This window comes from Oceanobacillus limi (assembly GCF_900111445.1).
Taxonomy (GTDB): domain Bacteria; phylum Bacillota; class Bacilli; order Bacillales; family Amphibacillaceae; genus Ornithinibacillus; species Ornithinibacillus limi.
On the sequence record NZ_FOHE01000009.1, the window covers coordinates 115,343 to 168,230 of the forward strand.

The 52,888-nt window shown below is 36.4% G+C and carries 57 protein-coding genes and 1 riboswitch (1 of these 58 only partly in view); of the genes, 17 read left to right on the forward strand and 40 right to left on the reverse strand.

What is annotated here, in order from left to right:
* Positions 1 to 294: the 3' portion of a hypothetical protein gene (locus BMX40_RS11220; protein WP_090869891.1), read on the forward strand. It extends 69 nt beyond the left edge of the window; the window shows 294 of its 363 coding nt (coding positions 70-363); the start codon falls outside the window, past its left edge; its stop codon occupies positions 292 to 294.
* Between the two features lie 83 nt (positions 295 to 377).
* On the opposite strand, the gene BMX40_RS11225 is transcribed toward BMX40_RS11220, so the two are convergent.
* From BMX40_RS11225 to BMX40_RS11240, 4 genes are all read right to left on the reverse strand, one after another.
* Entirely contained in the window at positions 378 to 2,162 is a 1,785-nt protein-coding gene (locus tag BMX40_RS11225) for an acyl-CoA dehydrogenase family protein (RefSeq protein WP_090869893.1), read from the reverse strand.
* Positions 2,163 to 2,206: 44 nt separating this feature from the next.
* Positions 2,207 to 3,382, reverse strand: a complete 1,176-nt coding sequence (locus tag BMX40_RS11230) for an acetyl-CoA C-acetyltransferase (protein WP_090869894.1) — start codon at positions 3,380 to 3,382, stop codon at positions 2,207 to 2,209.
* A gap of 20 nt (positions 3,383 to 3,402) precedes the next feature.
* The gene (locus BMX40_RS11235) at positions 3,403 to 5,802 is read right to left on the reverse strand and encodes a 3-hydroxyacyl-CoA dehydrogenase/enoyl-CoA hydratase family protein (RefSeq protein WP_090869896.1); all 2,400 of its coding nucleotides are present in this window, start codon (positions 5,800 to 5,802) and stop codon (positions 3,403 to 3,405) included.
* 536 nt (positions 5,803 to 6,338) lie between these two features.
* Positions 6,339 to 7,256, reverse strand: a complete 918-nt coding sequence (locus BMX40_RS11240) for a proline dehydrogenase family protein (protein ID WP_090869897.1) — start codon at positions 7,254 to 7,256, stop codon at positions 6,339 to 6,341.
* Positions 7,257 to 7,854: 598 nt separating this feature from the next.
* Here BMX40_RS11240 and BMX40_RS11245 point away from each other — a divergent pair.
* Genes BMX40_RS11245 through crcB form a run of 6 tightly spaced genes read left to right on the forward strand, consistent with a single transcriptional unit; the run spans position 7,855 to position 11,601 of the window.
* Positions 7,855 to 8,817 carry a metal ABC transporter solute-binding protein, Zn/Mn family gene (locus BMX40_RS11245; protein ID WP_090869899.1) on the forward strand — a complete coding sequence of 321 codons (963 nt, stop codon included), beginning with the start codon at positions 7,855 to 7,857 and terminating at the stop codon, positions 8,815 to 8,817.
* Between the two features lie 14 nt (positions 8,818 to 8,831).
* On the forward strand, positions 8,832 to 9,587 hold the full coding sequence (locus BMX40_RS11250) for a metal ABC transporter ATP-binding protein (protein ID WP_090869901.1): 756 nt from the start codon (positions 8,832 to 8,834) through the stop codon (positions 9,585 to 9,587).
* A 17-nt stretch (positions 9,588 to 9,604) separates the two neighbouring features.
* A complete protein-coding gene (locus BMX40_RS11255) occupies positions 9,605 to 10,465 on the forward strand; it encodes a metal ABC transporter permease (protein ID WP_090869903.1) in 861 nt (286 codons plus the stop codon).
* Positions 10,455 to 10,868 (forward strand): Fur family transcriptional regulator, encoded by a 414-nt coding sequence (locus BMX40_RS11260; RefSeq protein ID WP_090869905.1) that lies wholly within the window; start codon positions 10,455 to 10,457, stop codon positions 10,866 to 10,868. The genes BMX40_RS11255 and BMX40_RS11260 overlap by 11 nt, the downstream gene beginning before the upstream one ends.
* On the forward strand, positions 10,865 to 11,254 hold the full coding sequence (locus BMX40_RS11265) for a fluoride efflux transporter FluC (protein WP_090869907.1): 390 nt from the start codon (positions 10,865 to 10,867) through the stop codon (positions 11,252 to 11,254). Before BMX40_RS11260 ends, BMX40_RS11265 begins: the two co-directional genes overlap by 4 nt.
* Entirely contained in the window at positions 11,251 to 11,601 is a 351-nt protein-coding gene (gene crcB / locus BMX40_RS11270; RefSeq protein WP_090869909.1) for a fluoride efflux transporter CrcB, read from the forward strand. Before BMX40_RS11265 ends, crcB begins: the two co-directional genes overlap by 4 nt.
* Here the strand turns inward: crcB and BMX40_RS11275 are convergent.
* The 6 genes from BMX40_RS11275 to BMX40_RS11300 form a co-directional block, all read right to left on the reverse strand.
* Entirely contained in the window at positions 11,590 to 11,904 is a 315-nt protein-coding gene (locus tag BMX40_RS11275) for a DMT family transporter (RefSeq protein WP_090869911.1), read from the reverse strand. The two genes, crcB and BMX40_RS11275, sit on opposite strands and share 12 nt — an antisense overlap.
* On the reverse strand, positions 11,904 to 12,239 hold the full coding sequence (locus BMX40_RS11280; RefSeq protein ID WP_090869913.1) for a DMT family transporter: 336 nt from the start codon (positions 12,237 to 12,239) through the stop codon (positions 11,904 to 11,906). The genes BMX40_RS11275 and BMX40_RS11280 overlap by 1 nt, the downstream gene beginning before the upstream one ends.
* Before the next feature lie 64 nt (positions 12,240 to 12,303).
* Positions 12,304 to 12,395, reverse strand: a riboswitch (guanidine-I (ykkC/yxkD leader).
* On the reverse strand, positions 12,392 to 13,570 hold the full coding sequence (locus tag BMX40_RS11285; RefSeq protein ID WP_090869915.1) for a hypothetical protein: 1,179 nt from the start codon (positions 13,568 to 13,570) through the stop codon (positions 12,392 to 12,394). It overlaps the preceding riboswitch by 4 nt.
* Before the next feature lie 57 nt (positions 13,571 to 13,627).
* Entirely contained in the window at positions 13,628 to 14,845 is a 1,218-nt protein-coding gene (locus BMX40_RS11290; RefSeq protein WP_090869917.1) for a DUF58 domain-containing protein, read from the reverse strand.
* Positions 14,842 to 15,786: an AAA family ATPase gene (locus BMX40_RS11295; RefSeq protein ID WP_244513497.1), complete on the reverse strand. Its 945-nt coding sequence runs from the start codon at positions 15,784 to 15,786 to the stop codon at positions 14,842 to 14,844. The genes BMX40_RS11290 and BMX40_RS11295 overlap by 4 nt, the downstream gene beginning before the upstream one ends.
* Positions 15,787 to 15,868: 82 nt before the next feature.
* Positions 15,869 to 17,086, reverse strand: a complete 1,218-nt coding sequence (locus BMX40_RS11300; RefSeq protein WP_090869921.1) for an MFS transporter — start codon at positions 17,084 to 17,086, stop codon at positions 15,869 to 15,871.
* Between the two features lie 298 nt (positions 17,087 to 17,384).
* Between BMX40_RS11300 and BMX40_RS11305 the strand changes: the two genes are divergently transcribed.
* Positions 17,385 to 17,975, forward strand: a complete 591-nt coding sequence (locus BMX40_RS11305; RefSeq protein ID WP_090869922.1) for a DUF6198 family protein — start codon at positions 17,385 to 17,387, stop codon at positions 17,973 to 17,975.
* Between the two features lie 50 nt (positions 17,976 to 18,025).
* On the opposite strand, the gene BMX40_RS11310 is transcribed toward BMX40_RS11305, so the two are convergent.
* The 3 genes from BMX40_RS11310 to BMX40_RS11320 form a co-directional block, all read right to left on the reverse strand.
* Positions 18,026 to 19,525, reverse strand: a complete 1,500-nt coding sequence (locus BMX40_RS11310; RefSeq protein WP_090869923.1) for a BCCT family transporter — start codon at positions 19,523 to 19,525, stop codon at positions 18,026 to 18,028.
* 618 nt (positions 19,526 to 20,143) lie between these two features.
* On the reverse strand, positions 20,144 to 20,728 hold the full coding sequence (locus BMX40_RS11315; RefSeq protein WP_090869925.1) for a nitroreductase family protein: 585 nt from the start codon (positions 20,726 to 20,728) through the stop codon (positions 20,144 to 20,146).
* 647 nt (positions 20,729 to 21,375) lie between these two features.
* Positions 21,376 to 22,590 (reverse strand): C40 family peptidase, encoded by a 1,215-nt coding sequence (locus BMX40_RS11320; RefSeq protein WP_090869927.1) that lies wholly within the window; start codon positions 22,588 to 22,590, stop codon positions 21,376 to 21,378.
* A 321-nt stretch (positions 22,591 to 22,911) separates the two neighbouring features.
* On the opposite strand from BMX40_RS11320, the gene BMX40_RS11325 reads away from it, so the two are divergent.
* Entirely contained in the window at positions 22,912 to 23,940 is a 1,029-nt protein-coding gene (locus tag BMX40_RS11325) for an FUSC family protein (protein ID WP_090869929.1), read from the forward strand.
* A 14-nt stretch (positions 23,941 to 23,954) separates the two neighbouring features.
* Here BMX40_RS11325 and BMX40_RS11330 read toward each other — a convergent pair whose 3' ends face one another.
* From BMX40_RS11330 to BMX40_RS11355, 6 genes are all read right to left on the reverse strand, one after another.
* Positions 23,955 to 24,587 (reverse strand): response regulator, encoded by a 633-nt coding sequence (locus tag BMX40_RS11330; protein ID WP_090869932.1) that lies wholly within the window; start codon positions 24,585 to 24,587, stop codon positions 23,955 to 23,957.
* Positions 24,580 to 25,626, reverse strand: coding sequence for a sensor histidine kinase (locus BMX40_RS11335; RefSeq protein ID WP_090869933.1), 1,047 nt, complete (start codon positions 25,624 to 25,626; stop codon positions 24,580 to 24,582). Before BMX40_RS11335 ends, BMX40_RS11330 begins: the two co-directional genes overlap by 8 nt.
* Complete coding sequence (gene liaF / locus BMX40_RS11340; protein WP_090869935.1) at positions 25,623 to 26,357, reverse strand: cell wall-active antibiotics response protein LiaF; 735 nt, start codon at positions 26,355 to 26,357, stop codon at positions 25,623 to 25,625. Before liaF ends, BMX40_RS11335 begins: the two co-directional genes overlap by 4 nt.
* A gap of 203 nt (positions 26,358 to 26,560) precedes the next feature.
* On the reverse strand, positions 26,561 to 27,196 hold the full coding sequence (locus BMX40_RS11345) for a PspA/IM30 family protein (RefSeq protein ID WP_090869937.1): 636 nt from the start codon (positions 27,194 to 27,196) through the stop codon (positions 26,561 to 26,563).
* Positions 27,197 to 27,215: 19 nt separating this feature from the next.
* Positions 27,216 to 27,572: a lmo0954 family membrane protein gene (locus BMX40_RS11350; protein ID WP_090869939.1), complete on the reverse strand. Its 357-nt coding sequence runs from the start codon at positions 27,570 to 27,572 to the stop codon at positions 27,216 to 27,218.
* A 750-nt stretch (positions 27,573 to 28,322) separates the two neighbouring features.
* A complete protein-coding gene (locus tag BMX40_RS11355; RefSeq protein WP_090869941.1) occupies positions 28,323 to 28,697 on the reverse strand; it encodes a PilZ domain-containing protein in 375 nt (124 codons plus the stop codon).
* A 189-nt stretch (positions 28,698 to 28,886) separates the two neighbouring features.
* Here BMX40_RS11355 and BMX40_RS11360 point away from each other — a divergent pair, with 189 nt between their 5' ends.
* Positions 28,887 to 30,095, forward strand: coding sequence for a sensor domain-containing diguanylate cyclase (locus BMX40_RS11360; protein ID WP_090869943.1), 1,209 nt, complete (start codon positions 28,887 to 28,889; stop codon positions 30,093 to 30,095).
* A 581-nt stretch (positions 30,096 to 30,676) separates the two neighbouring features.
* Here the strand turns inward: BMX40_RS11360 and ltaE are convergent.
* Both ltaE and BMX40_RS11370 read right to left on the reverse strand, forming a co-directional pair.
* Complete coding sequence (ltaE, locus tag BMX40_RS11365; RefSeq protein ID WP_090869945.1) at positions 30,677 to 31,696, reverse strand: low-specificity L-threonine aldolase; 1,020 nt, start codon at positions 31,694 to 31,696, stop codon at positions 30,677 to 30,679.
* Between the two features lie 27 nt (positions 31,697 to 31,723).
* The gene (locus BMX40_RS11370) at positions 31,724 to 32,722 is read right to left on the reverse strand and encodes an LLM class flavin-dependent oxidoreductase (protein ID WP_090869947.1); all 999 of its coding nucleotides are present in this window, start codon (positions 32,720 to 32,722) and stop codon (positions 31,724 to 31,726) included.
* Positions 32,723 to 33,004: 282 nt separating this feature from the next.
* Between BMX40_RS11370 and BMX40_RS11375 the strand changes: the two genes are divergently transcribed.
* Entirely contained in the window at positions 33,005 to 33,550 is a 546-nt protein-coding gene (locus BMX40_RS11375; protein WP_090869950.1) for a PadR family transcriptional regulator, read from the forward strand.
* Positions 33,551 to 33,565: 15 nt separating this feature from the next.
* Positions 33,566 to 34,033, forward strand: a complete 468-nt coding sequence (locus BMX40_RS11380) for a DUF4188 domain-containing protein (RefSeq protein ID WP_090869952.1) — start codon at positions 33,566 to 33,568, stop codon at positions 34,031 to 34,033.
* Positions 34,034 to 34,060: 27 nt separating this feature from the next.
* On the opposite strand, the gene BMX40_RS11385 is transcribed toward BMX40_RS11380, so the two are convergent.
* On the reverse strand, positions 34,061 to 34,642 hold the full coding sequence (locus tag BMX40_RS11385; protein ID WP_090869954.1) for a DUF1836 domain-containing protein: 582 nt from the start codon (positions 34,640 to 34,642) through the stop codon (positions 34,061 to 34,063).
* A gap of 138 nt (positions 34,643 to 34,780) precedes the next feature.
* On the opposite strand from BMX40_RS11385, the gene trhA reads away from it, so the two are divergent.
* Positions 34,781 to 35,428 (forward strand): PAQR family membrane homeostasis protein TrhA, encoded by a 648-nt coding sequence (gene trhA / locus BMX40_RS11390; RefSeq protein ID WP_090869956.1) that lies wholly within the window; start codon positions 34,781 to 34,783, stop codon positions 35,426 to 35,428.
* Between the two features lie 176 nt (positions 35,429 to 35,604).
* Here the strand turns inward: trhA and BMX40_RS11395 are convergent, their stop codons facing one another.
* The 16 genes from BMX40_RS11395 to BMX40_RS11470 form a co-directional block, all read right to left on the reverse strand.
* Complete coding sequence (locus BMX40_RS11395; RefSeq protein ID WP_090869958.1) at positions 35,605 to 36,660, reverse strand: M42 family metallopeptidase; 1,056 nt, start codon at positions 36,658 to 36,660, stop codon at positions 35,605 to 35,607.
* 126 nt (positions 36,661 to 36,786) lie between these two features.
* On the reverse strand, positions 36,787 to 37,041 hold the full coding sequence (locus BMX40_RS11400; protein WP_090869960.1) for a spore coat protein: 255 nt from the start codon (positions 37,039 to 37,041) through the stop codon (positions 36,787 to 36,789).
* 13 nt (positions 37,042 to 37,054) lie between these two features.
* The gene (locus BMX40_RS11405) at positions 37,055 to 37,189 is read right to left on the reverse strand and encodes a hypothetical protein (protein WP_425287855.1); all 135 of its coding nucleotides are present in this window, start codon (positions 37,187 to 37,189) and stop codon (positions 37,055 to 37,057) included.
* 153 nt (positions 37,190 to 37,342) lie between these two features.
* Positions 37,343 to 38,470: an MBL fold metallo-hydrolase gene (locus tag BMX40_RS11410; RefSeq protein ID WP_090869962.1), complete on the reverse strand. Its 1,128-nt coding sequence runs from the start codon at positions 38,468 to 38,470 to the stop codon at positions 37,343 to 37,345.
* Between the two features lie 193 nt (positions 38,471 to 38,663).
* Positions 38,664 to 39,446, reverse strand: coding sequence for a sulfite exporter TauE/SafE family protein (locus BMX40_RS11415; RefSeq protein ID WP_090869965.1), 783 nt, complete (start codon positions 39,444 to 39,446; stop codon positions 38,664 to 38,666).
* 43 nt (positions 39,447 to 39,489) lie between these two features.
* Positions 39,490 to 39,717, reverse strand: a complete 228-nt coding sequence (locus BMX40_RS11420; protein WP_090869967.1) for a sulfurtransferase TusA family protein — start codon at positions 39,715 to 39,717, stop codon at positions 39,490 to 39,492.
* 26 nt (positions 39,718 to 39,743) lie between these two features.
* Positions 39,744 to 40,310 (reverse strand): sulfurtransferase TusA family protein, encoded by a 567-nt coding sequence (locus tag BMX40_RS11425; RefSeq protein WP_090869969.1) that lies wholly within the window; start codon positions 40,308 to 40,310, stop codon positions 39,744 to 39,746.
* 24 nt (positions 40,311 to 40,334) lie between these two features.
* Positions 40,335 to 40,631: a rhodanese-like domain-containing protein gene (locus tag BMX40_RS11430; RefSeq protein WP_090869971.1), complete on the reverse strand. Its 297-nt coding sequence runs from the start codon at positions 40,629 to 40,631 to the stop codon at positions 40,335 to 40,337.
* Between the two features lie 82 nt (positions 40,632 to 40,713).
* Positions 40,714 to 41,193, reverse strand: coding sequence for a DsrE/DsrF/DrsH-like family protein (locus BMX40_RS11435; protein ID WP_090869973.1), 480 nt, complete (start codon positions 41,191 to 41,193; stop codon positions 40,714 to 40,716).
* Positions 41,194 to 41,298: 105 nt separating this feature from the next.
* The gene (locus BMX40_RS11440) at positions 41,299 to 41,673 is read right to left on the reverse strand and encodes a rhodanese-like domain-containing protein (RefSeq protein ID WP_090869975.1); all 375 of its coding nucleotides are present in this window, start codon (positions 41,671 to 41,673) and stop codon (positions 41,299 to 41,301) included.
* A gap of 205 nt (positions 41,674 to 41,878) precedes the next feature.
* Positions 41,879 to 42,136 (reverse strand): metal-sensitive transcriptional regulator, encoded by a 258-nt coding sequence (locus BMX40_RS11445; protein ID WP_090869977.1) that lies wholly within the window; start codon positions 42,134 to 42,136, stop codon positions 41,879 to 41,881.
* Between the two features lie 406 nt (positions 42,137 to 42,542).
* Complete coding sequence (locus BMX40_RS11450; protein WP_090869979.1) at positions 42,543 to 43,481, reverse strand: hypothetical protein; 939 nt, start codon at positions 43,479 to 43,481, stop codon at positions 42,543 to 42,545.
* 131 nt (positions 43,482 to 43,612) lie between these two features.
* Complete coding sequence (locus tag BMX40_RS11455; RefSeq protein ID WP_090869981.1) at positions 43,613 to 45,880, reverse strand: carboxypeptidase-like regulatory domain-containing protein; 2,268 nt, start codon at positions 45,878 to 45,880, stop codon at positions 43,613 to 43,615.
* Positions 45,870 to 46,190 (reverse strand): hypothetical protein, encoded by a 321-nt coding sequence (locus tag BMX40_RS11460; protein WP_090869982.1) that lies wholly within the window; start codon positions 46,188 to 46,190, stop codon positions 45,870 to 45,872. The genes BMX40_RS11455 and BMX40_RS11460 overlap by 11 nt, the downstream gene beginning before the upstream one ends.
* Complete coding sequence (locus BMX40_RS11465; protein ID WP_342028680.1) at positions 46,147 to 46,722, reverse strand: RNA polymerase sigma factor; 576 nt, start codon at positions 46,720 to 46,722, stop codon at positions 46,147 to 46,149. The genes BMX40_RS11460 and BMX40_RS11465 overlap by 44 nt, the downstream gene beginning before the upstream one ends.
* A 116-nt stretch (positions 46,723 to 46,838) precedes the next feature.
* Positions 46,839 to 47,339: a GyrI-like domain-containing protein gene (locus BMX40_RS11470; RefSeq protein WP_090869987.1), complete on the reverse strand. Its 501-nt coding sequence runs from the start codon at positions 47,337 to 47,339 to the stop codon at positions 46,839 to 46,841.
* A gap of 214 nt (positions 47,340 to 47,553) precedes the next feature.
* Here BMX40_RS11470 and BMX40_RS11475 point away from each other — a divergent pair, with 214 nt between their 5' ends.
* From BMX40_RS11475 to BMX40_RS20785, 3 genes are all read left to right on the forward strand, one after another.
* Positions 47,554 to 48,612, forward strand: a complete 1,059-nt coding sequence (locus BMX40_RS11475; RefSeq protein WP_090869989.1) for a M42 family metallopeptidase — start codon at positions 47,554 to 47,556, stop codon at positions 48,610 to 48,612.
* Positions 48,613 to 48,741: 129 nt separating this feature from the next.
* Positions 48,742 to 49,758 carry a TIGR00341 family protein gene (locus BMX40_RS11480; RefSeq protein ID WP_090869991.1) on the forward strand — a complete coding sequence of 339 codons (1,017 nt, stop codon included), beginning with the start codon at positions 48,742 to 48,744 and terminating at the stop codon, positions 49,756 to 49,758.
* Between the two features lie 689 nt (positions 49,759 to 50,447).
* A complete protein-coding gene (locus tag BMX40_RS20785; protein ID WP_280139676.1) occupies positions 50,448 to 50,576 on the forward strand; it encodes a hypothetical protein in 129 nt (42 codons plus the stop codon).
* Positions 50,577 to 50,754: 178 nt separating this feature from the next.
* Here BMX40_RS20785 and BMX40_RS11485 read toward each other — a convergent pair whose 3' ends face one another.
* Complete coding sequence (locus tag BMX40_RS11485) at positions 50,755 to 51,732, reverse strand: nucleoside hydrolase (RefSeq protein ID WP_090869993.1); 978 nt, start codon at positions 51,730 to 51,732, stop codon at positions 50,755 to 50,757.
* Positions 51,733 to 51,860: 128 nt separating this feature from the next.
* Entirely contained in the window at positions 51,861 to 52,301 is a 441-nt protein-coding gene (locus BMX40_RS11490) for a hypothetical protein (RefSeq protein WP_244513499.1), read from the reverse strand.
* A 381-nt stretch (positions 52,302 to 52,682) separates the two neighbouring features.
* Between BMX40_RS11490 and BMX40_RS11495 the strand changes: the two genes are divergently transcribed.
* Positions 52,683 to 52,888, forward strand: a 206-nt coding sequence (locus tag BMX40_RS11495) for a transposase family protein (protein WP_244513500.1), incomplete at its 3' end; no start/stop codon positions are given.

A 52,888-nucleotide genomic window follows, 5' to 3' on the forward strand; every position in this document is an offset into this window, starting at 1 on the left:
AAAGATCATCGGGCAGAAATAACAAAAAACATCGAAGAGCTACAAAGAGAATTTAATCGAAAGATCACCTTGTTTGAAACAGAGTTAATACATAAGGAAAATAAAATAACTTCATTAGAAAATCATTTAGTAGGAAAAGAAAAACAGCTACAAGAACTAACTTCTCAGATCAACCACCTCTATTCTAATAACCCCAACATCTCAAGTATATACCGCAGTGAAGTTAGTAATATAGAGAAAATAAAAGAACTACCAGCACTTTTTCGCCAAGATAAGAATGTCTTAACCAAATAAAAATAATTAGGGGTATAAATCAAGTTGTGATTTATACCCCTCTCTTTATATGGTCCGATAACGAACCAAGTTATTGCATTCTGTTAGACAATATATTTCTCTTCTTCAATTATTTTAGCAGCAATTTCACGTTTTTTCGCAATAACATTTGTTGGTGTATGACGTGTCAACTTACGTAATGATGAAAGCATCATACGTAACGTATCGCCTTCTTCAACAGCAATTAATGTTTCTTTAGCATCTGCCTCAATCCGGTTGAAGGCTTCCTGTACATACACTTGAGTATAAAGTAATTTTTGCTTACTTTTCTCTAGCCCGGAAGCATTAATTGCTTTTTCTGTACGAAGAATAGCTGATTCCATGTTATAGACTTCTGCCGTCATATCTGCAAGATTTACTAACAATTCTTGCTCATTTTCCAGCTTTTGCATATATTTTTGTGCAGCTAAACCGGCACCTAATAACACCATTTTCTTCGCATTCCTTAATAGATACTTCTCTTGCTCAAGTGGCTCTGTACCTACTTCTTCCGGCATCATCATCATTAACTCTTCTTGTAGTCCTTGAGCCTTTTGCAGTAATGGCAGCTCACCTTTCATCGCTTTCTTTAATAAGGTGCCTGGCACCAATAAGCGGTTGATTTCGTTTGTTCCTTCAAAAATGCGGTTGATCCTTGAATCACGGTACATGCGCTCTACTTCATATTCCTGCATGAATCCATATCCACCATGTAATTGAACCGCTTCATCAGCAACATAATCCAAGCATTCTGTCGCTGTATATTTATTCATGGAGCACTCAATTTGGTATTCTGCAATTGCTTTGGCTACTTCTTTCCCGTCTTTTAACTGCTCATCTGTCATGGATCCCATCCGTTGCTCGAATAAGCCTACTGTACGGTATACCGCACTTTCATTCGCATACGTTCTTGCAGCCATCGTAGCTAATTTCTCCTGTGTTAAGCTGAAGCTAGAAATCGGTGTACCAAATTGTTTTCTTTCGTTAACATACTTCGTTGCTAACTCAATTCCTCGTTTGGAACCACCAATACCACCAATAGCTAATTTATAACGACCTACATTTAAGATATTAAAGGCAATTTTATGTCCTTTTCCTTTTTCACCTAATAAATTCTCCACAGGCACTTCTGCATCCTCTAAGATTAATGTACGAGTGGATGAGCTCTTTATTCCCATCTTCTTTTCTTCTGGGCCAGTTGAAACTCCCGGGTAATCTCGCTCTACTATAAATGCAGAAAAATGTTCTCCATCGATTTTCGCATATACAACAAACACATCGGCAAATGCAGAGTTAGTAATCCATTGCTTTTCTCCATTAAGAATATAATGCGTCCCTGCTTCATTTAGTTTTGCAGTTGTTTTTGCCCCTAATGCATCTGAACCAGAACCCGGTTCCGTTAATGCGTAAGCTGCTAACAATTCACCTGTAGCTAGTTTCGGTAAGTATTTCTCCTTTTGTTGATCATTACCGAAAAATACAATTGGTAAAGAACCTATTCCAACATGCGCGCCGTGCGTTACAGAGAAACCACCTGCACGAGAAAATTTTTCCGTAATTAATGATGAACTGATCTTATCCAGCCCAAGTCCACCATATTCCTCTGGAACATCTGCACCTAATAACCCTAGATCTCCAGCTTTCTTTAGAAGGTCTACAGAATGTTCAAACTCATGGTTTTCTAGATTATCTACTTTTGGTAATACTTCTCCCACAACAAAATCTTCTGTTGTTTTGGCAATCATTTGATGTTCATCTGAAAAATCCTCTGGTGTAATAACATCTTCACCACTTAAATCCTCAACTAGAAATGCGCCACCCTTGAATAATTTTTCTTTTGTTTCACTCATATTTTTCGTCCTCTCCTTATTATGTTTAAGGGTTATCCCCTTACCTATAAGAGTTCAAATACACCAGCAGCACCCATACCTCCGCCAATACACATCGTTACAACACCAAATTGTATATTTTGACGTTTCATTTCATGGGCAAGACTTAAGGTTAGTTTTGTCCCAGTCATCCCTAGCGGATGGCCAAGTGCAATTGCACCACCATTTACATTTACGATGGACGGATCTAAATCAAGCGCCTGAATTACGCGAACCGATTGAGATGCGAATGCTTCATTTAGTTCAAACAAACCAACATCCGATACATCTAATCCTGCAATTTTCAATGCTTTCGGAATCGCTTCCACAGGGCCGACACCCATAATCTCTGGCTCAACGCCTGCTACGGCAAAGGAACGGAATTTAACTAATGGAGTTAATCCCTCTGCCTCTGCTTTTGCTCGATCCATGACTAATACGGATGCAGCACCATCACTCATTTGTGAGGAGTTTCCGGCTGTAACAGATCCTTTCGTATGAAAAGCCGGACGTAGCTTTGCAAGTACATCTATTGTTGTTCCTTGACGTACTCCTTCATCCGTATCAAATAATACAGATTTTTCTTCCACCTTATTGTTTTTTCCAATAAAGCGTTCTTTCACCTCAACGGGAACTATTTCGTCTTTGAATTTTCCTTCTTGAATTGCTTTTGCTGCACGCTCATGACTTTGTACTGCAAAAGCATCTTGATCTTCCCGAGAAATACCAAAACGATTTGCTACTTCTTCTGCTGTATGTCCCATTCCCATATAATAACCAGGTGCATCCTGTACAAGTGTAGGGTTCGGTTTTATAACATGCCCCGGCATTGGTACAAGACTCATAGACTCTGCTCCACCAGCAATAATCGTGTCACTGGCACCAAGCATAATTCGTTCGGATGCATAAGCGATACTTTGAAGTCCAGAAGAACAATAACGGTTAATTGTAATTCCAGGCACATCATTTTTCAAACCAGCTAGACCGGCAATATTCCGAGCCATATTCATACCTTGCTCCGCTTCAGGAATGGCACATCCTATAATGACATCATCAATATTTCCATCATAATTACCTGCACGTTTTAATGTTTCTTTTATCGTTAATGCTGCTAAATCATCTGGCCGTGAGTTAGCGAGTGTTCCTTTTTTTGCTTTTCCCACAGGGGTTCTTGCACCTGCAACTATAACTGCTTCATTCACGTTTTTTCCCCCTCTTCTTATTAGTTACGTAATGGTTTCCCTTTAACGAGCATGTGTTGCATTCTTGCCTGTGTTTTCGGTTCACCAATGAGACTTAAGAAAGCCTCACGCTCTAAATCGAGCATAACCTGTTCATCAATTAACGTTCCCTCTTTAATACGACCACCAGATAATACATATGCTAGCTTTTCAGCAATTTTCACATCATGGTCAGATGCATAACCACCAAATTGTAATGTTTTTGCACCAAGAACCATTGCTGCATAACCGGCATCTCCAACTACTGGAATCTTCTCTCGTTTTGGTGCTTGATAGCCACCTTTAGCTAACTCCAGTACGCGTTCCTTTGCATCATGAATGAGATGATCTGGATTAACACTAATCCGATCGTTATTATCTAGGAATCCATTTTCACGCGCCTCTGCAGCAGATGTAGAAACCTTTGCCATGGCAACCTTTTCAAATACGTCATTCGCTACCTTAGTCAAATCAAAATCGATACCATTTGGTAGATTACGAAGCTCTTTTAAATAAAGTTCCTTCGTCCCACCTCCACCTGGGATTAAACCAACACCGAATTCAACAAGGCCCATATAGGTTTCAGCAGAAGCTTGAATCGCTGCTGCAGGTAATGACACTTCTGCACCACCACCTAATGTCATGTTAAATGGAGCTGCTACAACTGGCTTATTCGAATATTTAATATTCATCGCCATGTTTTGGAATTGACGTACAACCATATCTAATTCAAAGAAGTTATCATCTTGCGCTTCCATTAGCATCATTGCTAAATTCGCACCAACACAGAAGTTCTTTCCTTGATTCCCAATTACAAGCCCTTCATAGTTTTTATCAACCTCTTCAATTGCAAAGTTAACCATTTGAATGATATCAAGACCGATTGCATTACTTTGAGAATGGAATTCTAATCCAGCTACACCATCACCTAAATCTATTAAGCTAGCACCAGTGTTCTTCTTAATGACACCATTAACTTCTTTTAGCTGCTTAATATTTATTTCTTTAGGATTAACCACAAGCTGTTTGTATTCTCCATTTTCGTAGTAATATACATTGCCTTGCTCTGTATTATAAAAGCTTTCATGACCTTCCTCTAAAAGCTTCAACACCCACTGAGGAACTGTTTCCCCTTCAGCTTGCATGCGTTCTACTGATTTCCGTAGGCCAATTGCATCCCATGTTTCAAATGGTCCGACATCCCATCCGAATCCCCATTTCATTGCTTGATCAATCGAAACGATGTCATCTGCAATTTCACCTGTTAACTCAGCAGAATATAATAGTACTGGTTTTAAAATGGACCAAACAAGATCACCTGCTCGATCTCCTTTTGCGTTTACAAGCGCTTTCAATTTACGGCGCGGACCCTTTTCTTGCTTAGCCATTTCTGTTGCTGCCGTTTTTAGTTTTTTGCGATCTTGATATTCTAAGGTTTCTGGATTTAATTCATATATGGTACTACCGTCTTTCCCTTTCTTTTTAAGGAAAAATCCTTGCCCACTTTTGGCACCAAGCCAACCTTTCTCCTGCATGGTAAGCATGAACTTGGGTACATCAAAAACCTCTTTTTCTTCCCCACCTACTTGATCATAAACATTCTTTGCTACATGAATAAATGTATCTAAGCCAACTACATCTAATGTACGGAAAGTGGCACTCTTTGGTCGACCAATCATTGGGCCTGTTACAGAATCTACTTCACCGACACTATAGCCACCATTTAGCATTTCTCGTAATGTTATCAGTAAACCATAGGTACCAATTCGGTTTGCAATAAAGTTTGGTGTATCTTTTGCTTCAACAACACCTTTTCCTAACACATTTTCTCCAAATGTTTTCATAAACTCCAACACTGTAGGGTCGGTATCCTTTGTAGGAATAACCTCTAATAACTTCAAATACCGTGGAGGGTTAAAAAAATGTGTTCCTAGAAAATGCTTTCGAAAATCTTCGGAACAGTCAGCTGCCATATCTTCAACAGATATTCCAGATGTATTTGAACTAACAATTGCCCCTTCTTTTCGATGTTGATCAACGTTTGCAAATACTTTTTTCTTAATATCTAAATTTTCAACTACGACTTCAATAATCCAATCAACATCAGCCAATTTCTCCATATCATCTTCCATGTTACCTACTTCAATTAAGTCTAGACTTTCTTTCGTTGTAATTGGAGATGGTTTTTGCTTTAATAATGCTTTTTTACTTTGTGCAGCAATTCGATTGCGTACTACTTGATCATCTAATGACAATCCTTTTTGCTCTTCTTCCTTTGTTAACTCACGAGGTACGATGTCGAGCATAATTGTAGGTATCCCCACATTAGCTAAATGAGCAGCAATTCCAGATCCCATTACACCGGAACCTAAAACAGCAGCACGCTTGATTGTTCGCTTCATTTTATATCCCCCAATCATAGTTTGAATGAATACTCATTCATTTTTTACTAAAAAATAAAAGACAGTTCCTATCCGTCTATCTTACTCTACTATAAGATATATTTGAAAATTTCGCAATAAAAACAAATGATATTTTTTAGAAAAATTAAAAAAGCGATCGCTACCAACAACCGCTTCTTAGCTAGTTCGAAGTATGAAATTTATGTGACGTAACATTTTGTTTCGACTTTCCATTACTAATGGATGTAGGTTTAAAATATCGTTACGGCAGAATGTTACGCTGATGAAGTTCTCTTATACCAAATATTTAATTAGAGAAAAGTGCTATTTAAAAACTGAATGAAATAACTAGCGTAGGAAACACATGAAGCGGGAGGAAAGGCATCGGTGAGACCCCGGAGTGTGTCAGCACAAGGAGACTCACCAGCCACCCGCGGAAAGCGAAATGTGTTTCCGAAGCGATGTAATAGCATGAATCTATAATTACAAGTTACGTCGCATCATACATCTACTACACATCTGCTGGAAAGGGCGCCTTATTTTTTTAATACACCCTTTAACACGAACCACACATTTGCTGGGCGTTCTGCTAAACGACGCATGTTATACCCATACCAGTCTTTCCCATAAGGAACATATACCCTCATTGTATACCCTTCCTTATGCAATTGTTCTTGAGCTTCCTTTCTAATTCCATAAAGCATTTGAAATTCAAAAAGATCCTTTGAAATATTATGCTCTTTAACGAGTTCCTTTACATATTTTATAATCGCATCATCATGCGTTGCGATAGCCGTATAGTTTCCATTTAATAAATTCATTTTAATTATCTTTTTAAAATTACTATCTACATCTTTTTTGTCTGGAAAAGCAACTTCAGGGGATTCTTTATAAGCTCCCTTAACAAGACGGAGATATGGGTTATATTCATTTAATTCTTTTATATCTTGCTCCGTACGATATAAATATGCTTGAATGACGGTACCGACGTTATCGTATTCTTTTTTCAATTCCTTGAAGATATCAAGGGTTTTTTGACATCGTTCAAAATCTTCCATATCAATTGTTACGGTAACACGATGCTTCTTGCCCGCTTCAAGAATTTTACGCATATTACTCATAACCAATTCTCGAGAAATATCTAACCCCATCGAGGTCATCTTTAATGACAACTCCGAGTTAAGACTTTTTTTGGAAATAATCTCAATAGCATGAACACATTCATTTGCTGATTCGATTGCTTCCTGTTCATTGTCGACAAACTCACCTAAATGATCGACTGTCGTAACCAGCCCACTATCATTTATTTTCTTTATTTTTTTTGATGCTTCTTCAAAGTCTACCCCTGCCACAAACCTTGCAGCACCAAACCTTAATCCATACTTTTTCGCCAATTTTGTAAGCGTTTTATTTTTGGATAAAAATAAAAAGAAGTTACGCATAAGCTGTTCCATGCTAAATACCCCCAAAATAAAAATGTCTTTATCTACTATTCTAGTACATGTTTATTCTATCACTTTTTTTAAAATTCGAATACATTTTTTATTCTATTTCGACAAAATTTGGAATACTTTTTATGATTTCGTTAACATATGGCTAATGTGAATCTTGTAATCGGTGGAGTTTTTTCTTTATCCCTCACTAATTGTTAGATCAACGAATCGGAAATTTGACTTTCAATTGATTCCCCATCCTTGGTTTTACATCAAAGATTTGAAGTGAGGGTCTTACGACGCACAGGACGTGCTAGGGCCGCTGACAATGCGACAGGATGTTACGTTTATGTCGGCCTGCCAGTTATAGGCGGGATAATTAATTTTGTTTTTCTTCATCGTATGTAAGCAACAATCGAATATGTTCCTTTATTCGTGGGAAGTTAATAATAATGGGAAGTGAAACTTCATTTAGTGGGAATATTATTGTACGTCACACGCGGTATGAACAAATGTACAAACCTGCCAGCCGTAACTCAATCGTAATCATTCTTATTTACAAATCGTAACCATTACGATAGTATATATTACAGAGCTATTTAATGAAAGGAATTCAACTATGAAAAACCTCATCGTATCTATAGTGATTCTGATAGTTGGTGGGCAACTTGTAGCATGTACCAATGCAGAACAATCAACAAATTCAGATAAAGAACAAAAATTAACAATTTATACGACTATATACCCTGTTCAGTACGCACTTGAACGTATCGGTGGTGACACGGTATCAGTAGAGACCGTTCTTCCCCCAGGAGTTGATGTTCATACGTATGAACCAACAACTAAAATCATGACCGACGTAGCAAAAAGCGATGCCTTTATTTACCTTGGTTCCGGTATGGAGGGATTTGCTGACAGTATGGCTGATGCACTTTCATCTCATGATTTAACCCTCGTAGAACTAGGTAGACATGAAGCATTATTTCATATGGAAAATATAGCAACTAATAATGAGGATAATCCGTCACATCATCATGATACCGATGGACATAACCATGGAGAACACGATCCTCATGTATGGTTAGATCCCCTTCGAATGATTGAGATTTCTTCCTTATTAAGAGATACACTGACTGAACTCAATCCAAGTAAAACGAATTACTACACGAATAATTTTAACTTAGTAAAAGACGATTTGATAGATTTAGATGAATCTTATACGGAAGCCTTGGATAATCAAACGAATAAAAAAATCCTCGTCTCCCATGCAGCATATGGATATTGGGAAGATAGGTACGGATTAGAACAGTTATCTATTCATGGTTTATCATCTAGTAATGAGCCATCTCAAAAAGAGTTAACCGAAATTATAGATCAAGCTGAAACATATGAACTCGACTACATTATATTTGAACAAAACAGTTCGAATCGTATTTCTGAGATCATTCAGGAGCATCTCCAAGCAAAGACTCTTATTATTCATAACTTATCCGTATTAATGGAAGAGGATATAGCAGCAAATGAAGACTATTTATCTTTAATGAAAAAAAACTTATCCGTGCTTCATCAAGCTACAGAATAGAAAGGAAGGATGGCATGAACGAACCAGTCATTTCGATGAAAAACATTCGATATGCTTATGAAAACAAGCAAGTTCTTAATGAAATTGATTTTATTTTGCCAAAAGGTGCTTTTATGGGGCTCATTGGGCCAAACGGTGGTGGAAAAACAACCTTAATCAAATTGATATTAGGTCTCACTAAACCGTCACAAGGCTCGATTACCTTATTTAATGAACCTATCGAAAAATTTAAAGCATGGAATAAAATAGGATTTGTCTCCCAAAAATCAAATTCCTTTAATAAAGGATTTCCAGCAACTGTTTATGAAGTTGTTTCCATGGGACTTACAGCAAAAGTAGGCTATTTGAAGTTTTTCAAACACAAACATAAGTCAAAAATCTTACATGCAATTGACCTCGTCGGAATGAGCGAGTATGCATATGAAAATGTTGGAAACTTATCTGGTGGACAACAACAACGAGTATTTATAGCACGTGCACTTGTTAGTGATCCAGAGCTATTAATCTTAGATGAACCAACCGTTGGGGTTGATTATGAAAATGTTCAGCGCTTTTATGAATTACTACGTGATTTGAACAAGAATCAACACATTACGCTTCTGCTAGTAACCCATGATACGGGTACAATGACAGAATACGCGACAGACATTGCTTGTTTAAATAGATCCTTACATTTTCATGGAAATCCAGAAGAGTATAAGGAATTAACGGAGAAAGATTTATCGCGCGTTTATGGTCATCCCGTTAATCTAGTGACACATGACCATTAACTATTGGAGGATTTTAGATGTTAGCAGACTTTTTAGAATTTGATTTTTTAAGGAACACATTTTTAACAGGACTTTTAATTGGGGTGATCGCACCACTGTTAGGTACATTTATTGTTGTACGAAGACTTTCCCTAATTGCCGATGCATTATCCCATGTGACACTAGCTGGAATTGCATTTGGATTATTTGTGGAGAAAAAATTTGCGATTACATTTATAACACCTTTATACAGTGGAATGTTTTTCTCTGTAATGGGATCGATCTTTATTGAAAAGCTAAGAAGCGTTTATAAGTCTTATCAAGAAATTGCTATTCCTATTATCTTATCCGGTGGTGTTGGGTTAAGCGTTATTTTCATCGCACTAGCTGACGGATTTAACACAGAACTATTTAACTATTTATTCGGTTCCGTATCAGCTGTAAGTAGAAATGACTTCTTATCGATTCTTGGAATTTCTGTCTTTATAGCTATCATTATCACCCTATTTTATAAGGAACTATTTACACTTTCATTTGATGAGGAGCATGCTCGCGTTTCAGGTATCCACGCGAAACGAATTCATTTTTTATTTATTGTATTAACTGCTTTGGTTATCGCTGCATCCATTCGAATTGTTGGGGTGCTACTCGTATCTGCGTTAATGACTTTACCCGTTGCTGCGAGCATGCGCTTGGCTAAAGGATTTAAACAAATGATGCTATTATCTATTGTATTTGGTGAATTAGCTGTTATCATTGGATTAATAACAGGTTATTATTTAAGTATCCCACCAGGGGGTACGATTGTTATGGTTTCCATAATCATCTTATTACTTTCGATAAGCCTAAAAAGATTTCGCTATCGTACGATCAAAGTGAGGGATAATAATGAACATTGATGAAGCAATTGAATGCCTGAAAGAAAACGGCTATAAAACTACCGGGAAGCGAAAGGATATATTAACCTACTTTAATGAAGTGGATGGATATCGTACGGCAAAGGATCTAATTCAACATCTTGAAGAAACGTATGATGGTATTAGCTTTGATACGGTGTACCGTAACTTACATCTTTATAATGAAGTAGGTATTTTGGAAACGACGGAATTAAATGGGGAAAAACATTTCCGTATGAATTGCACCCATCATCATCACCATCATTTCATATGTAAAGATTGCGGAAAAACGAAAGAAATCGAAGTTTGCCCAATGAATGAAGTGAAAAAGTCATTAAAAAACTATATGATAGAAGATCATAAATTTGAAATCTATGGTCTTTGTCCTAAGTGTCAAACCGCATGAATGCAAAAACAATTGTTGCAGTTGGATTAGGTGGAACGATTGGTGCTATATCCAGATATGGTATTGCACTAGCTATACCTCTAGAAAAAGCCACCTTCCCATATGCTACATTAATAGCTAATTTGATTGGCTGTTTATTATTAAGTTACGTATTAAACCGGTCAGTTATTAAGGAAAAGATCGGCAACACAACCTTTACAGCCTTAACAACAGGTGTGATTGGTTCTTTCACAACATTTTCTACGTTCGCTGTAGAAACCGTCACTTTATTCCAAACTAATATCATATTATCTTCCATTTATGTATTCAGCAATATGCTTGGGGGATTATTGTTTTGCTTCCTTGGATATAAAGTTGCTTCGATACAAAGGAGGGCAACTGTATGAGTTTTTTATTGGTTGCAATTGGTGGATTTTGGGGCAGCATCGCACGGTACTCTATTTCTGTAAAAACCAATAAACATTTTATTGGCACATGGGTAGCCAATATTACTGGATCAATGATTCTAGCATTTCTTTTTCATTTTTATCTTATAGGTGCAATTTCAAATGCTTTATGGCTTCTAGCTGGTGTTGGCTTTTGTGGAGCCTATACCACCTTTTCTACATTTGGTAATGAAACAATCCAACTCGTTACAGCGAAAAATTACAAAAAAGCAATTTCCTATGTCGTAAGTTCTGTAGTCCTATCCATCACAGTTGTGGGGCTTATTTTAACCCTTTTAGGAAATTAACTTTAAGCCCACAGCTGCTGACAATATCATTCCCATAAATAGAATACGACGCCAATCTTTTGATTCACCATAAACAAACATTCCAATTAATGTACTACCTACTGTTCCAAGTCCCGTCCATATGGCATATGCCGTGCTCATCGGGATCGTTTGCATTGCAATAGATAAAAAAATAAAACTAACTGCAAATCCTCCAAGCAAGCTCCCAATGGAAAGCATATCCTTTTTCTTCGTTACCATGTTGATCCCAATAACGCCAATTACTTCACCAATACCGGCTATGAGTAAATAAATCCATTCCATTATGAACGCCCCTCCTCTGTATCTGGTGTTATCGATTTTAGTCCCATTACACCGATTAACAAGACAATTATTAAGCAAAATTTCCCCATATGAAAGGATTCTCCAAATAAAAACATATCCAACACTACAGTACCAGCCGTACCCATTCCAGTAAACACTACATATGCTGTCCCAACAGGCAAACATTTTGTAGCACTTAGTAAAAGATGCATACATAGATAAATGGCAATACCTGTTAACCCCCAAGTCCACCAATTATAAGCATGCTTTAAACCAACAACCCAACCAATTTCAAATAACCCTGCAATAAATACATATAACCAGCTTCGATTCATAGTATCATTCTCCTTGCTTCTGGACTCAATGAAAATACCCGAGAAATATCGACGTAACGTAGATATCTCCCGGGCTTTTCCCCCTCCGTGTACACTTTCGTGCGTTTTCTCTCGGACCTGACCACCATTAGGTGCGGAACCCTAGAAAACTTTTAACTATTAAAGTGATTTTCTATTTGTTCTAAGCTTTGTTTCAATTGCACAATTTCTTTTTCGTTAACCTCCATACAACCATAGCGTACTTTTTGATATACGTAAAGGTCAACGGAATAACCAATTCGACTTAACCATTCCTCTATTGTTTCGAATGGGTGTCTCCCTTTTCCATGTTTGGCTGCCAAATGCTCAAAGCGGTATATCATTTTCCGAACGGGATGATCAATTTTCTTCATCCGTTTACGATATAATCTTCTTTCGTGTGACTTATAACGAGTAAGCTTTTCCTCCGTTTTATGATAATCAACCTTCTTCTCTTCCTCTGGTTCTTTAAATGTAAAACGTGACTTAATGAAAAGCACGAGCATAATGAGAACCAGGCAAATAATTATACCTGTAATAATGATATAGATTGATCCAAATAGAGAAACCTCATTAAAAATAGATTCCCCTAATTCAGCTTCCTCCATCGTATCCAATTGCTGTTCATTGTCACTATATTCTACAAAATCACCTAGTTCAATATCAGGAACGACTTCTGATGCCAAGCTTGTTACCATCTCAATAAAACCGTTTGTAATTACCTGATAGCTCCGAATAAATAGCGTTCTTATCTCATCAGAGAATAGATAAATAAGGGTTGTTATTGCAAGGAAAAAACCAAGAAATCCCCCCCAGAATTGACGGTTAAAATCTTTTTTATCTCCTTTTCCAATCTTGGCTGCATGGCTACTTATATTACCGATCATAACAATTAAAAGCTGCACAAACACGAGCATCAATGCTTGGCCGTCTCGAACAAATATCATAATACCTGTTCCCAACAAAATGGACATAATGATATATAAATTTTCACGATTTATGTGCATTTCACTTCGAATGGCAATATATCTCCAAGTTAATAAACCAGCAAAAGCAAGACTTAAGCCAATTGGGTAGCCAATTGTATAAAAGACAATAAAGATGATTGGTGCCGTTAGGATATAGGGTAGTTGCTTCCACTTCAACCAAGCATAGCTTGAAAAAACAATAGCTATTCCAATGACGATACCTAGGTAAACCCAGTAAGGAGTGACTTGATAATGAAAATACATTACAGGTAAAATAAATAAAAAGGTTAAAATTGCCTCGCTCAAGAAATGGTAAGCATGTGTAATAATAAAATTTTTATTCATCACGGTCACCTTACCCTTAACCGTTTTTGGTTAGAGTACGTACCTAGCTGAAAAAAATTATGTAGCATTCGTATAGGTCTCCTTTCGTATTGGCCTAACAACTGCCCCTTCCTCTGTTCCCGTAACTTGAAATACGGTATTTTGCACTTGCTTCCATGTCTGAATCGTTTCCAATGCACCTGTAGGCACTTCTCCAATAATAATAATTGTTTTTGGATTAATAAATTGTTTTCCTAAGCGATGTAACAATTGGTTGAATGGCATAATCATCGATTGTTTATGAACTCTCGCTAGCATTTCTAATGCATGACCATAATGGCTTTTCCCTTCTCCCTCAGGTAATTGAATGTATGGAATTTTCCCAGGCTTTCTTGCATTTACATAAATTTCGTACGGAACTCCCGTTTTTGTCGCAAATTCACTTAGGTAGGCAGTATAACTTAATAAATTTTCCAAGTTTTTATTATAGCGATACTTATTAGGACCTTTTTCTGTACTTAAATTAACAATAAACACATACGACATATCAACTACCCGTTCATAAATGTTTGTTTGTAAAGACTGGGATTTTACAGAAGCATTCCAGTTAATCCGGTGAAAAGGATCACTAAAACTATAATCTCTTGTTCCTCGTGGACTTTGAATATCTTCAAATGGAGAAAAATTTGCACGGCCATCGCCTGGAATCATATGGAAAATTGCTTCTGCACCTTCGACCGGAAGTAACTTAGGATAAACAATAAATTCTGTGCGAAAAAACTTCCGATACCCCAATGTTACCAAATTAAAATTTAATAAATGAGGAAACGTATACTCAATATTATTTACTTTAGAAACACCGCGTTGTTCCGCTATTACAGGAAATTCGATCGTAGTATTTCTTTTTTGTAGTACGGATAAGGGAAGTTTTAATTGTTTCCAATATTCTTCTTGTTCATCCACTAGCGTATACGCTTTTACAGATGGGCCGATTTGGACTTTAAACATCCCATTAACAATGGGAAACAATGAATAATTCCGTAATTCAAACTTTAGATTTGCTTCCTCCCCCGGAAAAAGTTTAATACTTTGTTCTTTACTTTCCAATTCTAGCTTCTGCCCAATTCCACGATCATACACCTTATACACGATCAGATAGGATAAGAAAATGCCCACACCAACAAATGCAATTGGAGCCCGAAATATAACACCAATTAAGAAAAACAGAACCAATGCGATTAAAACATAATCAAAGCTTTTCGAATGTTCAAGGCCAACCTCTTTTTTCCACATCATTCGCTAATAGCCCCTTCTTCCACCGGGACAGGAACTGCTTGTATAATCTCATCAACTACTTGTTGAGTCGTCTTCTTAATGGAGCCTTCCATAGATAATATTAAACGATGTTCGAATACATAAGGCACCAACTTTTTAATATCTTCTGGTGTAACAAAATCTCTATTTGCTAAAAACGCTCTTGCTTGTGCTGCACGCATTATTGCTAACATCCCTCTAGGGCTAACTCCTAGCTCTACTTCATGATGTTCTCTAGATTCATGGATTAACCCTAATAAATAATCGGAAACTACATCAGAAATTGTAATGTGCTTGATTTGTTCTTGATAGGATTGAATATCCTCAATCGTTAAGGAAGCTTGAATCGATTCATATGGATCGTTCGTACGATAGGCCGTCAATATTTGCTTTTCTTCTAAAATATCCGGATAACCTAAATCAATCTTAAATAAAAACCTGTCTAACTGTGCCTCTGGAAGTGGAAATGTCCCATAATTACTTTCTACTGGGTTTTGCGTTGCTAACACAATAAATGGGGAAGGTACTTGAACTGTTTCTCCATCAATTGTGGATTGGTATTCCTCCATGACTTCTAGCAGACTGGACTGCGTCTTTGGAGTGGCACGATTGATTTCATCAGCGAGCAATACATTGGAAACCACCGGACCAATTCTTAGCTCAAACTCTTGAGTCTTTGGATTAAAAAAACGAATCCCAGTAACGTCACTAGGTAATACATCCGGGGTAAACTGCACTCGGTTAAAATCACCATCCATGACCTTTGCAAAGCTCTTTGCCAATTTTGTTTTCCCTGTTCCTGGAACACTCTCTAGTAATACATGTCCCTCTGCTAAAAGAGCAACAAATAGTAAGTCAACAACTTCTTCCTTTCCATAGATGACATGATTTAATGAATCCTTTGCCTGTTTAATTTTCTCCATCTTTAGAACCCCCATGGCTTATATTTACAAAAAATAGATAATTCATTTAATTGGAACACTTTTCCATACGATCATAAACTTATTAAGTTTCACGAAAATATAATTTTTTTGACGGGGAATAAACAATAACAGTAACGATTATTGCTATCATAAGCATCCCAATTGCTAATATACTAATAGTCACTCTTAATGGGATAATATCTGCAATAGCTCCTACTAGGACAACAAAAACAATCTGTACCAAGCTTTGAATAAGTTGGAACATACTAGTGACCCTTCCCATTATTTTGGTAGATACATTATTTTGATAAAACGTTGTAATTCCAGCATTTAGAAAGGCATTAAAGAAACCAAGGATGACAAAACCTATCGTTATTGATAAAAAGGACCAAGACGAAGCATATATAACATAACCCACAGCTTCCATACATATACCAATAGCAATCATTAATCGTAGTGACAATTGATTAGAAAAAATGGAAACAAAGATCCCACCAATGATTGCCCCAACTCCCGTAATACTTATTAGCAAGCTATAGTCCACCTCAGATAACCCTACCACTCGCTGGGTAAAAACAACCTCCTGTGCATCCATTGCAAAACTAAATATAATGCTTGCTACATAGGCACCATATACGATACCAATATACTTTTGGGCCATTAAAAACTGAAAAACAATATTCCAATCAGCTTTTAATTGTTTAAATGATAATTTTGGTGCATGCTGTTGATCGATCTCCTCTTTCTCTGGTAAAAAGTATAATAGAATTGCTGAAACCAAGAAGGAAGCAGCATTCATAAAAATAGCAGTGTCTATAGATCCAAGTAAAATAAGTGCTCCACCAACTGCAGGTCCAACGATAAATGCCCCTGACATTGTTATCGATTGAATCGAATTATAGCGTTTTCTCCTATTTTTTGGAACAAGCTGGGTAATATATGTCATCGAAGAAGGGACAAAAAACGCCTTCGCTGTACTTATTCCAATCAATACAGTATAAATGAGCCAAATATTTGGTAGAAAGGGAATGAAAAAAACGAGTACTGCTCGGACTATATCTGTCCCAATCATTACTTTTCGTTTACTCCGGTAATCAATATAACTCCCTGTCCAGAATTTAGTAAGCACATTGACTATTGGACCTATCACCCATAAAGCTGCAACTGCAGCAGCAGATCCAGTCATTTGATAAATTAATAAGTTAATGGCAACTAGATATATAAAATCACCGAGTCCTGAAATACCAATTGATGTTAATAGAATAATAGGTTGCTTCCATGCACCGAACGAATTTTCCATAGACTCTCCCCTAATTTATCTTCAATTTTCAAAATACTCTTCTATTTTAATCCTTTTCTTACGAGATTTACAAATTTAAGCAATACGTTAAATTAGCAAATTTACGATTAGTAGAGATTCATCAGTCATAAATTGATTAACTTTATCTACAGTTGATGTCACTCTATAGCGCATCACTTCCTCGTACTTCTTGAGTGGTACATGTTATTCGTTATTTGTTCAATAATTTATATGTATTTATATAGTGGTAGGCACATACGATGGTAGGGAGTTTAACTTGGACAAGGTGGCAAAATAATTGATAAAAAAAACAATGGCTATATTCATTGGAAGCGTTTTATTAGCACTAGGAATTAATTTGTTTGTTATCCCTAACCATTTACTTGATGGTGGAATTATTGGATTAGGCCTACTTGGCAAATACGTCTTTGGTTTAAAGCCCGGATTGACCATTATTTATTTAAGTATTCCATTATATATCATTGCTTTCATTTACAATCGTTCCTATTTTTATAATGGAGTGCATGGTCTATTCGTTTCTTCCTTTTTAATTGATCTTTTTAACCCATTATCCTCTTGGGATGCTCCACCAATACTTATAAGCTCTATTTTAGCTGGAGTAATAATTGGTTTCGGCATAGGAATACTGCTATCTGCAAATATTAGCTCTGGTGCAAGTGACTTATTTGCATTAATGTTATCGACGATATTGAACATCAATGCAGGAATTATTATTTTCTTTTTTGACTGCATCGTTTTATTATTAGGTTCATTTGTTGTACAAGAGGTTACGATTTTTTACTCCGCCATAATGGTCACAATGGTAGGTGTAACTACATCTGCAATCCTAAGAATTTTTCGTAAAGAACGACATACGATTTATTTTTAATAAAAAAAAGCTGTCCCTAAGGACTTAACTTATGGGACAGCTTTATATCATCAACTATCTTTTTTACTCTGATAATCTTTTTTAAGCATTCTCATAAAGGAAACGACGATCAAAACGAGTATGACAGTAAATGGTAATGCTGATATTAAGGATGCTGTTTGTAACGCATTCAATCCACCTGCTAAAAGTAATACTACTGCAATTGCTGTAATTAAAACCCCCCATATCATCTTTACATATAATGCAGGGTTTAAACTACCCTTTGATGTCATGCTCCCCAATATATACGTTGCAGAATCGGCTGAAGTAACTAAGAAAGTAAAAATAAGTAGAATCGCTAGTAATGACATGACATTAGATAAAGGGAGATTCCCAAATGTCTCAAATAAGGCAACTGCAACATCTGCATTCACAGCTTCAGCTATAGTTGTTCCATTATTAAGGTCACTGTACAATGCAGTCCCTCCAAATGCCGCTATCCATAAACAAGCAATAACAGGCGGAACAATTAATACTCCCATAACAAATTCACGAATTGTTCTTCCTCGAGACACACGTGCAACAAATGCCCCAACAAAGGGAGACCACGCAATAGCCCAAGCCCAATAGAAGATGGTCCAATCTCTCACCCATGTACCTCCTTGATACGGGGTTAAGCGCATGCTATATTCAACAAAATTTGTTAAATAATCCCCTAAACCAAGTACAAAAGAGTTTAATATAAATACAGTTGGACCGGTGATAAATACAAATAACAATAAAACAATACACAAGCCTAAGTTTACATTACTTAACCATTTGATGCCCCGATTTAAGCCTGTACTAGATGATAATAAGTAAAGCACTAAAATAACACCAGCTATCGCAACTTGCATCCACACCGTATTAGGGAAATTAAATACATTTTTTAATCCTCCATTCATTTGCATTATTCCAAGCCCTAATGAAGTAGCAACCCCCATAACGGTTGCAATAACAGCTAACGAATCAATCGTAATTCCTAGACTTTTATTTTTTCCTACAACAGGTTGTATAGATGTGGAGATAAGACCATTATTATCTTTCCGAAATTGTAAATAAGCAATAATTAACCCAACAACAGCAAAAACAGACCATTGACTAACCCCCCAGTGAAAAAAGGAGTATCCCATAGCTATTCTTGCAGCCTCTTCTGTTTGACCTTCAAGTCCATCAAATGGCGTGATGAAAAAATGACTCATTGGTTCTGCTACACCCCAAAATACTAAACCAGAACCAAACCCTGCAGAAAAGAGCATTCCAACCCAAGTAAAGAACGGATACTCCGGCCTAGACTTTGGAGGACCAAGACGTATTTTTCCATACTTGCTTATAGAAATAGTAATTAAAAATAAAACAAATACAAAAACAGCTAATAGATAAAACCAACCAAAATTTCTTGTCGTAATGTTAAACAGTGCCTCTGCAACGTCCCCAAATTGTTCTGGTAGAGCAGCACCAATAATAACAAGTAATAAGATAATAATCGCTGATATATAAAATACTGGATTTCTATATGTATGCTTTTTCATTTTATTCGTCCTTCCTGTGATGTAATAGTAATCAATAGCAGCGAATGGATTGTCACTACCAACGATTGTTCCCCTAATAAAGTAATTCTTCAAATATTAGGGGGTTTTTTCAGCCCCACTGATTGTTAGATGAACGAATCGGATATTTGACTTTCCTTTAATCTCACACTCAAATTCCTTGGTTTTAATTCGTGGTTTGAAGTGAGTCTTCAGTAATATGCAGGAAAACTACTTAATCCTATACAGAAAAGTTTCTACTATATAGAGGAATACGTTACATAGTGGATAATTTATACCCTAAGTTTATATATGGTAAACTATATTTTTTGAAGCAATACGAAAATTATTCATCCCTATATAATCTACACAGAATGACCAATAATAAAGTTAATCTTTAATCAACGGGCTTTTCTTCCTCCCAGCTGATTGTAAAATGAACGAATCTTTGAGTTTATTCACTACTTAGCTCCTTTGTTTTGCTTCATAGGTTTGAATTGTATATTACGATACATAGGACGTGCTAGTGCCGACAATGGACAGGACGTCGCATATATGTCAGCCTGTCAGTAATATGGAAAAAAAGAGAGATCTTATTTGATCTCCCTTGCACTTTATGTATTATTCTGAAAATGACCCTTCTGAAACAAATGCATCTATTTCTTTACGGGTAGATGGCTTTTCACGTTGTTGTAGTTGCTCTGGTAAAGCTTCTTTTTCACCTGCATAACCAACTGCTACAATCGCATGAATTGCATAACCCTCGGGTATCTCAAGTTTTTTCTTAGCTTCCTCTTTATTAAAACCACCCATAGCGTGTGTTACTAAGCCTTTACGGACTGCCTCTAGCGCAAAATATCCCCAAGCAGCACCAGCATCAAATGCATGAGCTTTGTTATGACCTCCAAAGCGCTCTTCATTCTCTTTAGAAATGATTGCAACAAGAATTGGGGCTTTCTTACACCAGATCGTATTTCCTTCATGGATAAAGGTTAAGAATTTTTCTCGATCAACTTTATTACGTGCTACAATAAATCGCCAAGGTTGAACATTTCCCGCTGAAGGTGCCCACCTTGCTGCTTCAAATAGGCTATTTAAAATATCTCCAGGCACTTCCTTTTCTTGAAAAGATCTCGGTGACCATCGTTCTAAATATATTGGATCAATTTCATATATACTCTCACGATTTTTGTCTACCTTATACATAAGTTCACTTCACCTCTTTATTTTTTCTAGTTGATTTTTGAGTTTCACATTCTATTATAAAATGCATTTAGCTTATCTTCAATTGAAGGGGGTTATGTTCATTGCATTCTACTATGAACATATGAATAAACTGCGCATTAACTTATCAAATACTATAGTTCAAATTCGTAATGTAATGTGCTACTAACACCGCTACGGAAATACACTACGCTTTCCGCGGGTGACCCGTGAGCCTCCTCGAACTCCGTTCTGCGGGGTCTCACTTTGGTCACTGTTCTCGCAGGAGTCTCCGTGTATTTCCTTCGCTATATTTAATATAATTGATCGATTTTAATAGAAAAAGCTAGCAGAACTTCTATTTTACAAAAGTTATCTTTCAATAATCAGATATTTTCAACAGAGGAGGCTGAGGCAGTGCCCACGAAAAGCGAAGTATTCTGTCGTAGCGATATTTTAGCACTCTCGAAAGTACGGGAAAATAGTAGATTTTACCAAAAGCTTACGTTGCATCATACATCAAATATGTAACAAAGGGATAGGTTAGGGGATTGGAGAATAGGAAATAAAGCGTAAAGGAAGACGTGGGAGCTGGCTTTAATAACAAAAAAAGCCCTAGCAATTATGCTAGAGCTTTAACACAAAATCTATTAATTAACAACACGTCTTACGTGACCAGCGAAGTGATCTTTCCAGTAACCACTTGTCATTGATTTAACAGATAATCCATATGAACTTTGAGAACCAATGAACTGTCCATTCCCAATATAGATACCAACATGTCCATTTGTTTTATACGTATTAAAGAATACAAGGTCTCCTGGTTTTATATTACTATAAGATACTTTTGTTCCAGTAGACTGTAAAGCGGCTGTACTGGAAGGAACGGAATACCCACCTTGTGCAAATGCCCAAGATACAAAACCAGAACAATCAAAACCGCTCGGTGTTTTTCCTCCCCACACATAAGGTACTCCTAAGTATTGGTAACCAGCATTAATTACTGTGCTTAGACTTCCACTAGCTTTCGCTGGAGTAGAAGATTTATTTTCTTTCTTACTTAAAGTGTTTAAGTTACCATCACTTGAACTGTTAGATGATGAAGATGATGCACTTGCTGTAGAAGGCGTTCTTTTAGCCGCAATACTTTGTCGAACTTCTCTTTCAATCGATGCAAGTCTGCTATCTTCTACTTGTAATTCTTTTTTCTTATCAATTAACTCTTGCTCTTTTTGCTTTAGTTCATCTTTTTGCTCAACAGTCTGTTCCTTCTGAGCTAGAATAGTCTCTTGCATACCTTCTAGTTCAACTTGCATTTCCGTTAATTCATCAAGTTTATTTCCAACAGACTTTTTATCTTCTTCTTGTTGATTTATTAACTCTGTATCAGAGTCAGTTATTTTTGTGATAGCTGATACTCGACTAACAAGGTCTCCAAAGCTTTTTGATCCAAAAATCACATCAAGAAATCCGATGTTCCCACCGTTCTTTTGATAAGAAACCATGCGATCTTTCAGGATATTCGAACGTTTCTCGATTGCTTCTTCTAATTCTGCAATCTCTTTCTCTTTCTCTGAAATCTCTGTGTTTGTTTCGTCTAACTTATCTTCATTTTTTTGAAGAGCTTCCTCTACTTGTGCAATCTCTTCATTTAGTTCCTCTAATTCTATTAAAACATCTGCAATTTCTGATTCTGCTTTTGATAGATTATCTTTGATCTCTGAACGTTCGCTTTCAATTTGCGATTGTTTATCTTGTAATTCATTTAATGATTCTGCTCCAACCGTGCTCGCCGTGCTCGTGAAGAAAGTACTCCCTATACCGATTATGGTAACTGTGGCTATTGTTATAACTGCCTTTTTCAACTTTCTTACCTCGCTTCCCCTACTACAAAACTTTTTTTAGTAGTAAAATTATATATTTATCACTCTATGTAATCTATTTTTTATTAGGCAATTAGTAGTATATCATCTATAAATGTCATGCGTGTTATAGAAATATTACAATTATGTTTCAAAAGATGACAATTACTTATCTTATCCTTAATAATCTATTTGTCTTTCCTATCATTCTACTGATTCTTACAAACAATTATTAGATGATCAAGAAATTGGCAAAACTATTGCAAAAAAGAAACAAGACTGGAAAAATAACAATTATCATGTAGAAAATATGGGAGTATGATCATGAAGTTATCTGAGTTTATAGGTAGTCGTCTAATTAAAACAGCCGTAGCTATATTTATTACAGCATGGATATGTAATCAGATCGGTTGGCCACCGGTTTTTGCTGTAATCACTGCGATTGTTACCTTAGAACCAACCGTATCTGAATCCATTAAAAAGGGATTCATACGTTTACCTGCTTCCGCAATCGGATCAGCCTATGCCGTTTTATTTATTTCACTTTTCGGAAATTCGCCAATCACCTATACTCTGGCAGCATTCTTTACCATTGCAACCTGTGTCAAGTTGAGATTACATGCTGGATTACTCGTAGCAACACTTACAGCTGTTGCAATGATAGAAGTTATTTACGACAATTTTTTTATCTCATTTTTTATTAGGTTAGGAACTACATCGATCGGCTTAATTGTTTCAACTGCTGTCAATATGTTTATTCTGCCACCAGATTACACACAAGAAATTGTTAAAAACATTCAAAGGTTGAATAGTAAAACAGGGAAGGCCATTGAGAAAATATTTACCAACATATTGTTAGAAAAGGATCTCAAAGATAGAGGTACAATGGAAGCTTTACAAAGGTCGCTGCAAAATACAGATACTTTAATTCGATATCAAAAAGAAGAAACGAAATATCATCCACTCGTTGGACATGAAAAACACCTCTTCCAACATGCACAGGAACAAATTGTTACCATTCGGATGATTCATTATCATATGGAAAACTTGTTAAATACACCATTGGATACAGTTACCTGGACAAAGGAAGAGCGTTCCGTAGTTTTACAAGCAATAAACTACCTTTCCTATAGCATGGAAGATGAGAAGAATTTTGAGGCAAAGAGACATGACACCCAATTAAAGATTTTAACTGAACTTTTTTGGGAAGATAACGAAGAAATCACCAAGAAAAATGAACAGCACCCTACACATTTTCCACCGGAATTAATTATTTTATATGAACTTTTATCCATTTTTGAATTGGTCACTGAATTTTATCAAACGAAATCTCCAATAGAAAAATCTGTGTAGCATTACACAGTTTTCTATTGGACTAAATGATGCTTAAAAGCATAAATAACAGCTTGTGTTCGATCTTGAACTTCCAATTTACCTAAGATATTGCTTACATGCACTTTAACGGTTTTTAACGCAATAAACAGTTCATCCGCAATTTCTTGATTTGTTTTCCCTGCCGCTATTAAAAGTAAAATTTCCATCTCTCTGTCGGTTAATTGTTCGTGTAAATGTTCGACAGGCTTCTGACGCATTTTCGTCATAATTTTCCCAGTTACCTCTGGTTCTAGAACTGATTGTCCGTTATATGTCGCTCGAATCGCTTTAGCAATTTCACTTGCTTTCGACGTTTTCAGCAAATAACTAGTTGCTCCAGCTTCTAATGCAGGATAAACTTTTTCATCATCTAAAAAACTTGTCACAATTATTATTTTAGCTTCTGGCCATTTATTCATAATTTTATTAGTAGCTTCTATACCATCCATTTCTTTCATTACAAGGTCCATGAGGATCACATCTGGCTTTAATTTCAAAGCCAATTCTACAGCCTCTCCACCATCATCCGCTTCTGCAACAACGTCCATATCAGGTTGAGCAGATAAATAAGATGAAACACCTATTCGAACCATTTCATGGTCATCAGCGAATAAAATTCTAATCATCATTATCATTCCCTTTACGTAAACTAGGAACTTTGACTTCTAATCGTGTTCCTTGATTAGGTAGACTTATTATTTTGATCGTACCTCCAACTTCATATGCCCGTTCCTTCATATTTGATAATCCATAAGAACCAGTTGTTCGGACTTGCGACGTATCAAATCCTACACCATCATCTACGACTCGTAAAATAATGGTATCGTCACGTTCAATCAACATCACATGGAGAGAGGAAGCTTCCGCATGACGAAGTGTGTTAGAGACGGATTCTTGTAATATTCGAAATAACTGATCCTCAATTCCTTTATCTAAAGCAAATTCTTCCACTTTCCATTCAATTGTTAATGGTACCTTCTGCTTTAATTCAACTAGTAACTCCTTAACCCCATCTTGTAGAGACTTCCCTTTTAACGCAACTGGCCGTAGATGTAATAATAAAGCCCGCATCTCTAACTGGGATTGGTGAATCATTTTCTCTACTAAGTTTAGTTGTTTGTTAACCGAAGGATCAATCTCATCAGCCGATTCATTAATGGCTGACATCATCATCGAAGCAGCAAATAATTGTTGACTTACAGAATCATGAAGCTCACGTGCTAAACGGTTTCTTTCCTGTACGACAATCTCTTGTAAGCTTTTTTCGCGTTCGTGTGCTCTTTCTGTTGCAAGTCGTTGGGCATGCTCGGTGTGTTTACGGATTTTTTCCTGTACTTGTTCCACGTAATATTGTATTTGCTGAAGTTCTCGATAAGGTTCATCATCAAAGGTTACGTTATGACCTTTTGCTAGTTCATCTAACTGGCGATTAATTCGGTAAAATCGTTGCCGCCAAAAAAGTCCTGTTGTAATACCGAAAACGGACCCAATAATAACCGGCACACTGATGATGAATAGTACAAATGGGACATCACCAATGTTATAAGTGTATATAAGCCTCCAATCATCTATTGGAAAGGCAAAGAAAGTAATCACAAGGATCAGTATCGTAATCAACAATCCAAACAATATCGCAGTAAAGGCGTGACGCACGATTGGTATCATATCCGCTTCACCTCGATATCTCCAGAAACAACGGAAGTAATAATTTTTACTCGAGGTAGATTTGTTGTGTCATAGTTGCTTGTTTGATAATAAAGGGATTGGTTCATTAGTTGTGTATGGTGCTTCCCAAATATATGAACTCTACCAAAAATGGAACTATGATGGATACTTACTTCTACTTCATAAGGGATAAAAATTTCTATATTTCCAATAAAATGGCGTATTGAAATAACTGATGTATCGTTAGGAAGAACTGTATTACTAAGATCAATGATTCGATCTCCAAATCCCCCATGGATATTTACATCTCGCCATTGGTATGCAACATCATCTGTTGCTTGATCATCAAACATTTTATGGTCAAACAAAGGTTTCTTTTCCACAACTGGGTCATCGATAATTTCTTGATGGGAAATTAAGTCGACTGGAATTTTTTCAGCTTCTTGGTTCTTTTTCATATAGTTCAAAACAAACAAAACAATTGCTACGACTACTAGAAAACGAACTGCAAGCATATTCAATACAGAAAAAAGCAAACTAATGGCACCGATCCAAAAAAATATCTTCCCCCATAATTTTGTAAAGTTCTTCCACCCTATATAAATAAAGAACCCAGAAAATAATGCAGAAATAATCATGCCGCCGTGAAAGAATACAATTTCCACTACAAAGAGGATCACTCCTATGATCAATATCCAGTTAAAGTTATCTGTTGATAGTCGTTGAAACAATTTAGCGATCCCCCTCCTATGTAATATAGTAAGTCGTTATCAGTTAGTTCCTTATATTACACATTGTTTGACGAACAAGTAATCCAATGAAATTCTTTCGCTCGCCTATTCCAGTTGTTGTACTTACAGCTCGTTACATGTGGAATAAAATAGACGCAGTACACTGCGCCTATCTAGTATATCATTTTTTCTAATGTAAATAATTAGTTTACCTTGTCTTTTTCTTGCATTTCTTTTTCTAACTGGGCAATTTTTTGATCAAAAGTACTGCGGTAATATGCGCTATTCACTTTGTATTCGATCCCTTCGATGTATCGTTCCATTTCCGCAAATTTCGAAAACGGTTTATCCGAGATATCTTCTACAACTTTATTCATTTGGTAATTGGCATGGGCAATATTCTCACGCCCCATCAACTCCATCCGCTTTAGATGCATATCCTTTAGTTTATGCTTCATTTCTTCATATTTCTGCTCAAGTAATTCTAGTTGCTCTATTGCTTCTTCACGTGATGTTTTCATACGATCTGCACGTGCTTGATATTCCCCATGTTCTTTTACTGCAAATTCATGCATTTGTTGCTCCCCTGCTTTTTCCGCTATACTTGCTTGTTTCAAACGTTTATCAGCAAGGTCCTGTGCTTTATGAAATTCCTTTGTAAACTCTTCTTTTAGTTTATATTGCCGATCGATCAGCATCCGAACTTTTTCCGTTTCTTGTTCACTTTGCCTTAAATACTGATTCAAAGCTCCAATCGGGTTTTTTTGTTCCTTTTGATCCATCATTTGATGAAGGTCTGCCGAAATGGAATCTTTCATTCGTGTAAAAATATTTGACATAACAATCTCTCCTTTTAATTTATTGATTTATCTCTGCCCATTGACGTTCAAAATTAGTAAATGGGTCATTGTCCTCACTCACAACATCTACAGCCGGATCTTCTTCTACATTTTTCCAATTTTTAACCACAAGGTATAATGCGTATGCTGCTGCCAAACCAACTATTGCAAACATATTTGAAAATGTTACACTCAATACTAATAGCCCAAGGATTACCCAACCGACCTTGCCAGCTGCTGAGTCACTTTTTATGAACTTTTTAAAAATAATATAGAGTAACCAGACGCTCAGTCCTAGAATAACCATTGGACCTAGATTAGCGAGCAAAATAAGTAACGCAACCAATCCTCCAATAAATAACATAAACTTTTTCATTTGTTTCGCCTCCTTTCTTTATCTTGATTCCATCATATCTATTTTCCTTATCTACGGTAATGAGCCTCAGCTATATTTTAGAATAAGACCTAAGGCCTATCTATGAGTAGAACCTTTTAAAAATAGCAGTCACTTCTTTTGCTAATTGCCTTCGTTCCATGTATAGATTTATATAATACGGTTGGCATGATTTACGTCGTAGTAGATGTATTATGCGACATAACTAAAAAACTGGTATTCAAAATATTAAGCTGATAGTGGCAAAATTAAACCGTCATTGAAAGAATGTAAGATCCATCTATCCATCATTGGGTCTAAATAGCGGAAGAACGATCCTCAGCGCTGACAAGGTGGTTCCTCATTCCGCTAAATGGCCGATAGCATTCATTTGGAGCATGGTTTTGGTTCCTTATTCCTTTATTCACTTATTTTTAGTAACATTCACACTGATTTATGGCTCATAGAGGAATGAGGATCCTCATACACCTAGTTTTTGCGGTATTTTGTGATTTAGCGGAATCACGATCCTCATCAAAAACGAGGTGGTTCCTCATTCCTTTATATATTGGCTCAGGTAATCCGCGGAAAGCGAAGTATTCTACCGATAGCGGTTTTATACCGCTAATAGGTAAAGTAGTACCAATCTCCAACATAATGTTATGTCGCATTATATACAGAAAGCGTATTAATTAATATAAAAAAAGGAATCTATCATTAAATGATAAATTCCAAAAATGTGATGTATAATTTCTAGTTTGATTGATTAGCCATATTTTTACCGAGTGTCTTTAAGTCGTTTAATAGCTTATCTTGTATTTCCTCTTCTAATTCAAATTGAATGCCATAATAATATTCATTTAATTTCTTTTCCACCCAAATGAAAGTTCCACTTACTTGATATGGATTGTCATTTAAAGAAAATGAAATAGTAGCTTTTACATCATTCCCGTGAACTGGAATGCTCAAGGACGTACATAGTTTCAAACCTTTTAAACTAACATCAACTATTTTAGCTTCACCATCTGAAGACGTCACCCTTTTTCCGTTTAGTTCATCCATGGAAAAACGCGCAAGTAGTGGTTCACCGAACTCAAACCGAAATGCTTCATCCCGTTTATATCGCACCGTTAGGAATACCTCCGTTCCAAATATATTAATTCAAATATACCAATTACTAACAATTAATTCTATGATTCTACAAAAAGTTCTTAAATTCTACAAAAGTTATTGATATTCAACGAAAAATGAGTGGCAAGCCAATCAAAATATGCTATGATTGCTAGGATAATTCATTAATGGAAAGAAGGTACACAGTTGAAAAGAAAGATTTGGATTGGTGCTTTTGTTCTAGTGGCTATTATGAATACCATCCTATTAATTTTTATAGATTCGTTAGGATTACAAATAAGTCTGACACTCCTAACGATATCATTATTATTTCCAACATGGATTGCGTATCAGGAATTATATCACGTGCAGCAAAACAACAAAGATATACGAGATAAAGCAAATTCCCTTCAAGGAAACTTACAAGAATCAGAAGCTAAAATTAAAGGATTAGAAGAAAAAATCAACAAATTAGAAGCAAACGAAAATACACTAAAAATGACAATTGAAAAGTTAAATGGATTGGTTTTCGCCTTAGACTCCGATGGGTATATACGATATACTTCTCAAGAAATTACTTCTTTCTTTGATTTTGAAAAACAATCCATATTTAACGGGATCGATTTATTAGAAGATCATATTCATCCAGATGATAAATTGAAGTTCATCCAAGATAAACATAAATGGGGTTCTAATAAACTAACAAGACAGTATCGACTTCAACTAAAGGAAAAATCATTCAGATGGATTGAACTACAGATTAATCCGGTCACAGACGAGAACGGTCAGACAAAAACTATCTTTGGGGCAATTAAAGATATAACCAATCAAAAAGATAAAGAGCAACGCTTAAAAGATATGGCTTTTTACGATGTTCTAACTGGTTTGCCGAATCGTATCATGTTAAAAACGCAACTTCGAAAAGCTTTCTCACGTGCCAAACGTAGAGATCACGATGTTACCGTAATGTTTATGGATTTAGACGGATTTAAAGAAGTCAATGACAAACTGGGACATGATGTTGGGGATGATTTACTCAAAGAGGTAGCAACAAGGCTAAATAACAGTGTTCGAGAAGAAGACCTCGTTTCCCGAATCGGAGGCGATGAATTTATTGTTGTCGTAGAAGAAACACCAAAAGATGAAATATTAGGGATTGCAGAACGAATCTTAAAAGAAATGTCCGTCCCTTTCTCCATACTTAAGGATGGAGTCACTGTCTCTCCAAGTATTGGTATAGCGATTTACCCTGAAGATGGAGAAACAATTGATTCCATAGTGGAGCGAGCAGATAAAGCAATGTATTATGCTAAAAACAATGGAAAGAACACATTCTGTTTCTATTCAAAAGAGCTCGAGGATTACGAGCCAAAAGAAACCATGGTTGATAAAATTTTAAACTTCTTTCAAAAATAGAGGCTGGGACAAAACTAAAAAGATCTATTTTAAAGGCGAACAATTAGAATATGAATATTTAAATTGTTCAGGTTTTATCGATTGAATCTAGTTGGTATAATTGACCACTAGTGTAGTAGTGGTTTTTTCCAACATAATAAAGTACTGAAATACCGCTTCGGCAGAATACTTCGCTTTCCGCGGGTACGGCCTCAGCCTCCTCAGAAGAAAATCACTTCTTGCGGGGTCTTCGGACACGTGCTGTTCCCGCTGGAGTCTTCGCATTCTGCCTACGCTGTTATTGGATCAGGTTAAAGTGAAGTGCTACGTTAGAACTAGCGGAGGAAATACATGTAGACTCCTGCGGGAGGAAAGGCATCGGTGAGACCCCACAGTGCGTCAGCACGAGGAGGCTCACCAGCCGCCCGCGGAAAAGCGAAATGTATTTCCGTAGCGGGATGTATGCATCCAATAATCATTACAATTTATTTATTGCTAAATTTACAATAGCTGCGTTTAACTGCCTAAAAGTAAAATCCGAACCAAAATGTAAAAAGTTCGGATTTTACTATGACTAAAACACTTTTGTCTCAGCCTCTTTCTTATATCATTTTATTTACTTTTTCCACTACTTCTTTTACTTGGTTAGTGGAAACATCATAATGCGTTGTAAACCTTACTGTATATGGGCCGAATGCAACTGCCAAAATACCTTCTTGCTTACATTTTTCAACAAACTGATCTGCTGTTAACCCCGCTTTTTCTGTATTGACAAGGACAATATTCGTATCAACATTATTTTCAATTGTTAATCCATTAATTTCTTTAAATCCCGTGGCTAAAGTCGTAGCTTTTTCATGATCCTCAGCAAGTCTATCAACCATCGTATTTAAGGCGACTAATCCTGGGGCTGCTATCATGCCCGCCTGCCTCAAGCCACCACCTAATCGTTTGCGCCACTTTCTCCCCTTCACAATGAAATCCTTTGATCCAGCAATAATGGAACCAACCGGTGCTCCTAATCCCTTTGACAGACAAAATTGAATCGTATCTGTGTAACGCGCATATTCCGCTACGCTGACACCAGTCGCCACAGATGCATTAAATAAGCGAGCACCATCTAAATGAACAGGGATTTGGCGTCGCTTGCCTATATCATAGATAGCTTTCATATTTTCTAATGGTACAATCGCACCCCCAGCTCGGTTATGCGTATTCTCCAAACAAATCAATCCTGTTTCTGGTTGATGGATATCATCGACACGAATCGCCGCTTCCACTTCATATGGATTCATCGCTCCATCTTTTCCTTTTAACGTGCGTGGCTGGACACCTGCAAAGGCAGAAATAGTTCCCCCTTCATAAAAGTATATATGAGAATCTGCCTCTAAAATCACTTCCTGACCAGAGACACAATGTGTTAAAACCGCAATTTGGTTCCCTTGTGTTCCACTTGGTACAAACATTGCAGCTTCTTTGCCAAGTTTTTTCGCTGCTAACGCTTCTAATTCTAATACAGTTGGATCCTCATTATAAACATCATCTCCAACATCAGCATGAAAAGCAGCCTTTCTCATTTCTGGTGTTGGTTTAGTAACCGTATCACTTCGTAAATCAATCAATGTACGCTCCCCCTCTTGGTACTAAGCTTATTTATGTAAAATTTCATTTGCAACTAATTGATAGGAGTTTCTTCTTGCTTCATAACTAAAGGTGTTCGTTAATAGCATGAACTCATCTACATCATATTTCTGTTCAAGAACTAACAACTGTTCCTTCACCTCACTAGGTGTACCGATAACCATTTTTTGTTTCATTTTATCCAGTCGATCTTTTTCATTATCCGAAAGTACAAAATGGTTTATTTCTTCCGGGGTTGCTAAGCCAGCTTGCATATCCCCTTGTTCTCTCTTTAAGCTAGCAATTAAGCTGCTCATGGCCATTTGTTCTGCTTCTTCGTTTGTTTCCGCACAATATACCGTAACCGCAACGATAACATCCCCTGGTTGTTGCAGTTTATTATTCATAGTTTCTCTATATTTCTGCACAATTGCTGGACCATTCTGATCACTCATAAAATGACCAAATGCATAGTCCAACCCTTTCTCCGCAGCTAATTCGGCACTTTTTTCACTGGTTCCTAATAGCCAAGGAACCGGGGAAACTGCTGGAATTGGGGAGGCCTTCACTTTAGAAAATATATTTTCATTTGGAAAATCTTGATGGATAAAATGCAATAGCTCCTCAATAGATTCTGGCATTTTCCTTACATTTTCTAAAAAATTTCCTGATAATGCCATGGACGCTTCCGCTGAACCACCTGGTGATCTGCCTAATCCCAAGTCGATTCGATCTGGATATAAGGACGCTAGTACATGAAATGTTTCCGCAACCTTGTATGGCCTGTAATGTGGTAAGAGCACCGCCCCAGCACCAATTCGAATGGTATTTGTTTGTTGTCCGATAATTCCTAGCATGACTTCAGGAGCTGGACAAGCTAACCCGTTTAAATCATGATGTTCTGCAATCCAATATCGTGTAAAACCAAGCTGATCCCCTAACTGTGCAAGGCGAATCGTTTCCTGTAATGCCTCACTGGCTGTAGATTCAGGAACGATTGGAGCTTGATCTAGTATACTTAGTTTCATCTTATCACCTTCTATAATGAAATGGATAAAGATTTAATTTATTTATTGTAACATATCCTAGTTTTTCTACCATATTGGAATGCTCCGTAATATCTTCAATCGGGGCTTCCGACGCACAGTACATGCTAGTGCCGACAATGTGACAGGACGTAGTTTATATGTCGACCTGCCAGTTATACGCGGGATAAAAGTCACAAAATTTCAAAAAATACTTCTAAAATTGATTTCTTTCTGATATTATATATCTAAATGATATATAGCAAAATGATATAGGTGATGGACATGAAGAAAATAAATCATACAAAATACGCAATTCTTGGTCTACTTACGACTGGTTGTACAACTGGGTATGCCATTAAACAAATGATTGATACGAGCTTAAACCACTTTTGGAAAATAAGTTATGGACAAATTTATCCTATTTTGAACGAGTTAGTAACGGATAAATTAGCAACCGTCGTAGAAATTCCACAGGTTGGTAAACCAAACAAAAAGGAATACCAATTAACAGACAAGGGAAAGGACGCCCTACAAGCCTGGTTACAAGATCCACTACAACAAATACCAGTAGAAAAGAACGAGCTTCTACTAAAGTTATTCTTTGCTCGCCATCAAGATCAGTCACATACGATCCAGCATTTAGATAACTTCTACAGACAGCTTTCAGAAAGACTAGACACCTATCATTCCATTGAACAATTAATTAAGGAGCATTCAAAAGCACACCCAGATTCTCAATTTTGGCTCTTTACATTAGATTACGGGAAAAGAATAACTAAAGCAGCTATGGAGTGGTGTGAGGATACAAAGAAAAAATTAAACAATTAGGAGGTAGAAAGTCTTATGCGGAAAATATTTCCTGGAAGGTATACTTCCGAAAACCAAGAAGAAATTGTTGTTTTTCTCATCGGTATGCGGATTAACAAAATATGGGCAATTCATAAGTGGTTGCCCGTATTTAAAGCTATGCCACCAATGATCCATGAGCTTTATATGAACAAACAACTAGGTTTTCTGTCGATGGAAAATTTCATCGGATTTAAAACGACGTTAATGGTTCAATATTGGCGATCTGAAGATGATTTAATGAATTATGCAAAAGGTCCCAAACACTTATCAGCATGGAGAGCGTTTAATAAAAAAGTAGGTAACAATGATGCAGTAGGTATCTACCACGAAACATTTATCGTCCCTAAAAAGCAGTATGAATGCTTCTATGGCAATATGCCAATCTTTGGTCTAGCAAAAGCAACCGGTCATAAATTAATTCATTCAGGTAACAATTCGGCAAAAAAGAGACTCCATTCCTAACTAGAACAAAAGAGCAGAAAACAACATTTATTCCGTTTCCTGCTCTTTATTTATTTCGTCTATCATTTTCTCTGCTGCTCTACGATAATAATTACTCATATTAACAAACGTTGTAGCTAGTAGTAACTTTTCCAGGTAGTCGTTATCCTTGTCTTCAAAAAGACTTACTTGTCTTTCCACTTCCTGAGTATTTTCTTCTATTATTCCCATAAACTGTTTTTGATTATTTTGGGACAAATGAAGGTAACTTCGGTAGAATTCCTCTAAACTTATTTCATCTTTTGAAACCTTATCATTTAACTGGTCGAGGGCTATCTTTATATCCTTAATAGATAGTGCACCTTTCATTTGATAAATCAAACCAATTAAAATCAAATGCTCCTTCGAGTACTTTTTATTTTTTATAGGAAAAAATAATTTACCCTTTGCGTAATTATTGATCATTGTTTTTGTTAATATTTTCTCATCTTCGTTGCGTTTCGAACGGGCAAACTTACTTTCAAACAACTGAATTACTTGGTCCATATATAAATCGATATCAGGCATTTCCTCGATTGTTAAGTTATTTTCAAGGTTTAAGCCTTCTACGATCTCATGTAATTTATCCATAGGTATACCTCACTCTTTCAAGATACGTCTATTATACGATAGAAACTGGAAGGAATCAAAACTTGACGAGGTAACATCATACATGTAATATAATAAGTAGTATTGAAAACTACGTTATATTGTAGAGGGGTTTTAAACATGGGAATGTATATACGTGAACCTATAAACGGGTTAACTCATTTGTTTGGTGCGATTCTTGCCTTTGTAGGGTTACTTGCACTCGTTATTAAAGCAACTGCTGAGTCGGGCTCAGCTTTAGCGATCATGGCTGTAATTATGTTTGGAGTCAGTATGATTTTATTATATGCTGCGTCTGCAACCTATCATATGGTTGTCGCAAGTAAACAAGTAATCGCTTTTTTGCGCAAAATAGATCATTCGATGATTTTTGTCTTAATAGCTGGAACGTATACGCCACTTTGTCTAATTAGTTTAAACGGGCTTACCGGCTGGATTCTATTTGGGGTAATTAATGGACTAGCATTAATTGGTGTGCTTTATAAATTAATTTGGTTTCATGCTCCACGATGGTTATCGACTGTACTATATATAGCAATGGGTTGGATTGTAATCTTCTTTAGTTCCTCCCTTTCTAGCATTATTGGAACAAATGGGATGCTATTTCTAATTCTTGGTGGAGTCGCCTATACGGTTGGCGGTTTTATTTACTGGCTTAAGCCGAAATTTCTAGAGTTTAAACATATGGGCTTTCATGAAATTTTCCATATCTTTATCTTATTCGGAAGCTTGTTTCATTTCTTTTGTGTCTATTGGTATGTCTTATAATAGATAGAAGGAGATAGTGATTTTACTATCGAATTAACATGGCGTGAACATCCTTATTCTAATAATGAAGATTATCCAAAAGTTTTACTTCCACAAAAGCGGGATCAGCACTTATCAGCATTTGCCAGAGGTAATAATAGTAAAGTGAAGTAGCCTATAGAAGGCCACTTCACTTTTTAGTTTGTTACCATTTCGGATAACACATAATGATATACTAATTGTTCTGTACTAACTAAAGAATCTTCATGTGTTCGTTCATAGGCATGGGATGAGTCAATACCCGGTCCAATTAATCCATGGACGATATCGTGACCAGAGCGTATCGCAGCAGAAGCATCGGATCCATAATATGGGTAAATATCTAATTTATAACCAATATTATTTTTTTCTGCGAGAGTTACTAAATGCTTTCTAAGTTCATAATGATATGGCCCACTTGCATCTTTTACACAGATGGATACGGTATACTCATCTGTTGATTGACCATCTCCCATTGCTCCCATATCAACAGCTAAATATTCAACTGTTTCAGGCGTAACATTAGAATTACCTCCATAACCAATTTCCTCATTATTTGAAATCAAGAAATGCGTAGTGTACGGAAGTTTGATTTTCTCTTCTGTCACGCGTTTAATAAATTGTAAAAGTATTGCTACACTTGCTTTATCATCTAAATGACGAGATTTCAAATACCCATTTTCCGTTTCTTGTACTCTCGGATCAAAGGATACAAAATCTCCCACTTCAATACCTAATGCACGAATATCTTCTGCATTTTCCACTTTAGCATCAATACGGACTTCCATGTTTTCTTGATTACGCTCTGCTTTCCCAGCATCTTTATAAACATGTACAGAAGTTTGGTGCATGAGAATTGTCCCTGTAAATACCTTTCCACCAGAAGTATGTATTTCACAGTATTCCCCTTCGATTGCGTTATATTTGAACCCACCAATTAAATCAAGACGAAGACGACCATTGCTTTTTACTTCCTTCACCATAGCACCTAATGTATCTACGTGGGCAGTTAGCATTCGATGCTGTTCATTGTTTTCCCCAGGAATGGTTGCGATTAATCCACCTTTACGATTACGTTTCGTTTCGACACCAAGAGATTTCAAATGGTCTTCTACAAATTGAATTACATGATTTGTATAACCAGAAGGACTTGGAATCGATACTAGTTTTTTAATCAGTTCTTTTGTTTCTTGTACGTTTGGATATGTACTCAATAGAAATGCTCCTCTCCAATATACTTACTATCTATATTAACGATAATTTCATAAGTTTAACAGAAAAAAAGTTATTAAAAAACCAAGTGGCCATATAAAGGATATCCATTTGGCCACTTGGTGTATTTATTGATTTGAGGTTAATTCCGTTTTCACTTGTTGAATTTGCTGTGGATCTGCAGGTGCTGCTGGCTTGTAATGACCTTTTTGAAAGGCATAATTATATAGTATCCGCTGACGTGATTCATCTTGATTTCGAAGTTGAATTAATGTCTGCCTAAGTTCGGCATTATTTGCTTGGCTTATGTAACCTGCATACGATTTCAAGCTAGCATTTAAACCGGCTAAATAGTCATTTACAATATCCTTATCTTGTAACAATTCGATTCCTCTCCTAACCTAAAAATGTTAATAATTGTTGTTGTGCTTGTCTTGCCGCCTGGGCGTCATTCTGTAGAATTGTTTTCAGCTCAGCGTCAGCACAGGATGCTGCATATGTATCCAGTTTATTAGCAATCATCCCATGCACCAACGATATGCCGAATGTTTTCTAACTCAATCTGTGTTAAGTTCTGTGTCATTTAAAATCACCTTCCTTTACTGTTTAATTTTTCCATGAAGTTTAATCGTATGCATAAAAACGACAGAATGCCACTCGCATTCTGCCGCTCTCTAAAATTATTTATCTTACTGCACAACGGTTCGGACCAATTTCCATTTCACGTTGTTTTTCTTCATCTGGAGTCAATTTACCCATGTTTGTTTCGCGAATTTCTTGATACGCATTCGGTTGTGGAGGTAGGTTCTCTGTAACCATGCTTCGGAATTCAGCTTCATCTTCAATATTCAAACCGTGGTTATAGGTAAACAATGTACCTAGTTTTTCAGCTACAGAACCATCATCATTTAATTCATCAATAATCATAAAATGAGCTGGGAGAACCACTAAATCATCTGAAAGTTCACGGTAGCGTTTGTACAATGTATCTCGCAAATCACCTACCCAGTCTTCTGCCAATCCAGCAAGATCAGGACGCCCAATCGAATCAATAAATAAAATATCACCAGACATCAAGTATTTTTCATCTACTACAAACGAAGTGGATCCAATTGTATGCCCTGGAGAATACAATGCATGAATCGTGATTATTGTATCACCAATTTTCACTTCATTGCCGTCTTCTAATGCTTGATATTCATAGGTAACTTCACTAGCATCCTTTGGTGGCAACCAATAAGTTGCACCAGTTGCTTGCGCGATTTTTCTACCTCCTGAAATATGATCCGCGTGTAAATGTGTATCAAACACATGTTTAATCGTTACTCCTGCTTCTTCAGCAAAGCTAGTAAAGATATCTGTCATGCGTGTTGCATCAATGATGGCCGCTTCCCCATTAGAAATCACCATATAAGAAAGACATCCTTTTCCTAAACGTACGAATTGGTATAGCTCACCACCACCACTCAATTCTCCAACTTTAACAGGCTCCATGTGTTCACTCCATGCTTTCATTCCACCTTCAAGATAAGAAACATCTAAACCTGCTTCTGATAGCATTTCTGCAACCATCACAGAGGATCCTTCTTTTGCACAAACTACTAGTATATCTTTCTCTTTAGGAAGTTTATCCATAATGCCTTCTACACCATCTAGTAGATCAAAATATGGAGTATTAAGATACGCGAAGTTTTCTCCTTCAATCTTCCAATCTTCAAAATCACCTTCATTTCGTACATCCAAAATAAATAGTTCCTCTTTATTGACTACCTTATTCGCTACTTCCTTTGAATTCATTGCTTTCATTGACATAAAAACATTCCTCCTTAAATATGAAACAATTGATAGTTAACTCATCTTACCCACAGGGGTATATTTAATTGCAAAAAAAAATTTACTGTTTATCTACCGAATCATTTAAATTATTCTTACGCAAGCGTAACGGATAAGCTAAGTTACACAATAATTTCTTTTAGATAAAACTTCGTATTTAATAAGATAAAAATTATAGAAAGTCTACCCAAATTTTAATCGCCGTTCCTAATATTAGGATAGCTAAGATGGATTGAAGGACCTTCGTATTAACTTTCTGCCCGTATTTAGCTCCTAATGGAGAAGCAATAAGGCTAGCGATGATCATGATGATCGCTGGAATAAATAAAATTTGTCCTGTTAGAATTTTTCCTGTTGTTGTCCCTATTGATGAAATAAATGTGATCGCCAGTGACGTTGCAATGGTCATACGAGTCGGTATTTTTAATACTACGAGCATAATTGGAACTAAGATAAACGCTCCTGCTGCACCAACAATTCCTGCCCCCACCCCTACGATTACAGCAAGTAAAGCTGCAACCCATTTGTTAAACGTTACTTGATCTAATGGGATATCATCTATATTCTTTTTTGGGATAAACATCATAATAGCTGCAATGGTTGCCAGGATCCCATATACGAAGTTAATTCCATTTTCATTCATGAATTGGGAGCCATATCCTCCTACAAAACTTCCTAATAGAATTGCTGCCCCCATATAAATAATTAAAGTGATATTCAAATATCCGCCTTTTCGATAAGCCCAAACCCCACCTATGGTGGCAAATAACACTTGGATTGCACTAATACCTGACACTTCATGTGCAGAAAAAGCTGTTAAACCAAGCATAGCTGGAATATATAATAACATTGGATATTTGATTATTGATCCACCAATTCCAACCATTCCCGAGATAAATGACCCAACAAAACCAATTAGAAAAATAACGAATAGAAATAAAATACTATAGTCCATTAATAACTCCCCCAAATAAGAGGGGACCCTAGTTAGGGCCTCCTTATGCCTTTTTAATCCAGAATTTTAGTACGTCGCCTTCTTGTGTATCTTTTAACAATTCATGTCCACCAGACTTCGCCCACGCAGCTAAATCACTTTTAGCACCTTTATCTGTTGCGTGTACTTCCAAAATTTCTCCCGCATTTATCTCTTGAATTGCCTTTCTTGTTTTCACGATTGGCATTGGACATGCTAACCCTTTTGCATCTAATACTTTTACTGATTCCATTTATTTCTCCTCCTTTGATTTTCTACTTATTTTTCTATTTTACCGTTCCATTTCGTCATGCCAGGTAACACATTTTTTACACCTTTAAATCCATTATCAGATAGCTTTTGAGAAGCTATATCACTGCGATTACCAGTACGACAGACGACATATAGGTCAGTACCATTTTTAATTTCTGTCATTCTATCTTCTAATTCCCCTAAGGGTATATTTATGGCACCTGGAATATGTCCAAATGCAAATTCGGCAGGTTCACGTACATCTATTACGGAAATCTCTTCATTATCCTCAACTTTTGCACGAAGCTTCTCTAAGTCGATTACATCCTCATGTTTTTTCTCTTCCGTTATTTCCTCTTCACTTGCACGACGAATGTAATGCTTTAGTACGTCACCTTCTTCGATAGTTCCTAGATATTGATGTCCTGTGCTCTCAGACCACGCTTTAATATCCGCAGTCGAGCCCTTATCGGTTGCTTGAACCTCAATAACCTGACCAGGTTCAAGATTTGTGATTGCTTTTTTTGTTTTAACGATTGGCATTGGACAAGCTAGTCCTTTTGCATCCAAAATTTGATTTGCTGTAATACTCATTCCTAATTCCTCCTCTTATTTCTTTTATTCAACTTCGTCTTGCCAGTCAAGCATGCCACCAGCCATATTGGTAACATCAAAACCATTATCAGTTAAAAGTTGACACGCCATACCGCTTCTTCCACCAGACCGACATACCATGTAATAATGTTCATTTTTATCTAACTCATTCATCCGTGAACTGATTTCACCTAACTTAATATGACGAGCCCCAGGTATTATTCCTTCAGCAACTTCATCATCTTCACGAACATCAATGATATTGACCTCTTCACCTGTTTTGAGCTTTTCAGCTAATTCTTTTGCTGTAATTTCTTTCATGATAAATACCTCCAAATTCAAATTTTAATCAATTAATCTATTTTTAATATACCTATACAGGTATTAATTCATTTAAAAAAATTTAAATAAATAGGGTAATGTTAGCATCTTCAGAATCACCAACATATGCTGCGACCCCACCATAGTCAATGTTATCCAATAGCTCTTCTTTCTGTAAGCCGAGTAAGTCCATTGTCATTGTACAAGCAAGTAATTTCACTTCTTGTTCTTGCGCCATGTTAACTAGATCTGGAAGTGGCATTGCATTATGCTTTTTCATAACATTTTTTATCATTTTAGGTCCCATTCCTAAATAATTCATTTTGGAAAGTCCCATTTTGTCTACTCCACGTGGCATCATTTTACCAAACATTTTTTCCATAAATCCTTTTTTAACTGGAACTTGGTTATCCTTACGAAGTGCATTCAGTCCCCAAAAAGTGTGAAATATGGTTACCTCATGGTCATATGCTGCAGCTCCATTAGCGATAATGTAAGCGGCCATTGCTTTATCATAATCACCACTGAACAGGATGATCGTTGTTTTCTTTTTATCTGTCATTGTATTTCTCCTCCTCATTCAACGATATACTATTACCCGTAGGGGTATATCGTTGTTGTGTTTATAGTCTATATAATTAATAAATATTTGTCAACCTAGTAAGCACTAAAAATCACAACAAAGCCTCTGATTTTCTGTTTTATTAACTAAATAATATCCAATAACGTTATATCCTTTATTTTTTAAAAATCTACTAGCTAAATTTTTCTCCATACCATTTGAAGCGACAAGGATAACAGGTTCATTGGGGATTTCTTTATAATAACGGTTAAAGTAAGCTAATGGTAAGCACATCACCATGTCAGGTCTGTTATTACAAGATATATTATAAGCTCTTACATCCAATAAAATAGCACCATTCGAGGCTTTTATAGGTCTCTTCTTCCCTAGGTTTGTTAAACCAAAAACTGGTATATACCTTCTATATAGAAAATATAGTAGAAGAATAATTAAACTTACAGATAACAGTGCTAAAGCCATATTTAATTCCCCCAGTCAACTCAAATTTCTTATACACACGGACTACCAAAATAGTGAATGTGCAAATACGTCCTCAATATACTAAAAATAAGCCAAATTACTTATAGGTGTATGGGTATATATTTTTTAAAAAATATTAACATCAAATTACGATGTTAAATTTTTTCAGTAAAAATCTTATCGAACGTATTTAGTCTTTGTCAACTTATCTACTTTTTACTAGTAGGTTAACTGCTTCATTGATTAACTTTTCTGCATTTTCATCACTATCCGCTTGACGTATGCAAGCTTCTAAATTTTTACTTACTACTAGAGCTGACGTACGATCTAGCGCACTTTTCACAGCAGATAATTGGGTAACAACATCTTTACAATCTTTTTCTTCTTCCATCATTTTTAGAACACCACTAATTTGGCCTTGAATACGTTTCATTCGATTCTTAATATTATCATCATACTTCATATTCGTAACTCCTTTACTTGTATTTAAAGCATAGTGCTGTATGACACCTATTTAGTCTATTGCAAATCTCTCTGTTAAGTTATTATAATCAAACATAACAAAGTTGAATCAATTCGTGAATTAATAAAGTCAATCTTCAATCTGTGTTTATTTTTCATCATCCACAGATTGTTATGACCGAATCGGTTTGACCTTCAGTTGCCCCCACTTTACCCCTTTGGTTTTACCTCGTGGTTTGAGATGGGGGCTTACGACGCACAGGCGTGCTAGTGCCGACAATACGACAGGACGTCGTTTTATGTCGGCCTGCCAGTTATGAGTGGGATAACCAATACACCACCATAATATACCCCTAATGGTATTTTGTCAACCACAACAAAGCTCCGAGTTGATCGGAGCTTTAATCCTAAACGGATGCAATTAATTTATCACGTTCCATTTTAATACGAGATAGGGTATGATTCTCCTTTTTCATCTGTTCATTTAACTTAGTTATAATCCCCTTTACATTCGACAACTGTTCCTGTGTTTGAGCCAATGAATCTTGAATTCTACCTTGCACCACCCAATCAACGATGAATCCGTCAAAAAAGAAGTCAGCAAACTTCAAGAGACCAGACATATCCACATCCATGGATGCCGTTTCATTTACATCAACTAATTCCTTTTGGAATCGACGCATTTTTGTTTGAGCGATATGAATATGGCTTGTCGCATCATCAATATGGCTAAGTTTCATCGCACTAGATAACATACCACCACCTACCATATCCCATGTCCCCCATCCTTTGGCACTCTGCAGGGAATCGATCGCTTGATCTAAGGCATTTTCCACATGATTCCCTGCAACAATCGCCTCATTAAGCTCAGTTACATAGGCTTTGGTATCTGCTTCTCTTTCATCCAATTGATAGAGATGCTCAGAGTAACTTGAATGATTATCCTTGATCATCTCTTCCTTCTTCTTTAATAACTGGTTATACGCTGTATTACTATATCTTAACAGTTGTAATTTCTTATCGATTTCCTCGATGGATTCTACTATCTCTTGTTCTGTTTTCCTTGCTTCTTCTAGCTTCAATTGAACAGCAGCTACTTCTTGTTCTTCTTGATCCAATTTCTCATATTTCGTTCCGATAATCGTGGAAATAAGATTTGTAATGCTTACTCCTTCTAGCTTCTTTACATCCTTCTGTTCTTTATTTAACTGGTTTGACAATTGAGAAATCGTAGCCTCTATCTCATGTAATTCATTCTTATAATCAGTTAATTGGCTTTCTAGCTTCTGTTTTCTACGGATATCCCCTTTTACCTTTACAATTTGTTCATTCAATTCTTGAAACATATAAATCCTCCAATTTTTTCATCTTATGATGTAGTACGATAGAAGCATATAAAAAGTTTCACGTAATAGAGTCATTAGAATAACCCTAAATTACTTTAGCAATGAATGGAGAGTCCCAGGTTCTCCCTTCATTAATTAACGTTTTCAAGTTCCTTGATAAATCGTTGTAATCCTGCTAGATTCGTTTCTTCCTTCCATTCCTTGAGTTCCGCTTCCTTCCCCTCAAAGTACATGGAGAGTGTACGTTTCAATTCATTTTCATAGGCTGAATATTGCTCACTCTCTTCTTTAAGCTCCTGAATAATGTCTACCCAATCCATATGCTCTGTCCCATAATCACGTTCAGGGTGGTCCTGAGCAATTTGGATTACTTGATCAAAGGATTCACCTAAATAGAGTTCTACCGCAATCCAATTACCGACAAATCGATTCGTTGAATCCCTATTTACTGCGATTTCTAATTGTTCTTTCGCTTCCTCATACTCTCCTTGAAACATGAATGCATTAGCATAAATTCCATGTATATATTCAGTTATCTCTCCATCATTTAATCGAACATATCGATCAAACCACTTATGAAATGCCTCCCATTCCCGTTTTTCATAATAATAAATTGCTACAGAATAGGAATAACTTGGAGTGGAAGTCTTTTCTGCCAATTCGATGAGATATGGAAGAGCTAACTCGTCTCTTGTTTCCCTTAAGCCATCACCCTTAATTCCAATTAATCGACTTATCATTCGTAAACTATGAATATCATTGGGATTATCTTCATAATTTTCCTGATATGCCTCTAGTGCTTCTTTAGGCTGGTGATCAAGTAATAATTGATCCGCTTCCGTTAACTCCCTCTCCTTTAAATAGAAAAATGGTAAGTTTCCGATCGTATCCTCACCTAATCGATAGCCATTACTGCGAGTGATTAAATCCCCATTAGAATTATATGCGTCTACAGACCAGGAAAATCTATTTTTTGGATTCGTGAAAGCAAGTAATGCATACGGATCAACATCCCCTTCCCCATCAAATGATACCCCAACTTGCCTGTCATACAGTTTTTCAACGGGAATATCAATTTCTGTATCCATTATTTTTTTTTGAAACGACGTACTACTTGTTCCACCTGACTCAAATTCCAGACCCAAATTCAACTGATAATACGCTGCTTCCTCTACCTCTTCCCAGGAAAAATGCATGGTATCTCCCGTTATCACGGTTTGATTAACTGGAGACTCGATTTCAATCAATGGATGCAATGTTATATCATAGTTAACATCTTCACTTCCATCAATGTTAATCCATTCATTTGTATCTAATGGCCATGTCCAACCATCAATTTGGTCATACAAAAACCCAGCAAAAAGTTGATAACTACCAGGGATAACCCCTTCTATTTTATACGCTCCAGTTTCGTCTGTTGTAACTTGATAGGCTTCATCATCCCCTACACTTCGATTAACATTCTGTTCTTCTCTGAGAAAGACTCCTGCATTTTCAACCGGTGTTCCATCCTGGCGAACAATTTTCCCCTTTACCGTGACAATCGCATCTCTCTGTTCGTCCATTGCCCTCGTCAAATGTCTTTCTAATGATTGCAACTGGTTATATACAACAGAGCTTTCAATATCTTCCATTTCTTCAATAGGAAGGCCATCTTCTGCTAATCTTTCTCGTTGATTTTTCCAATTGGTTTCAAAACCTGTTAAAGCATCTTTAATTTCTGCGTATGCCTCCTGCAAATTACCTTGTTTAATAATCATTTCGGCGCGTAACTTTGCAATTTCTGCAGTCATGTAATAGTCATCAGCGTTTAACTTTTCCGTCAATTCGTTACTATATTTTTCAGCTTTTTCGAATTGGGAATGACGAACGGCTAGTTTAATTCGTTCCAAGAGAAGTTCATTCTGATGGAACGAATACTGTGTTGTTGAAAAACGTTCTACTGCTGTCATAAGTGCCTCATCCGCTTTATCTAACTTACCTTCCTGCTGGTAATGGGAAGCAAGGTCAGTTGCAACTGTAACGAGGTAACCATTAGTAGGACCACTCTCTAAATAATCCGTTAAAAAAGGGAGCTTTTCTTCCCAGCTAAAGCCAATGATCGATTCACTAGACTGGCCACCTTGAATCATAGATGGTCCCACATATATATCGAATCGATTTGCCATCCCTCCCTGTAGCATGTGTTCTTCGATAACGTTCCATTTCTGCCAATCAAAACTAGCAGTCTCCAATACTTTCAATAGTTGATGTTTCCCTGCTGGATCCCCGTCCTCGAGCTTTTTTTCTGCCAGATAGAGATTTATTTGTGGAAAGACAATCATTACTAGGAAAGGAATAAAAATTAATAAACCGACAAAAAAATATACGAGATGTTTCACTTTCAATTTAATCTTCATATTTCATCATCTCTCTTTCCAGCTCATCCTTCCAATACGTGTTCCCAGCTAATTCTACCAATACTTTTTCTTGTTTCTCATTTTCGTCATTCATATGAATCTCCTTATATCCATATGAGCAAACAAGTAACGCCACTATGGCGCTTACTGGTAAGAGAGGGATTTCAATTTCTTTGTTCCAAAGTTGTGCAATTTTTTGCTTCCATGTTGTTGGATATGCTTGATCCAAAACTTCTTTTTGACTCGAAAAGTGCAGGGATTGCAATTCATTCTCGAGCTGATTTTTTAATTGCTTCTTCTCGTTGGTCATCAAAATCCTCCCCTTTCCGTAATAAGTCTCTTAATATTATCCTTCCTCGTTTTAATCTGGATTTTATCGTACTTTCTTTTGTATTTATGTGCTTTGCGATTTCAGCTATTTTCCATTCATTAAAATAAAAAAGTGTAATAACTTCACGATATTTATAATCTAACTTTTGTATGGCATCACTTAAATTTTGATTCCAAACAACTTCAAGTAATTCTTCTTCTGGACTCTGAACGGAGTCATCCTCTTTCTCTCGTTCTGTCGTATCAAATGTAAGAAGTATATTTTTCCAGCTCCATTTTCGCATTTGTGATCGACAACAATTGATCATAATCGTGGTGAGCCAGCTCTTCAGTTTATTAGGATCATCAAGCTGATGAATTTTGTGAAATACGGTTACAAACGTATCTTGCACAGCTTCTTCCGCGGTTTGATGATCTTTAACTAATAAATATCCTGTTCGTAATAAATAATCACCGTACTGGTTCATCAGTTCACGGAGTGCATGTTCTTCTTTATTTTTCAATCCTTCCACTAGACCCAAGCCAGCTCTCCCCCCTTTCTCCTACTTAGATGCATATTAATTTAAAAAAGTTGCATGATATCTCTTTTTTTAGGCAAGAAAAATAGCTTAGATGAGATTCTAAGCTATTAGTTATGATCCATTTTCTTCATAACAGGAACCAAAATTTCAAACTCTGGATTAATTGGATCTTGATTTTTTGGATACTTTTCATGCTTTATTGGTAGTTCATCGAAGTATTCGATCCCTTCCTCACGATAAGGAATGTAATGATTTTCTTCAATGAAGCGTAAAATATCATGATATGTCTGTCCAACGTCTTCTTCTTTTTGGTGATGTGTCGTAACATAAGATAACTTTGGGATGTAAACCTCTACCATTCCCGGTGGTACTGTTTGATCGTTGGTAACCTCATAAACGGAGTAATGACGAAACCCATCCGATCTGATGTGATAAGATAGACCCAATTGTATGGAAGAATTAACAGCTTCCTCTAATTCTCCTACTCTAGACTTCATCTCTTGAATTACTTTTTTCAACTCACCTACTTCTTTATAGGGCCCTTCCCATTTCAATCCAATTGCTCGATATCCTGGTAATTCCACAACTTGGTATCGATCGTCTTTCACAATATACTCCCTCCCATTCTAATGAAACCTTCCTAATTATATTATTGGTTTTATAGACAAGAATAGCAAGTATTATTCAAAAAAATACAACTATTTATCAGCCAATCTCACAAAGAAAAAATTACTATTTAGTGGTATGATTCAAAATCTTTTTATTATGTAAATAAACGCACCTATAGTATCATAAAGTCATCATTTATAGGGAGGTACAATAATGAAAAATCTATTAAAAGAATTATCAGCAATCCATGGACCTTGTGGATTTGAAGAAGATGTCGCTATATACATAGCTAAACAATTAAGAGACAAAGTAGACTCGCTAGAAATTGATGGTGTTGGAAATTTAATTGCTACAAAGAAAGGATCCCAGGAAGGACCTAAAATTGTAGTGGCAGCACATATGGATGAGGTTGGGTTTATCGTTAAAAAGATTGAAGAAAATGGACTTCTTCGTTTTGAAAAGTTAGGAGGACACGATGACCGGATCCTTCTTTCCCAGCGTGTTCAAATTAATACTGATAAAGGTTTACGATCTGGAGTAATTGGTACGATATCGGCTCATATGAAAAAATTTGATGATCCTAATAAAATTCGTGCTCACCAAAAGCTCTATATCGATGTTGGCGCATCCTCTAAACAGGAGGTAATAGACCTTGGGATTAAAGTAGGTGATTCTGTTACATGGCAACCATATTTTGATCATTTAACAGATAATCGTATTGTTGGAAAAGCATTTGATGACCGTGCAGGATGTGCTATTTTAATGAAGGCTTTTGAAGAGTTAGATTCGAAAGCCTTTTCTGGAGAATTCGTAGGTGTATTTACTGTACAAGAGGAAGTTGGCTTACGAGGAGCAAGAGTTGCTAGCCATCAACATGATGCAGATGTAGCGATTGCTTTAGATACGACAGCTGTTAGTGATACGACAGAAGAAATGATGGATCAAACATTGGCTCTAGGTTCCGGCACAGGAATTAAAGTACTAGATGCTAGTTTAATTGCCAATAAAAAAGTCCGAAATCATTTAGTGGAAGTTGCTGAAAAGAAACACATTCCATATCAATTAGAGGTCTTTCCAGGCATTGGCACAGATGCAGGCGAATTAAGCCTGGCACAACAAGGAATCCCAACAGGCGTTCTATCTATCCCATCTAGAAATGCCCATTCATCCATCGAAGTCATTGACTTAAATGATTTTGAAGCAACAAAGGATTTATTAGTTGAATTTATAAAAGTCATGAAAGCCTCTAAGGAATATAAAGTTAAAATATAAATTATCATACAGCATAAGCCTTTCATCTAGAAAGCTTATGCTTTTTTATTGAAACTGTTGCATTTTAAGATTAGCTTTTACTGGAAATGATAAGAGTAGCATATTGATTAACACATGGAGCTGAACCGGATGGATTTACAACTAGTGGAAGCATATGTACCAGATAATCATTTCAAAAAAGTAGATGAATCCTTACAAGAGTTTCCCCATGTTTCGTATTGGGTATCCAATGAGTCAAAGGATCGAATGCTCATACGTGTACTCGTTGAAACAAAGAACACGGAAGACATTCTTAACTATCTTGAAAATGTAACGAATGTCATTGAGGGATTTGAGGTCTTGCTTTTCCCTGTTCAAACCTATATAACTCGCACGACCGAAGAGGAAGAAGAACAGAAAAAGAAAGAAAACGAAGAAGATACAATAAAACTTCAACGAGCAAGTCGTCAAGAATTACTCGGAACAATTCAAAAGTCGAGTCACATTACGCTAACCTATACATTGCTTGTTATTTTGTCTGCTATCGTGGTTACCATTGGCTTTATTCAAAACAGCCAAGCTGTCATTATTGGCGCAATGGTTATTGCACCAATGCTTGGTCCTGTTATATCAATCGGCTTTTCATCCATTTTAGGTAATTTCCAATTACTAAAAAGTTCTTCTATTACGTTACTCTATGCCATCGTTATCGTAGTCGGTATTTCCATTGTGTTTACATTCTTTTTTCCTGTCCCACTTGAAAGCAGCGAATATGCTTCTCGAACCCATGTAAATATATCAGATATCGTACTTGGTTTAGCTTCCGGAACAGCTGGAGCGTTATCCATCCTGAATCGATTACCTGGTTCACTGGTAGGTGTAATGGTTGCAGTTGCCCTTTTACCACCTACCGTTGTGTTAGGAATGTCAGTGGGATCAGCCATGTGGCAAGAAGCATATGGTTCGATGTTATTGCTAACCGGAAATATAAGTTCCGTTATTTTAGCTGCTATTACTGTCTTTTCCTTAAGCGGTATTCGTCCTGTTAAATGGGATGAAGTAGATAAAGCAAGAACGTCACGTAAGCTTTCGATTCTGTTTGTTGGTTTGGTAATCATTTTCCTAATTATTGCGATATTGTTTAGCCAAAAATTAGACTTAGTTTAGCCCCACATACAACTCACCATTTATAGAATGGTGAGTTTCTCAATCAAAAAGTTTGCGTCATTATTTTTTTCTTTGATAATATATATAATCAGTATATAATATAAAAAAGATCACGTAAGGGCGGTGAAGAACAAAAGCGCAAGCGCCCTGGGTAGAGACGTACGGACTGGACTGAGCTGTAGGAGATAAAGGAAACACGATGAACGAAGTGAATCGATGTTGACTTATCGTACGAAGGCGAGGGAAGTCTCGCTAGTCTCTGGGCGCTGGAGCTGGACGTGGCTGTTGCTCTAAGTAAGCTTAACAAAGCCAATTTTTTATACTTTCTTACCTATCGATGAGAAAATATGTTGCCCTGTTTACAATTTTATGTACCGTTTGCTTTTCCTGTTATGTTACAGGCAATAATGTGCATTACAATCCCCATGTAGTTCAGGAAAATGAAACATTAGGTAGTTTCATAACAGAATTTTTCAGTCCAACAGATATTGATGATAAAAATAAATTTGCAAACTCCCAAGATACAATCGTTATACTTTTAACATTATCTCTAGCATATACGGTAAATTGCTTTGTTCAACTAATAAAAAGGTTACTTTTTCTAAAAACGCTTTTCTATCAATCCAATTTTGTGGTTTTATCCCTTCTATGAGAATTAAATTATTTTCATTTTGAGGAGGGGACTACAAATGATTTGGATGCGTCTAATTATGTTAAGCTTCTTTTCGATTAGTGCTATTTCTTTGCTTTCTTATCAAGGAATTGAAATTTCCATGCGTTTATGGATTGTTTTAATAAAAAATGAAAAACAACTCTAAATAAAGGATAGTTGTTTTAACGGTCTTGAATTTAAGCCACCCTTCATGGGTGGTTTTTTGTCCCATTGTTTAACAGAGAGCTACCCTTCTAATTAAGCTTATAATACATTTCCACTTACATATCCAACAAATACAGTTGCTTATCGTTTTTGTTCCACTCTGTTTAGATCAAAAGCCATCATTCCGGCAACATCACCTTACTAAAATCTTTTATAAATTCATTATAATGAAGGTTTACAGCGATTCTCGTCTTTCCTGTTTCACTTGTTGGTCGTATATCAATATAGGACATACCTTTCGCTTCAATTCCCTCTACTACGTTTGCATCATAATAAATATAATCTACCATCGTAGAATTTTTAACGAGCATGATTGTAAGTAGATCATGTATTGGGGCCCCTGGTATACCAGGTATTTTTTTCTTATAAAATTCATAATAATACTCGAAAACAGGAGCTAACATAAAGGCATAAAAGTTCTTCTCATTTTTTGAAATTGCATCTACAATATCAGAAGTGATGATAGCATGTTGTGTGGCATTTAGTGGTGTAATCGTTAAATTGTGGGCAAACTTAAGGACAAAATTGGAAGATGTTGGATCACCGTAGAAGTTTGCCTCTGCTAATGCTGTAATATTACCAGGAACAAAGAAAGCTCCCCCCATCACATAAAAAGAATGCACCATTTTCATGTGGTTGGGATAAAGGATAAACGTATTGGCTAAGGTCGTTGATCTCCCAGTATCAACAATGACCAGTTCTCCTTTATATTTTTCAATGATCAACCGTATGGTGTCAAAGGGATAGATCTCATATTGCAAATTACTTGGAGGCTGTATTGGCCCAATACCTTTACCATGAATTTCCGGGTAAAATGTAACCTCTTCCTGTTGGACAGGTTTTGATGCACCAGGAATTATAGGTATGTTGTTTTTCCCTGCTAATTGCACTAGATAGGAAGCATTGGCTGTAGCCTGTTTTTTACTTACATTTCCATAACTTGTTACGATGCCAACAAGTTCAAGCTCTGGATCCATCATGGTGTACATAATGGCCAGCGAATCGTCAATTCCTGGATCACAATATAAAAGAATCTTTCTAGTCAGTGGAAACACCCCTTCCTTGACTAATATATATTCGGCAAAAAATTTAATCATTCCTAACTAAGATCGTTTCCCATAATTGGTAATAAATTGTAAACAAATCTTCCCCGTTCCATTCCACAAAAAAAGAAGGAGCAGTCCTTAGCGCCTAGCTCCTTCTTCTATACTGAAAATCCTTCAACTTAATGATACCTAAACCAAACGAACCAATCGCCTTTTTCTTTACTTTTTGCTAAGAAGATTTGACCTTCTAAGGCACTTGCACTTTTTCCTTCCCACCGAGGAAAATAAAGTTTAACCAACCAGGATTTATTGGCGACCTCTTCGTCACAGAAATTTTTAGCCATTCCGTAATAAGCTTCCTCTTCTTCTTCACCGACCGTTTTTGGAAAAGGTTTCGCAGTTTTCACTTCCCATTCCGAGTAGAAATTTCCGTAATCCCCTTCCCCATATGTATCTGGGACGATTTTTTCCAATGCTTCCAATAGGTCATCTTTATCATCTAAGGATGTTTCCGCCAGCTGATCTACAGTTGGACATTTCACATCAGGCTCAGCTCCAATTGGTAATGGGATCATCAAGAGTAATAAAAATGACGATAGAAAGATACTTAATTTTTTCATCATAATTCACCTCTGTATTAATGTCCCAATAATTGACATTAATTATTCAAACGTACAGTTCAATGTATTAATGGAAATTCCTAGGGTATGAAAAGGATTAATAAAGCAAGAGCCGCTTATATTGTTAACTAGAAATATGAAATCAATGATTCTTTGAAAATTGAACAAACACGCAAAAGAGCTGAACTGATACTTTTACAAAATATAAGGAAAGGAAGTTAAAAGAAAAACCACTATTCGAGGAAGAGTTTTTTATTCTTAAATAAAAGGCTCTATTATATATGTTGGGGTATGAAAAAATTTAAGCAAAATAAAACACGCAAGCTCCTATATCCTTTACACTTGAATTGACTAGAAACAAACCAAAGGGATAGGAGATGCGTGTATATGCAGTTTAACATGAAATTACCTGGATTAGAAAGTGTAATAGTTACGAAGATGGAGGAGTTAGAGGGGAACTTTTACTTACACGTAAAGCTACCAGTTAAAAAGCACCGTTGTCCTGCTTGTGGGGAGAGGACAAGTCGTATCCATGACTATAGAATCCAAAAAGTACAACACTTAAAAATTTTTGAACGAACATCCTA

Bases quoted from the DNA above. Each gene is read 5' to 3' on its own strand.
- BMX40_RS11440 (WP_090869975.1), bottom strand. From the start codon at position 41,673: ATGGCTTTAGCACTGTTATCTGTAAGTTTAATTATTCTTCTACTATAT.
- BMX40_RS11290 (WP_090869917.1), bottom strand. From the start codon at position 14,845: ATGATGTGGAAAAAAGAGGTTGGCCTTGAACATTCGAAAAGCTTTGAT.
- crcB (WP_090869909.1), top strand. From the start codon at position 11,251: ATGAGTTTTTTATTGGTTGCAATTGGTGGATTTTGGGGCAGCATCGCA.
- BMX40_RS11385 (WP_090869954.1), bottom strand. From the start codon at position 34,642: ATGGATAAATTACATGAGATCGTAGAAGGCTTAAACCTTGAAAATAAC.
- BMX40_RS11430 (WP_090869971.1), bottom strand. From the start codon at position 40,631: ATGAAAGAAATTACAGCAAAAGAATTAGCTGAAAAGCTCAAAACAGGT.
- BMX40_RS11455 (WP_090869981.1), bottom strand. From the start codon at position 45,880: ATGAAGATTAAATTGAAAGTGAAACATCTCGTATATTTTTTTGTCGGT.
- BMX40_RS11325 (WP_090869929.1), top strand. From the start codon at position 22,912: ATGAAGTTATCTGAGTTTATAGGTAGTCGTCTAATTAAAACAGCCGTA.
- BMX40_RS11335 (WP_090869933.1), bottom strand. From the start codon at position 25,626: ATGATACCAATCGTGCGTCACGCCTTTACTGCGATATTGTTTGGATTG.
- BMX40_RS11225 (WP_090869893.1), bottom strand. From the start codon at position 2,162: ATGAGTGAAACAAAAGAAAAATTATTCAAGGGTGGCGCATTTCTAGTT.
- BMX40_RS11280 (WP_090869913.1), bottom strand. From the start codon at position 12,239: ATGAATCGAAGCTGGTTATATGTATTTATTGCAGGGTTATTTGAAATT.
- BMX40_RS11235 (WP_090869896.1), bottom strand. From the start codon at position 5,802: ATGAAGCGAACAATCAAGCGTGCTGCTGTTTTAGGTTCCGGTGTAATG.
- BMX40_RS11410 (WP_090869962.1), bottom strand. From the start codon at position 38,470: ATGTCAATGAAAGCAATGAATTCAAAGGAAGTAGCGAATAAGGTAGTC.
- BMX40_RS11285 (WP_090869915.1), bottom strand. From the start codon at position 13,570: ATGAATAAAAATTTTATTATTACACATGCTTACCATTTCTTGAGCGAG.
- BMX40_RS11250 (WP_090869901.1), top strand. From the start codon at position 8,832: ATGAACGAACCAGTCATTTCGATGAAAAACATTCGATATGCTTATGAA.
- BMX40_RS11420 (WP_090869967.1), bottom strand. From the start codon at position 39,717: ATGGAATCAGTAAAAGTATTAGATGCAAAAGGGTTAGCATGTCCAATG.
- BMX40_RS11350 (WP_090869939.1), bottom strand. From the start codon at position 27,572: ATGAAAAAGTTTATGTTATTTATTGGAGGATTGGTTGCGTTACTTATT.
- BMX40_RS11450 (WP_090869979.1), bottom strand. From the start codon at position 43,481: ATGTTTCAAGAATTGAATGAACAAATTGTAAAGGTAAAAGGGGATATC.
- trhA (WP_090869956.1), top strand. From the start codon at position 34,781: ATGGGAATGTATATACGTGAACCTATAAACGGGTTAACTCATTTGTTT.
- BMX40_RS11315 (WP_090869925.1), bottom strand. From the start codon at position 20,728: ATGTATAAGGTAGACAAAAATCGTGAGAGTATATATGAAATTGATCCA.
- BMX40_RS11485 (WP_090869993.1), bottom strand. From the start codon at position 51,732: ATGATTAAATTTTTTGCCGAATATATATTAGTCAAGGAAGGGGTGTTT.
- BMX40_RS11415 (WP_090869965.1), bottom strand. From the start codon at position 39,446: ATGGACTATAGTATTTTATTTCTATTCGTTATTTTTCTAATTGGTTTT.
- BMX40_RS11300 (WP_090869921.1), bottom strand. From the start codon at position 17,086: ATGGAAAATTCGTTCGGTGCATGGAAGCAACCTATTATTCTATTAACA.
- BMX40_RS11370 (WP_090869947.1), bottom strand. From the start codon at position 32,722: ATGAAACTAAGTATACTAGATCAAGCTCCAATCGTTCCTGAATCTACA.
- BMX40_RS11295 (WP_244513497.1), bottom strand. From the start codon at position 15,786: ATGGAGAAAATTAAACAGGCAAAGGATTCATTAAATCATGTCATCTAT.
- BMX40_RS11255 (WP_090869903.1), top strand. From the start codon at position 9,605: ATGTTAGCAGACTTTTTAGAATTTGATTTTTTAAGGAACACATTTTTA.
- BMX40_RS11265 (WP_090869907.1), top strand. From the start codon at position 10,865: ATGAATGCAAAAACAATTGTTGCAGTTGGATTAGGTGGAACGATTGGT.
- BMX40_RS11435 (WP_090869973.1), bottom strand. From the start codon at position 41,193: ATGACAGATAAAAAGAAAACAACGATCATCCTGTTCAGTGGTGATTAT.
- BMX40_RS11245 (WP_090869899.1), top strand. From the start codon at position 7,855: ATGAAAAACCTCATCGTATCTATAGTGATTCTGATAGTTGGTGGGCAA.
- BMX40_RS11425 (WP_090869969.1), bottom strand. From the start codon at position 40,310: ATGAGTATTACAGCAAATCAAATTTTGGATGCAAAAGGACTAGCTTGT.
- BMX40_RS11445 (WP_090869977.1), bottom strand. From the start codon at position 42,136: ATGAAGTATGATGATAATATTAAGAATCGAATGAAACGTATTCAAGGC.
- BMX40_RS11475 (WP_090869989.1), top strand. From the start codon at position 47,554: ATGAAAAATCTATTAAAAGAATTATCAGCAATCCATGGACCTTGTGGA.
- BMX40_RS11260 (WP_090869905.1), top strand. From the start codon at position 10,455: ATGAACATTGATGAAGCAATTGAATGCCTGAAAGAAAACGGCTATAAA.
- BMX40_RS11240 (WP_090869897.1), bottom strand. From the start codon at position 7,256: ATGGAACAGCTTATGCGTAACTTCTTTTTATTTTTATCCAAAAATAAA.
- BMX40_RS11310 (WP_090869923.1), bottom strand. From the start codon at position 19,525: ATGAAAAAGCATACATATAGAAATCCAGTATTTTATATATCAGCGATT.
- BMX40_RS11275 (WP_090869911.1), bottom strand. From the start codon at position 11,904: ATGGAATGGATTTATTTACTCATAGCCGGTATTGGTGAAGTAATTGGC.
- BMX40_RS11330 (WP_090869932.1), bottom strand. From the start codon at position 24,587: ATGATTAGAATTTTATTCGCTGATGACCATGAAATGGTTCGAATAGGT.
- BMX40_RS20785 (WP_280139676.1), top strand. From the start codon at position 50,448: ATGATTTGGATGCGTCTAATTATGTTAAGCTTCTTTTCGATTAGTGCT.
- BMX40_RS11375 (WP_090869950.1), top strand. From the start codon at position 33,005: ATGAAGAAAATAAATCATACAAAATACGCAATTCTTGGTCTACTTACG.
- BMX40_RS11345 (WP_090869937.1), bottom strand. From the start codon at position 27,196: ATGTCAAATATTTTTACACGAATGAAAGATTCCATTTCGGCAGACCTT.
- BMX40_RS11480 (WP_090869991.1), top strand. From the start codon at position 48,742: ATGGATTTACAACTAGTGGAAGCATATGTACCAGATAATCATTTCAAA.
- BMX40_RS11380 (WP_090869952.1), top strand. From the start codon at position 33,566: ATGCGGAAAATATTTCCTGGAAGGTATACTTCCGAAAACCAAGAAGAA.
- BMX40_RS11490 (WP_244513499.1), bottom strand. From the start codon at position 52,301: ATGAAAAAATTAAGTATCTTTCTATCGTCATTTTTATTACTCTTGATG.
- BMX40_RS11460 (WP_090869982.1), bottom strand. From the start codon at position 46,190: ATGACCAACGAGAAGAAGCAATTAAAAAATCAGCTCGAGAATGAATTG.